We start from the raw sequence: 54470 nt of genomic DNA, 5'->3' as shown, positions 1-54470 counted from the left end.
GCCGACGCATCGACCGACGACAGCGACCGCCGCGCCGTGATCCTCGTCTCGGGCGGCATGGACAGCGCGACCGCCGTCTACGAGGCCATCGACCGCGGCTACGACCCCTACCTCCTGCACACCTCCTACGGCCAGGAGACCGAGGCCAAAGAGCGCGAGTGCGCCGAGGCGCTGGCCGCCGAGATCGACGCTCCGGACTTCCTCCACGTCGAGACGGGCCACCTCGCGGCCATCGGCGCGTCCAGTCTGACCGACGACGGGATCGCGGTCGCCGACGCCGACCCCGACAGCGACGAGATTCCGACCTCCTACGTCCCGTTCCGGAACGCGAACCTGCTCTCGATGGCCGTCTCCTACGCCGAAGCCAACGACTGCGAGGCCGTGTTCATCGGTGCCCACAGCGAGGACTTCTCGGGCTACCCCGACTGCCGACCCGCCTTCTTCGACGCCTTTCAGGCCCTGATCGACGCCGGCACGAAACCCGACACCGAGATCGACCTCGTCGCGCCGTTCGTCGAGTGGTCCAAGACGGACATCGCCGAGCGCGGCCTGGACCTGGGCGTCCCCTACGACCTGACCTGGAGCTGTTACCGCGACGACGCGCCGGCCTGTGGCACCTGCGACGCCTGTGCCTTCCGGCTGGAAGCGTTCCAGAACTGCGGCGTCCGGGACCCCATCGACTACGCCGAGCGACCCGACTACGCCTGATCGCCGCCGTCGAGACGGCTGGCCGCCGGGTCGTCGGCGGGGACCCAGCCGTCGCGGGCGAGCGCCCGCTCGACGAGCCGGTCGCGCTCGTCCCGGGTCCGCACCGGCGGGAACGGTGGGTGCGTGTACACCCGGAACGCCGCCGACCGCTCCATCGACTCCGAGAGCGTCGTCCGGAGCCAGACGTGGTAGTTGGACTCGCCCGTGAGGGTGTCCACGTCCACGCCGAGTTGACTGTTGTAGGTCTCGGCCTGCCGGCGCGAGCCCGGGTTGAACGAGACCACCGTGTCGCAGTTCGAGACCATCCCCTCGACGACCGACGCCGGGAGCTGGCCGGGATACTGGGTGCAGAAGGTCAGCGAGAGACGGTAACTCCGGCTCTCGCTAAGCATCGCGGTGATCGTCTCGTCGGCCAGCGCCACGTTGTCGAACTCGTCACAGAACAGGTAGAACGGGTCCCGATCCCGGCGGTCCCGTTCGGCGCGGGCCCGGATCGCGCTCCAGATCCGGCGCAGGACCGCCATCGAGAGCTTCCGTTTCAGCGCCTTGGGCTCGCCGCCCATCCGCACGAGCAGGATCTCCCCGTCGGCGACCGCGCGGGGCACGCTGATCCCGGATTCCCGGGCGGCGACCAGCCGGCGGGTGATCGGGTTCTCGATCCAGGGCACCAGCGCCTCCCGCACCGCCGTCCGCGTCGCCTCGGGGACCTCGCCGAACCGCTCCGTGTAGTCGGGATCGAGGTCGACGCCGGCGGCCGCCACGCGCTCGGCGAACCGCTCCCGGGCCGCCGGATCGACGAGCAACTCCGCGAAATCGACCAGCGTCAGGTCCGGTTCGTCGGGCCGCGCCCGGTTGTGCGCGTTCACCGCGGTGACGGTCTCGCTGACCAGTCGGTCGAGGCGCGGGCCCCAGGCGTCGTCCACGCCCAGGAGCGCCACCAGGTCCTCGACGAGCGCCGCCAGGGCCGTCTCGTAGGCCGGGTCGGCCGGGTCGAGGTCGAGTTCGAGGAAGTTGAAGCCGCTGACCGCGCCGCGGCTGCTCCCGGGCTCGAGCCAGCGCAGTTCGTCCAGGCGGCGCTCGGGCAGGATCTCGACCAGGCGCTCGCTGTCGTCGCCTTTCGGGTCGACGAAACAGCCGCCGGCGCCGGCCTCGACGAGCTGTTTGAACTCGTTGGTCAACAGCGTCGACTTCCCGTAGCCGGTGACGCCGAAGATCGCGCGGTGGCGAAACAGGTGGTCCTTCTCGATGCTGGCGTCCCGGCCCGCCCGGGTCCCGGTGCCGACGAACAGCGGCGCGTCCGGGTTCTCCCGCGGCACCTGCTCGATCTGCCGGCGGGCGCGGGGCCCGGCGAACACCGATTCGGTCGCCCCGGCGAGGCTCCCGTCCGCGGCGTCGTCCGACCGGTACCCCAGCGACCGGACCGGCTGGCCGTGTTCGCGCTCGACCGCGGTCTCGACGAACTCGTAGGGGAACGGCTCGGCGTCGGCGAGTCGTTCGTCGAGGTCGTCGAGTTGGCCCGCCAGCCGCCGGAGGTCGCGGTCGCTGACCCCCTCGCGTAGCGCGGTCGCGTCGAAGGCGTCTTCGAACTCGGCCAGCGTCGTCGCGAGTTCGCTCGCGCTCGGGTCCGCGTCCGGCGGGACGTGGCGCAGGGCGACGCTATCGACGGTGAGCCGGTCGCCCACGACCAGCACCGACAGCACCGCCCGGGCGACCGGTTCGCGGTCGGCGGCCGCCAGCTGTCGCTCGTCGAGGGCCCGCGCGACGGCGTCGAGGCCCTCCCGTATCTTCTCGACGGTCGCTTCGCGTTCGGACCGATCGGTCGCGTCGCTCATCGCTCGCGCTCCCCGGACCGGTCCTCATCGGTCCCCGGTTCCTCTGTGCTGGCTCCGTCGCTCGCCCGGTTCGGCCCGCTGTCGGCGTCCAGCGGCACGTTCACGTCGGCGTCGGCGGCCGAGACCGGCTGGAACCGGTCGTCCGACTCCTCGGCCGTGCCGGCCGTGGCCACGTCTTCCATCTGGGTCGCCGCCGGCGGGACGCCCGGGCCGGCGTCCATGTTGGCCCAGTCGACCGCGGGCGCGTTGATCGCGTCGGTCGGGAGGTGACAGAGCCCGGCCAGCTCCGGGGCCGTCACGAGGAACTTCGTCGGGTTCAACCGCGTGAGCCGATCCGTCGCCGAGAACTCGTGCTCCCGGCCGGCCACGTCTTCGAGGAGGTCGGGGACGTTCGCCGGTGGGATCGGCGTGGCGACGACGCCCTGCTCGGTGGCCGGGTGGGTGTAGGCCTCGTAGTCGGTCGCGATCCGGCGGACGCGCTGGCTGGCGGTCTCGGGATCGCTCGCGACGGCGACGACGCGCATCGTCACGTAGTAGCCCCGCGCGCCGGCCTGCTCGCCGATCAGGCGGCCGACCGCCTGTTCGCGCGGGGTCGGCTCGACCGTCCGAACGCCCCCGCTGAGGCTCTGTTCCTGGTGGGGTTCCCGGTGTTCGTAGGCGGTCACGCTCACGTCGTGGCCCCAGGGACCGCCCCGCGACCAGGCGTCACGGGCCGGCTCGAACACCGTCTGGACGAGGACGCGGCAGTCGTCGCCGGTCCCGCCGCCCCTGTCGGTGCCGGCGGCGTCTGCCACGATGTCGGCGTACGGATCGGTCAGTTCCTCCCCGTCGACGGCGGCGGTCAGCGGCGACTGGAGGGGATACCAGAACTCCCTCGCCAGGCCGAAGGTCGCGCCGGCGGCGTACTCGCCGGCCTCGATTGCCGGGACCGCGCGGTCGATCTCCGCGACGGTGACGCCGTCGTACGACGAGCGCACCTGGCGGTCGAACCGGTCGGCGGCGTCCGCGGTCGGGGCCGCCCAGTTGAACGTGATCCGGTCGCCGTCGCTGTATATCTCGTGGGCGTGGTGGTCGCTCTCGTTGACGAATCCCAGCCGGACTTCCACGTCGTGGATCGTCTGGAGCAGTGAGACGGCGGCGTCGATCCCGCCGCTGTCTCTCGGCGGGCGCGTCCGTACCACGACCCCGCCGTAGTTCCGGTAGACGGCCGCCGCGTCCTCGATTGCCGATACGTCGCTCTCTGTCAACTCGTAGCTCTCGTAGGGCTGTTGGCCGACGCCGAGCCAGCCGAACAGCCACTCGATGCCGTTGCTGATCCCCATCCTGCGATCCCCCGCCACCCCCCGTGTGGTGACTTGCCAGAGTACAGGTGGCTGTGTCTGTTCAATCTTTCGACGGTGGAGACGTGCCGTCCGACCCACCGGTGGCAACCGCGCAGGCAAGCGGTAACTACAACGCCTGTTTGTCAATCGAGGAGATTTATGAGACCGTCTGTGGATAGTTCGGGTGATGCCGTCGACCCTCCGCCCCGCACTGCGTGCCCTCCCCCTGTCCGTGGTCGATCTCGCCGTCGCCGCCGCGGTCTACGAGTTCGTCAGCCCCGCTATCGGCGTCCTGCTCGGCGTCGTCGGCGCGCTCGTCCTCGGCGTCGTCCTCGTCCGGCTCTACCACGTGGCCTCACAGCGCGTCCCCGCGCGGCACTGACCTAGCCCGTACCGGCCGTCACGTTCCCGCCCGGGCCGGTCTGTGAGACGACGTATCGCCGCCCGGCCATCGGCTCCAGCAGCGCGTCAACCGGCGCTCTGTCGTCGGTGAGGACCGGCACGTCGCCGGTCTCGACCTCGGCCCGGTAGTCGGCCAACTCCGTCGAGAGTCCGATGCCGATGTCCCGGCGCTCGTCGCGCGCTTCGAGCTGGGCCTGGCTGACCCGCTCGTCGGACTTCGTCGCGACCACCTCGATGTTCTGGACGACCGACCCGCCACTCGTCGGGAAGCTGTACACCTGCGGGTACACCCGGTTCATGGTCTTGTACTCCGCCCGGTAGAACTGCGAGGCCGGCCCCGTCGGCGCGGAGATCAGGTTCGCCAGCAGGATGCCGTCCTCGTCCAGCCGCTCCGCGGTCAACTGCATGAACTCCCGCGTGGTGAGCTGGAAGGGCACCTTGTCCTTCTTGTACGCATCGAGGACGATCAGGTCGTAGGTCCGGTCCGTGGTCCGGAGGAACTCCCGGCCCTCGGCGTTGTAGACGTTCAGCCGCGGCCCTTCCTCGACGCCGAAGTACTCCGTCGCGACGCGGATCACCTCCGGGTCGATCTCGACCACGTCGACGGTGACGTTGTAGTCGTTCACGAACCGCTTGGGGCCGGTGAACCCGCCCCCGCCGATAAAGAGGACGCGGTCGATGTCGCCCGACTGGTGGGGGGCCTCGGTACTCTCGTTGCGCCAGTCGGCCAGCAGGAAGGGGACGTGGAAGTAGCGGGTGTACTCGAAGACGTGGCGGTTCGGATACTCCAGGTCCATCGCGCTGTGGGGCTGGCCGTCCAGATACAGTGTCCGCGTGTCGCCCAGGTCCGCGACGACGAGTTCCTGATACGGCGTCTGGGTCTGGTAGACCGTCTCCCCGCGGACGGAGTAGCCCGCCGAGGGCACGGCGACCGAGCCGACGAGCAACACGCCCACGAACAGCGTCGCCAGCACCGTCCGCCGCGGGAACGACGGCGCGAGGATCACGAGCGACGTGCCCACGAGCAGGAGGCCGAAGACGAGCCCGATCAAAGACACCGACAGCGTGGGAATCAACAGGAAGGTCGCGCCGAACGCGCCGACGATGCTCCCGATGGTCCCGACCGCGTAGACGTGGCCCGAGGCCGCGCCCGTACTCTCCTTCCGGGAGAGTTCCGCGCCGTAGGGACTGATGAAGCCCAGCAGGTACGTCGGCGGGCCGAACAGGATCGTCACCGCGGGCAGGGAGGCAAAGCGCGGCGGGAGCGGGAACCCGGAGAGTCCGGCCAGCAACAGGTCGCCCGCCAGGATGAGGACGGCGACGAACGCCCCAGTCGCGAGCAACACCCGGACCAGTCGCTCCTCGGTGGCGCGCTGGCTGGCCCGTTTGCCGCCCTGGTAGTACCCCAGCGACAGCGCCGCGAGGAAGACGCCGATGATCGACCCCCAGGTGTAGATGCTGCTCCCGAACTGGGGGGCGACCATCCGGCCCGCCAGAATCTCCAGGCCCATGCTGACGACGCCGGAGACGAACACCGCCAGTTCCGGACTGGACACTCCGCCCGAGAACCGCCGGGACAGCGCACTCATTCTCCGTTGCTATGGGTGGGAGCGTCTAAAGTGGCGTGGCGGGCCGGGTCGTTCGCCGGGAACGTCTTGGGTCGTCGTTTTGGGCTGTCGTAGTACCGCTCGCAAGCTGATCGATTTTAGCACCGCCAGAAACGAAGTCCCGTTCCGTGAACCGCCTCGGGGTCAAGTGGTTCGAGACGCGGAGCGTCTCGTCATCACGGAAGACTTCGTCTTCCGTACGACCCCGAGGCTTCCTGTGGTTTAATCGGACACTCCCACGATACCATCGGTCTGATAACCTCGAACGGCGTCGTGGGTCACGGTCGGGGCGTCCACGGCCCCCGATGCCCGCCGTCGCACCTTCCGCACTTGGGGAAGGCTGTTGAGAGCAGGCACATTCCAGTCCTGATGCTTCTCGATGCCTTTCACGGCAATATTGACGCTTGCACCACGGTCGCTGTGGTCTTGATGCCCGCACGACCGACACTTGAACCGCTTCTTGTTCCGATTCGCACGCTCGGCGTGCCCGCACAGCGAACACCGTTGACTCGTCTTGTACGGGTCAATCCAGCCAGTCGGAATCCCCTTGAACGACGCCTTGTACGACGTATAGAACTGAAGGGCGCGGAACGGGAGGTGGTGCAAGCGTCGGTTCATCCGTGTACCGTAGTCGATACTGTCGCGCATCTCTTTGAGGTCTTCAAAGACGATGCACGGCGTCTTGAACTGACGGCTCCACTCCACGATGTGTCGTGACACTTTGTGGAGTCGGTCGCGGACGAACCGTTCCTCACGTCCTTCCAACGTGTCGTGCATACTCTGCTTCCCTGCGTTTTGCACGCGCTTCCGCATCGTGAAGTAGCGATGACGCTCGAACTTGATTTCGGGGAAGTCGATAACCAACGAGTCCTCAATGCCATCCTCGGAGAGAGCGGTGAGAGCCACGTTGTCTTCGTTCACGTCCACGCCGACGACCGTTCGTGAGTCCTGCTTGTCTCGAACGGTCTGCTTGGTGTTGGTGACATTGACGTGCAATTCGGGATTGTCGTTGTGGAACAGGGCTTCCGCCGTCCCAATCTTCCACTCGTCGCTTTCGAGTGCGGTTTTGAGAACGTCGAGGTGGGCGTTGTCGCCTTCGAGAACGCCCTTGACGTGCTTGTACGGCTTCGCGCTGATTCGGAACGCAACGTCGCCGTTGTCGGTGAGCGACAGGTTGTACCCCTCCTCGTAGTTCGCACGAAGCGGGTACGTTCCGCCCTTGGTGTGGCTCGGTTGGCCGAAGTCGTCGTATTCGTAGTAGTTCTCCATCGCACCGAGTGCCTTCGCAACGACACGCTGAGTAGTGTTCTTCACGAGGTCAGCGTCGTCGGCTACCCTGTCGGGAATGGCGTCCCAGTCCACGCCTTCTTTGGCGAGTCGGATGGTTTCGTTGTACGCCCACCGTGCTTCACGTGTGGCGTCGTACAGCAGGCCCTCGTTATCACTCTGGATGTCGAGTTGGAAGTCGAGCGTCTTGACGAGAGCCTGTGCGTCGATCATTCGCTCCAGTACGAGTGTAGTAGTGCGATTATCTTGAATGTCAGCCATCCACAGTGAAAGTGGAACACTCACCTGAGCTTACGGCCTTCACCCTCGGGGTCAAGCCCCGAGGCACTCGGCCTGCTCCGCCTGTAGACGTGCGAAATCACCGGCATCCACACTGGTGGCGTTACATCTATGATGTATCGTAACGTAGTGGTTCGTAACGATGAAAACGGTCACAACGCGCATCCCGGAAGACGACGAAGAGCTACTCGCCGAACTCGAAGGGGAAATGAGCGCTGATCGCTCGGAGGTGCTTCGGCGACTGATCCGACAGGGACTCGACGACTGGCGAACCGAGCGGGCTCTCGACCAACTCAGCGATCACGCGATCACAGTTCGGAAAGCGGCCGAACTCGCGGATGTCTCCTACGTCGAGATGCTGACGCTGGCCGCCGAGGAGGGCATCGATGTCGGCTACACGACCGACGACCTCGAACGCGACCTCGACCGCATCTGATGGTCGTCGTCGATTCCTCCGCGCTGATTCCACTCGCGTGGGTCGGCCGCCTCGACCTCGTCTCGACCGCCTTCGACGAAGTCCGAACGACCGAGGAGGTTCGTGACGAAGTGCTCACCGAGGGCAAGCGCGGCACCGCGGCACTCGACGAGTTTCTGGCAGACGTGGCCGTTCACGAGACACCAGCCCGAGCCGAGGAGGTTGCATCGCTGGAAGGGGTTGCGGTGGCCGATGCGTCCGTGATTCTGCTGGCGGAGACCAACGAGGAACTCCTGCTCGCCAACGACAAAGGGCTGATCGAAGTTGCACGGACTCACGGGATCGAGTGCTGGTGGGTGACGACACTGTTACTCGGGTGTACGAAAAACGGGGATTTAACGGCCGAGGAAGCGACCAATCTCCTGTACGACCTCGTGGACGAGGGGATGAACCTCCACCCGCGTGTGTACACACAGGTCGAAAAGAAACTCCGCGAACTCGGCACGTAACTGCACCGTAACTCATCGAAGTCCGGTGTCTCGCTCACTCCCTCGGCGGTCCGCCCTCCGCCAGCACCCGCCGGTACACCAGGTAGCGGTGGACGCCGTAGACGCAGGTCACGAGTCCGGTGGCGGTGATCACCTGCGCGTAGTATCCGCCGCCGCGGAACGCGAGCAGGTACGCGCCCAGCGCGAGCGCGAACAGGCCGATCCGGAACACCGCGACCAGCCCGAGATAGCCGCTCTCGACGGCGGCGACGACCTCGCGGTCGCGGCTGTAGGCGCGATCCGAACCGGTGTCCGGGCGGGCTCTGCGACCGATCTCCTCGGGGACTGGCTCCGAGTAGGCGGGGAAGGGGTCGACGTACTCGGGGAACGGCGGGTCGGGTTCGTCCGGCCAGGTCTCACCGAACATACACTCGTGTAGGGCGGCCGTGGGTATAGGTGTCACCCAGCCGACGCCGGCGTCCGGAGCAGGCCCCGGGCCAGCAGGCCGGCGCTGACGAGGAGACAGGCCGCCAGCCCGGCGAAGGCGACGGTGTAGTCGGCCGCGGCCGCGACCGAGCCCACGTAGACCGGGCCGAGCGCGCCGACGCCGAGAAAGAGGGCGCGGGCGGCCCCGAGGTCGCCGCCGGTGTTGTCGTCGGGCGCGGCGTCCAGCAACACGGCGTCGGCCACGGGAAAGAGCGCCTTGTAGCCCAGCGCGAACAGCGCGATAGCGCCGATCACGACCCACAGCCGCGACGCCACGACGACGCCGGCGAGCGCGGCGACGGCGAGCGCGAGGCCGGCGACCCCGACCGCCCGGCGTGGCACCCGGTCCGAGACCAGTCCGGCGAGCGGTTTCGCCCAGACGCCGACGAGGAAGACGACGGCGAACAGCGCCGCCGCCAGCGACTCGCTCATCCCCTTCCCCTGTGCGAGGTAGGTCGGCAGGAAGTTGACCCACGCGCCGACGACGAAGAAAAACAGGGCGAAGGCGATCAGCGCCTCCCGCTGGGCGGTCGTCGTCGAGAGCCGCCGGACCGTCTCCCGGAGCCCCAGGTCCATCCGCCCGAGGTCGTAGGGGTCGCGGTTCCAGCGGACGTAGATGACCCCGAGGACGAACAGCGCCACGGCCACCGGGAGGAAGGGCGCGCGCCACGAGAGTCCCGGCACCGTGGGCACGTACCCGCCGACCGGCCCGAGATCGGCGGCCGCGCTCCCGGTGACGATCAGGGCCGCCACCGAGGCCAGCACGCCGCCCGCGTCGGTGCCGGCGGCGTACAGGCCGAGCGCCTGGCCGCGGCGCTCGACGAACAGATCCGACAGCAGGGCCCGCGAGGGAACCGCGTAGAGTCCTTTCCCGATCCCGAGCAGGAGCGCGCCGCCGACGAACAGCAGGGGCGAGACGGCACCCGCGAACAGCAGGAAGGCGGCGGTCAGTGCCGCGAGGCCGGGGACGATCAGCGCCGCCCGGGAGAACCGGTCGGAGAGGCGACCGCTAGGGTACTGGACGACTGCGTAGACTGCCTGGAACCCCCCGAGGACGATCCCGGCGGTCACGGTGGTGATGCCCAGGTCGTCGATGATCGCCGGCAGGAGCGGCGAGAGCAGGAAGCGGCCGAGCTGGAGCACCGCCCACGCGAGGGCGAGGCTGCCGAGCATTCGGCCGCCGTAGCCGGCCACGAGGGACTCGGGACGGGTCGTCACGACTGGATCGACACGCCGGGAAAACTTGGGTGACTCGTTCTACAGTCGGTCGGCGATGATGTTCTTCTGGATCTCGCTGGTGCCCTCGTAGATCTTGGTGATCCGGGCGTCGCGGTAGTAGCGCTCGACGGGGTGGTCGGTGACGTAGCCCGCGCCGCCGTGGACCTGGATGGCCTCGTCGGCCACGTCGACGGCGTGTTCGGAGGCAAAGAGCTTCGCCATGCTGGCGAACTTCGCGGCGGTCTGGTCGCGGCCGGCCTCGACCGTCGAGGCGGCGCGGTAGGTCAGCGAGCGGGCGGCCTCGACGTTGGTCGCCATCTCGGCGAGCTTGTGCTGGATGGCCTGGAACTCGTCGATGGTCTGGCCGAACTGCTCGCGCTCGCTGGCGTACTCGATGGCGGCGTCGAGGGCCCCCTCGGCGGCCCCGACGGCCTGGGCGGCGACGCTGGTGCGGCCGGAGGCGAAGAAGTCCATCAGCTGGTAGAAGCCCTTGTCGACCTCGCCGATGACGTTGTCCTCGGGGACGCGCACGTCGTCGAGGACGACCTCCGCCAGGTCCGAGGCGCGGATACCGAGCTTGTTGTCGATCTTCTCGGTCTGGACGCCCTCGGTGTCCATCGGGACGAGGAAGGCGGTGATGCCGCCGTGGCCCTCGCCGGGTGTGGTCTTGGTCATGCAGACGCCCACGTCGGCGACGGTGCCGTTCGTGATCCACATCTTGTTGCCGTTGATGATCCACTCGTCGCCGTCTTTCTCGGCGTGGGTCTCGATGCCCGCCACGTTCGAACCGTGGGCGGGCTCGGAGATCATCGAACAGGACGCCGAATCACCGTTGGCGATTGGCGGCAGGTACTCCTCTTTCATCCACTCGTCGCCGTACTCGACGATCATGTCCGTCCCGAAGCCGGCGGAGCCGACGGCGCTCCCGATGCCCGGGTCGGCCCGCCACAGTTCCTCCGTGACGATGATCGAGGAGAGCAGGTCCATCCCCGCGCCGCCGTACTCCATGGGGATGTTCGGCGCGACGAAGTCGGCCTCCGCGGCCTTCCGGCGAATCTCCTCCGGATACTCCTTGTTCTGGTCGTGTTCCTTGGCGACGGGCTCGATCTCCTCCTCGCCGAAGTCCCGAACGGCCTTCCTGATCGCGCGGTGTTCGTCCGATAGCTGGAACGACATACTCCATCTTAATGGCTGTCCTGTAAAATATATTCCGGGAACAGATTACGGTGTTAAGCACTCACTCGGAAACAAACCTGTATGTAAATAAACTCCTTATCAGGGCGACGGGATTTCCGGGTAGGACTGGCGCTGGCCGGTCGAGTTGCGGGCCAGGACCCGGACTGTGGCCCCGCGGCGGCCGTCGCGCCGTTCGGTGCGCTCGTCGTAGTGGAGCACCGTGAGATCCAGACAGGCCCGCAGGAGTTCGTTGGCGGCGAAGCGGTACCGGTCCGTGCTGGGCCCTCGCTCCACCGCGTCCGTGGTCCGGAGGTGGTGCTGGACGAACAGGTAGCCGCCGGGTTCCAGCGCGGCCGTGATGTCGGCGAGGCGGTCGAGCGCCCGGTAGAAACTGATCGTGATCACCGCGTACCGCGATTCGGGGAACGCGTGGCTCGGCACGTCCGTCTGGACGAGTTCGAGGCGGTCGGCGACGCCGCGCTCGCGGGCGTTCTCGCGGGTGATCTCCAGCCCCGCCCGGGACTGGTCGAGCGCGTCGACGCGGTACCCTTCGCCCGCGAGGAAGACGGCGTTGCGGCCGGTGCCGGTCGCCACGTCCAGCGCGCGGCCCCCGGGGAAGGCGTCGACGGCGCGTTCGAGCAACGGATCGGGGTCGGGGTCCTGCGGGTACTCGCCTGCGCGGAACCGCTCGTCCCAGCTTGGCATAGCGGAAGCGAGGATCGCCGGGGCCTAATAGTCCAGTGCGAACGCCACCAGGTCGGCCATGCCGAACTCCCCGTCGGAGTAGTGATCGGGCAGGTCCGGCTCCCACGCTGGCTGGACGGTCATGAACGAACCGGGGTCGGAGGCGATCAGGCCGATCAGCACTTCGGCGACGATCCGACTGCCGACGGTGCCCAGTCGGGTGCCGCCGGTCTGCTCGCGGGCCTCGCCGAGGACGTAGTACCACAGCGGGGCCTCCGTGTTCGCTGGCTGGCCGTGGCGGGCCAGCGCCTCGTCGAACCCGATGTCGTCGTTGTCGAGGGGGTCGACCCCCATCGCGCGGGCGACCGCCTGGCCGGAGGGCAGGCCGAGTCGTCGTCCCCGGACGAGGTTCCGGGAGGCCAGCGACCGCTCGAACGGCGGTCGGGTCTCGTCGACGAACGGCAGGTCCAGCAGGTCCGGGGGCAGTTTCGGGTCGATCCCGCGTGCGGGCTGGGGATCGCTGTCGATGTCGAAGAGATTGTGCCAGTCGACGACCTTCTCCGGGGGGACGGGCTGGAACCCGCGCCCGAGCGTCTTCTCGCCACTCCCGGGTCTGGCGAACAGGGTCCCCTCGCCGAACTCGTCGTTGATCTCGTACTTCTCGCGGGCCTGGCTGTGGCCGAAGCGGTAGGCCGCGCCCGCGAACTCCACGGGGATGTAGGCCTCGTCGTCGAGGGCCACCTCGTAGTACTGCCGGCCGTCCTCCAGCACGTCCTCGACGATGTGTGGCTGGCAGACGGTGGGGAGGTAGTCGTGGAGGACGACCCACTGGAAGTGCCAGCGGGCGAGCTTCTGGGCCTCGTGGAACCCCGCGTCGTCGTCGAGCCAGTCGACGATCCGGTTGTGGAACTTCAGCATGACGTGCTGGAGTTGCGAGACGATGAGGTTCTCGTCGTTGCGCATGTCGGCGATGATCGCCGTGTCGTCGCGGGTCCGTGGCACGTCGTCGGGCTCGCCGTCGGCGTTCAGCCCCAGCAGGAGTTTCTCGCCGTCGCCGGTGTGGGGCCCCTGGCCGAACGGCGACTGGTAGAGAAAGCGGTCGACCTCCGGGCCCGACCCGTAGACGTTGTCCAGGTCGAGCCGCGGCGTCCGGTAGTTGCGCAGGGCGTCGGGGTCGTTCTGGCGCGCGAGACTCGACAGCGGGTCGAGCGTGATGTCGTGGTCGATGAACTGCCCGAGGAAGACGAAGCCCGCGGGCACGGACTCGGCCTCCTCGACCGGCTGGTCGCCCTCGTCGAGGTATCCGCCCGGGAGGCCGAGTTCCTTCAGGAACTCCACGTCGTGATCGGCGGCCGCGAGGTGGGGGAACATCCGCCCGAACCGGCCCTGCCCGGGATGGGCCGGGTCCCGCGGGACGTTCGACATGCCGCGGTGTTCGACCATGCCGTGGTGGGGCATCGAGGTCGTCCCGCTCCCGCTCCCGACCGAGACCGTCACCGGGTCGACCGTCGTCTCCGACCCCGACGCGAGCGTCACCGCCTGCTCGTGGAGGGTCTCCCCGCCGCGACGGAACCGGAGATAGATCTCCGGGTCGCCCTCGCTCGCGCCGCCCGCGTCGTCGAGGTCGACCGTCACCGCGTACTCGCCGTCGCCGTCCGTCCTGTCGGTCCCGAGGAAGTCGTCGACGCTCGGATCCGCGTCGACGACCTGCACTTCGACCCCGCCGACCGGCCCGTCCGGCGGCGAAACGACCTGCCCCTGAATCGTGTGTTGCGATCCCATACCGGAACGACAGCGCGACCTTTCTTACGTCTATTGAAAGACAAACAATAAAAACGTTCACTGGTTCAACTGGTGGTCTGCTCAAAACCGGTCCGTCTCGCCGCGAGCGCCGGGGACTTGAGCCGGCACCGTGTTCGATCCGTGATGACGGACGATCTCTTTACGCCGCTGACCCTGTCGGAAACAACGCTGCCGAACCGCGTGATGGTCTCGCCGATGTGCCAGTACTCCTGTGACGACCGGGACGGCCTCGCGACGGACTGGCACTTCCAGCACCTGGCCAGCCGCGCCGTCGGCGGTGCAGGTGTCGTGATGACCGAAGCCACCGCCGTCGAGCCGCGTGGCCGCATCTCGCCCGAGGACCTGGGCATCTGGAGCGACGACCACGCCGACGCGCTCGCGGACATCACCGACTTCGTGCGCGAGCAGGGCTCCGTTCCGGCGATCCAGCTGGCCCACGCCGGCCGGAAGGCCGCCACGTCCCGCCCCTGGGAGGGGCACGTCCCCCTCCAGCCCGACGACGGCGGGTGGGAGACGGTCGCGCCGACCGACCAGCCCTACCCCTACGAGGACGACGCGCCGCCGACGCGGGCGATGACCGAGGCCGACCTCGCCGACGTGCGCGAGGCCTTCGCCGACGCCGCCCGCCGCGCGCTCGACGCGGGCTTCGAGATCGCCGAGGTCCACGCCGCCCACGGCTACCTCCTCCACGAGTTCCTCTCGCCGGTCACGAACACCCGCGAGGACGACTATGGGGGCGATTTCGACAGTCGAGCGCGGTTCCCCCTCGAAGTGATCGAGGCCGTCCGCGAGGTCTGGCCCGACGAGAAACCCGTGTTCGTCCGCATCTCCGCGACCGACTGGCTCCCGGACCGGGACGCCTGGACCGTCGCGGACTCGATCCGCTTCGCCGAACGTGCCAGCGAGGCCGGTGTCGACCTCATCGACGTGTCCGCCGGCGGCATCCACCCCGACCAGCAGATCCCCTCCGGCGGCCCGGGCTATCAGATCCGCTACGGCCGCCGGGTGAGGGAGGGCTGCGACGCGGCTCCCGAGGATCTGAAGGTCGGGGCCGTCGGCGGCATCACGACGCCCGAACAGGCCGATTCCCTCGTGCGAAACGGTCGGGCCGACCTCGCTATCGTCGGCCGCGAGCATCTTCGGGACCCGTACTTCACGCTCCACGCTGCGCAGACACTGGGACGGGAGGACGAAGTCGACGTGCCCCCGCAGTACTACCGGGCGTTCTGACCGGTCGAGTTATATATTTAACACGACCCGCCGTAGTGGGGGGCGACCCCACACACGATGCCGCGTTCCCCGACCCGGCTCGGCCGCCCCGAGTGGTTCTCGAACCCGCTCGTGGCGTTCGTGTTCACGCTCGTCGTGACCGGTGGCGTCGGGTACGTCTCGGTGCGGCTCGTCGGTGGCCCGTTGCCCGGGACGGTCTACGATCTGTCGTACCCGATGCTGGGGCCGACCGATGCGGTGGTGGCGGCGACGCGTGCGACAGTCCTCCTGACACTGGTCGTGCCAGTGACGGCTGCGGTGTGGTCGACGGCCTGGGTCACCGACCGCTCGGTCGGATGGCGACCACTGGCGGCGCTCTGGGTCGGGTTGTTCGGGCTGGTGGCTGGAACCGTAGCTGTGTCTCCGTTCGTCCCGGCGCTCGTGCCCGTGGCGCTGTTGGCCCTCGTTGCGGTGCCGTTCGTCCTGTGGTGGGCGTCGGATTTCGACCGGACGGCCATGGGCGCGTCCCTCGGCGGGACCGGTGCGGTCGCAGTGCTGTTGTTCCTCGGGGTGATCCTCGCCGGACTCGCCGTGGGTGAGGGGTTCCTGCTGGTGGCGACGGCGGTCGACGGAGCGAACGTGAGCGGTGCGGCCGCCGACTTCGAGTCGGTCCCCGAGGTCCGCGAGGACCTGTTCACGTCGGCGTGTGCGGCCGGACGGAACCGGTCCCGGGCGTCGCTGGGGACTTGCCGGTTCCGGTTCTGGAACTACGACCACGAGGCGGCGCTGGTCGACTTTCTCGCCCGCAACGGCGCTCGCTGTCCGTACGACCGCAGGGTGGGTTCGTCGTTCGTCGCCAGACACGACGGGTCGTACTACCGGGTGACCTGCCGGCGGACGGTCGACTAGAGCTCGGACCCGCTCGGCGCGTCCGGGAGTTCGACCTTCTCGTACTCGATGCCGAGTTCGTTCAGGGCCGCCTCCACGTCTTCCTCGCGGGCGAAGTCAGCGCCGGCCTCCTCGCGGATGCGCTGGGCGGTCGCCAGTACCTCCCCCTTCCGCTCGTCGGGGACGGAGAACTTGTCCGTCGACAGTTCGAGCAGGAAGCCGTTGTGGTCGCGGGTGTACAGCGAGTGGAAGATGCCCCGGTCGAACTCGTTGTAGTGCCGGTCGGCGTCCTCCAGAGCCTCGCGGATCTCGACGAACCGCTCGGGGTCGATGGAGAGCGCGAGGTGGTGGACGCCGCCGACGCCGGCCCGCGGCGGTTGCTGGTTCGACGGCCGGTCGCCGACGAAGAAGGTGATGATGCGGCCGTCGCCGGTGTCGAAAAACAGGTGCGTCGAGGACGGGTCGTCGAGGTTGGGCTGGCGAAGCACCAGCGGCATGCCCAGGAGATCGCGGTAGAACGCGATGGTGTCCTCCTCGTTGCTGCCGACGAGCGTGATGTGGTCGGTGCCGGTGGTGTGAATGGGGCTGTCCGGGAGTTCGGCCGTGACCTCGGGGGTGTCCTCCGTCATGGCACTCTGTAGGGGCGGGATCCGCTTGGGCCTGTCGGCGGTTCCCGTCCCCCGTTCAGTCCGAGAGGACGCCCTCGATGCGACCGCCCGACTTGGTGTCGTCGGTGACGGTGAAGCCGTCGAGCAGGTCACGGAGGTCGCGGGCGCGCTCGGAGAGTCCGGTCACGTCGTCGCGCACGCCGGTGACGGCGGTCGTCTGCTCGCGGGTCGCGTCGGTGGCCTCGTCGGCCCGGGTCGCGGTCTCCTCGCTGATCGTCCCAACGTCGTCGACCATCGCGACGACCTCCTCGGCGGAGGCCGCCTGATCGTCGGTCGTCGTCGCGATGGACTGGACGCCGTCGTTGGTCTCCGCCACGTGCGCGACGATCTCGCCCAGCGTCTCGGCGGTCTCCTCGACGGCCTCGACGCCCTCGTCGATGCGGTCGTCGGCCCTGCGGATGTCCGTCACCGCCGTCTCGGTCGCGGTCTGGACGTCCGTGATGCGGTCCTCGATCTCCTCGGTCGCCTCGGCGGTCTCCTCCGCGAGGTCTTTCACCTCGTCGGCGACGACGGCGAACCCCTCGCCGGCCTCGCCGGCGCGGGCGGCCTCGATGGAGGCGTTCAGCGCCAGGATGTTCGTCTGCTCTGCGATGTCGTCGATCAGGTCGACGATGGATTCGATCTCGTCCATCTCGGCCCGGAGCCGTTCGATCTCCTCGACGGCCGTCCGGGCGGCCTCGCCGACGGCGGTGATCTTCTCGACGGCGTCGGTCGCCCGCTCGCGCCCCTCCTCGCCGAGCGTGGCGGCGGCCTCGGACTGGTCGGCGATCTCGTCGGTCGAGGACGCCACCTCCTCGATGGTCGCCGAGAGGTTCGTCAACTCGTCGGCGGCCTGCCTGACGCTCTCGCGCTGGCGTTCGGCGTCCGCCGCGATCCGCTCGACCGTCTCGCTCACCGACTGGCTGGTGTCGGTCACGCGGTCGGTCTCCGCGGCGATGGTGCCGCTCTCCTCGTCGACGGTGACGGCGAACTCCCGGATGCGGACGACCGTTTGCTCCAGTTGTCCGACCATCTCGTTGAACGCGGTCGCGATCTCGGCCATCGCCTCGTTGTCCTGGTCCGTGTCCAGCCGGCGGGTCAGGTCGCCGTCGGCGGCCGCCGCCATGACCTCGCCGAACTCGCGGGCCCGGGATTCGAGGTCGGTCGCGAGCGCCTCGGCCGCCTCGTGGGCCTGTTCGGCCTCGGCCTGTGCGTCACGCGCCCTGTCGCTCGCGTCCTCGGCCTCCTCGCGGGCTCGTTCGGACTCCTCGATGGTCTCACCCAGGGACTTCGCGGTCCGTTCGAGCGAGTCGAACACGCGCCCGATCTCGTCGTGGCGGGCCACGTCGAAGCCGATGTCGTAGTTCCCGTCGTCGATCTCGCCGACCTTCCGGTCGAGGACGACCAGCGAGTGGTACATCTCGGCGTAGGCGAGAAAGCCGGTCGAGATGGTCACCGCCGAGACGCCCAGCGCGGCGAGCAACGGGTCCTCGACGGTCAGCCCGAACACGAACGGACTGATCCCGAGCGACAGCACCGCCATCCCGAGCAAGCGGGCCCCGAGGTTCCGCCGCACCAGCGCCGGGAAGTACGGCTCGATCTGGACCGCGATCGACCCGAACCAGGTCATGATCCGCTCCGAAACGCCCGTCGAACGTGTGGCTGTCATGTATGGAAAAACACCGGGATGTACTACCACCCTGTCCGGCTACATCCTCTAAAACGCTCGCACGCGGTTATCATGGCTGATACCGAATCCCACGGGCTCCGGGGATAGCTGGCGAGCCGCGGACCCGAACACTCAACAGGGAGACGCCCGTCGCCATGCGTCATGGCTGGCACCAACCGGCAGTGGATTCTGGAGAGCCGACCGACAGGTGAACCGACGATGGACAATTTCGAACTCCGGGAATCGGCGGTCCCCGAACCGGACCACGGTGAGGTCCTCGTGGAGTCCCGCTACCTCTCGGTCGACCCGTACATGCGCGGTCGGATGCGCGACGCCGAGTCCTACGCCGAACCGTGGGACGTGGGCGACGTGATGCAGGCCGGCGTCGTCGGCGACGTGGTCGAGTCCAACCACCCGGACTTCGAGGAAGGCGACGTGGCCACGGGCAACCTCCGCTGGGCCGAGTACACCGCCGCCGACGGCGACGACCTCCAGCCCGTCGACCCGGACCTCGCGCCCGTCTCGACGGCGCTCGGCGTGCTGGGGATGCCCGGCCGGACGGCCTACTTCGGGACGCTGGAAGTCGCAGAGCCCGAACCCGGCGACACCGTGCTGGTCTCGGGCGCGGCGGGCGCGGTGGGATCGGTCGTCGGCCAGATCAGCAAGCTCGCGGGCGCTCGCGTGGTCGGTATCGCCGGTGCCGAGGAGAAGACCGACTGGCTCACCGAGGAACTGGGCTTCGACGCCGCGATCAACTACAAGGAGGCCGACAACCTCTACGCCGCGGTCGGGGAGGCCTGCCCCGACGGCGTCGACGCCTACTTCGACAACGTGGGCGGCGAGATCACCGACGCCGCCTTCGCCCACCTCAACGTCCGGGCCCGCGTCGCCGTCTGTGGCCAGATCTCGCTGTACAACGCCACCGAGCAACCGATGGGGCCCCGGAAGCTGGCGGGGCTGATCGAGACCCGCGCCCGCGTCGAGGGCCTGCTCGTCCGTGACTGGGCGGCCCGCTTCGGCGAGGCGACCGAACAGCTGGCCGAATGGGTCCAGACCGGTGACGTGCAGTACCGCGAGACCGTCACCGAGGGCTTCGAGAACATGCCCGAGGCGTTCCTCGGACTGTTCGACGGCGTCAACATCGGCAAGCAACTCGTCAAGGTCGAGTGACGGACCTCAGGCGGTGTCGTACCGGACCGAGCCGTCGGTGACCGTCGCCACCGTCCAGGCCCGGGCCAGACGCGCGTTCTCGCGAAGGTGGTGTTCCGGGACGAGCGGCAGCGGCACAGGCCGATAGCCGTGGGCCTTCATCGCGGCGACGCCGGTGAACCTCCCGATCTCGCGCTCGTGGTCGGCGACGTGCATCTGTCTGTCTTCACCGCGGCTGTACCGGTAGGGAAACGCGGCCGGCTCGGGCCCGGGACAGCGCAGCGAGTCGACCGATTCGAGCGCCGCCCGGACCGTGCCGTCGGCCGCGCAGACGAGCCTCGCGTCGCCGGTCTCGTGCGCGCCGGGGCCGGAACCCGTGGGCTCTTCCCGCCAGGTCACGGTCTCGTCGGCCTCGACACACGCGTAGCTGTCGTCGGTCAACACGATCCGGTCGGGGATCGTGTAGAACGTCCGGTGGCCGTCCGTCTCGGCCCGGCAGAGGAACGGCTCGGCCAGGAGGTCGCGGACCGCCGCGGCGGTCTCGGGGGCGGCGACGAACAGCGTCGCCTGTCCGTCCCGGGCCGCGGCCGCGAGGCGGGCGACCACCGTCAGCGCGAGCTCGTCACCGCCGAGCGCCGACCGGCCGCCGACGCCGCGCCGGCCGGCGAGTGGCTCGACGGCCAGCGGCCGATCCGTCACGGCCTCGGGTGCCGACCCGTCGACGGCGACGGCGGCGGGCCCGTCGCCGGACAGGCGCGTCACCTCGAACCCGCGGTCGCGGAGGTCCGCCAGGACCGGTTCGGGGTCGGGTCGTGGTGTGTGTACCATCGCCCACGATTAGGGCTGGACCGACATGAACGCACGGGGCGACCGCGCACAGACGCCGCCTCCCTGGCGGAACCGACCGCTGGCGGGCGAACAGGTATTTAGTGCTCGCGGCCCTAGACCCGTCGATGTCGACCCCTCCGTCGTCGACGCCAGCGGCCTTGCCGCCGGAGCTTCCCGACCCGGAATCGCTGTCCGAGACCTTCCGCGTCTACGACGTCGAGATCGCCGACGGGGACGCCCGGTACTACGGCGAACCGATGGCCGCCCAGGACGCCGTCGTCCAGCAACTCGCCCCGCGCTTTCGCGAACGGGGCTACCGCGTCCGACTGGCCCGTGAAACCGGCGAACACGTCCTGGTGGCGACCGAGCGATCCCCCGGCGTCGAGGGCATCCCCTGGACCAACGTCGGGCTGTTCTGTCTCACCGTCGCGACGACCCTGTTCGCGGGCGCTCGATGGTACGGGTTTTCCCTCGAAGGCAGTCCCGACGCCCTGCTCGGGGCCTGGCCGTTCGCACTCTCGGTCCTTTCGGTGCTGGCGGTCCACGAGTTCGGCCACTACGCCCTCTCGCGCTACCACGGCGTCGAGGTCTCCCTGCCCTATTTCATCCCGATCCCGAACGTCCTCGGGACGCTGGGCGCGGTGATCCGGATGCGTGACCACATCCCGAGTCGCCGGGCGCTGTTCGACATCGGCGTCGCCGGTCCGCTGGCCGGCCTCGCCGCGACCGTCGTGGTCACTGCAATCGGCGTCTCGCTCCCGCCGGTGGACGTGGGGGCCGCCGCCGGGACTTCCTTCGCCCAGCAGTACCAGCTCGGCTACCCGCCGCTGATCCAGGGCATCGCCCTGTTGCTGGGCGAACAGCTCTACTACAGCGATCCGTCGCTGATCGCCAACCCCGTCGTCATCGGCGGCTGGGTCGGCGCGTTCGTCACCTTCCTGAACCTGCTCCCGGTGGGCCAACTCGACGGCGCACACGTCCTCCGGGCGCTGATCGGCGATCACCTCGACACCGCGCAGTTGCTGGTGCCCGTCGGCCTGCTGGGGCTGGCGGCGTACGTCTACGTCGTCGAGGGTGCCGCCATCGTCGCCGGCCTCTGGGGCTTCTGGGCGTTGCTGGCCCTGTTCTTCACCCGGATCGACGGCGCCGAGCCGCTCGACTCGACGCCGGTCGACCCCCGCCGCCGCGCGGTCGCGGTCGCGACGCTGGCGCTGGCCGTCCTGACGTTCACGCCGATTCCCATCGTCTTCACCGGCTTCTGAGCGCTACCGGAGGAACCCCGACCCGAGGGCGACGAGCGGGACCAGAATCGCGAGGTACGCCGCCGCCGAGAGCGCCCAGTCGAGGCGGGTTCGCTCCACCCGAGCGCGCGTCAGCCCCCGCGACTGCGGGAGGACGACCACGACGAAGAAGCCGACCATCGCGAGGTACATGACCGCCGTCGTGAGCAGGTACGTACTCGTCGACGGGCCCAGCAGTGCCTCTCCGAACCACAGGAGGGTGACGAACAGCGGGCCGCTGGCCCCGCCGGCGATGTAGTGGACGACTGCGGCCAGGCGTGGGTGGGCGTCCGCGGGCCGGCGGTCGGTGAGCACGCCCGCGGCGACCAGCGGCGGTGTCATGCCCTCCGGGAGACGCCCCATCACGCCGTCCATCGCGAGCGTGGCGATCACACCCGCCACCACGCCGACGACGAGTCGAAGCGGTACCGAGAGCGACGGTGTGGCGACCAGCGGTTCCATACCAGTCCTTCGGGCTCGCGACCACTTCGGTGTTCCCGTCGGAGGGCAAGGGCAAAGCCGTCGCAGGCCCTGGCCCGGATATGCGTCTGTTCTGGCACCGCCGCGACCTGCGCACCCGTGACAACGTCGGCCTGGCCGCCGCCGCGAGCGACACCGTCGTCCCCGTCTTCGTCGTCGACGAGAGCCTGTTCGACGCCGTCGGCGACCGTCAGCAGGCCTTCTTCCTGCGTGGCGCTCGACGACTGCGCGAGCGCTACCGCGACCTGGGGAGCGATCTGGTCGTCCGGACTGGCGACCCCGAGTCGGTCCTCCCCGCGCTCGCCGACGCGTTCGACGCCGACGGCGTGACCTGGAACGAACACTATCGTCCCGAGCGCCGGGCGCGAGCGCGGCGGGTCCGGGCGGCGCTCGACACCGACACCGCCGAACACACCGACCACGTGCTGGTCGACCCCGGCCGCCTGGACCGAGCCTACCCCACCCACAGCCAGTTCCACGACGACTGGCAGGCTATCGAGAAGCGCCCGCCCGCCCCGGAACCCGACCCGGCCGACCTGGCCGACGTGACCGACGACGGCGGGATTCCGCCGGTCGAGATCGACATCGACCTGCCCGCGGCGGGCTACGACGCCGCCCGCGAGCGGTACGACGCCTTCCTCCAGGACGGCATCGACACGTACAGCGACACCCGCGACGACCTCGCCGCGGCCGTCGACCGGCCGACACAGGCGGTCTCGCGCATGTCGCCGTACCTCGCCGCCGGGATGATCGGAGTCCGGGAGGTGTGGCGCGACGCGACCGAGATCTACGACGCCGCCGACGGCGACCGGCGTCGCAACGTCTCGAAGTACCGCTACGAACTCTCCTGGCGCGAACAGAACTACCACCTGCTGTACTACAACCCGGACCTGGCCACGGAGAACTACGAGTCGATGCCCAACGCCATCGCGTGGCGCGACGACCCCGAGGCCGTCGCGGCCTGGAAAGCCGGCGAGACGGGGTACCCCCTCGTCGACGCCGGAATGCGCCAGCTGAACCGTGAGGGGTACGTCCACAATCGTCCGCGGCAGGTCGTCGCCTCCTTCCTGAGCAAGCACCTGCTGATCGACTGGCGCGAGGGTGCGCGCTACTTCACGAAGCAACTGGTGGACCACGACCCGGCCTCGAACCACGGCAACTGGCAGTGGATCGCCGGCACCGGCACCGACTCCGTCGACGTGCGCATCTTCGACCCGGTGAGCCAGATGGCCAAGTACGACGACGGTGCCGACTTCGTGAAAACGTACGTCCCCGAACTGCGGGACGTGCCGGCCGAGAAAGTGATCGACTGGCCGACCCTCTCGCAGGACGAACGCGACGAACTGGCACCGGACTATCCCGATCCCATCGTCGGCCGCGACGAGGGATACGAACGCGCCCAGCGCGTCTTCGAGCGGGCGCTGGGCAAGCGCTAGCTGTCGGGATCGTCGTAGAGGCGCCCCCGTTCCTCACGACAAAACGGATCGACCGTGCCGAAGGATCTCCTCCGAACCCTCTGGATGGCTACGACGATCCCTCTAGTCGTCGCCAGCCGGGACGGCCCGGTCGCTGGCGATCATGTCCGCGGCCTTCTCCGCGATGGCGATGGTCGGGGCGTTCGTGTTCCCGCTACTGATCGTCGGCATGATCGACGCGTCGACGACCCGGAGACCGTCGACGCCGTGGACGCGCAGGCGGTCGTCGACGACGGCCATGTCGTCGTCGCCCATCTTGCAGGTGCCGACGGGGTGGTAGACGGTGTGGGCCGTCTCGCGGACGTGGTCCTCGATCTCGGCGTCGGTCTGCACGTCCTCGCCGGGCCAGACCTCCTCGCCGCGGAACTCGTCGAGGGGCTCGGCCTGGGCGATCTCCCGCGACCGCTTGATGCCCTCGATCATCACCTCCATGTCGCGATCCTCGCTGAAGTATCGCGGGTCGATCGCCGGGTCGTCGAACGGGTCCGCCGAGTTCAGTGTGATCCGGCCGCGGCTCTCCGGGCGGACCTGTGTCGCACCGATGGAGAAGCCCATGCCCTCCTCCGGGTTGGCGAACCCGTGTTCCATGTAGTAGACCGGGGCGAAGTGGAACTGGAGGTTCGGGGCGTCGAGATCCGGTTCGGTGCGAACGAATCCGCCGCTCTCGGCGATGTTGGTCGTCGCCGCGGGCTCGGGCGGGCCGCTGGTCCGCTCGTAGACGGTGAAGGCGAACAGGTGGTCCTGCAGGTTCCGGCCGACGCCGGGCAGGTCCACCTGTACGTCGATGCCGTGGTCGGCGAGGTGGTCGGCGGGGCCGATCCCCGAACACATGAGCAGTTGTGGGGAGTTGACCGCGCCGGCACTGAGGATCACTTCGGCGTCGGCGCTGGCTTCGTGGCGGTCGCCGTCCTGCTCGTAGACGACGCCGGTCGCCCGGTCGCCCTCGACGGTGACCTCGGTGACCTGTGCGCCCGTCTCGACGGTCAGGTTCGCACGCTCCATCGCGGGCTTGACGTAGGCCGCGGCCGCGCTACAGCGCACGCCGTCTTTCTGCGTGACGTGGTAGTAGCCGACGCCTTCCTGGTCGGCACCGTTGAAGTCGTCGTTGCGGGGGATGCCGACGGACTCGGCGGCCTCGATCAGCGCCGCCGAGGTGGGGTGGGGGTCCAGCTGGCCGGTGACGTTCAGCGGCCCGCCCTCGCCGTGGAACTCGTCGGCGCCGGGCTCGAAGTGCTCGGCGCGCTTGAAGTACTCCAGCATGTCCTCGTACCCCCAGCCCTCGTTGCCCCGCTCGGCCCAGGTGTCGTAGTCGAGTTCGTTGCCCCGGATGTAGATCATCGCGTTGATCGAACTCGACCCGCCCAGCACCTTCCCGCGGGGCCAGTACAGCTCCCGGTCGTCCAGTTCCGACTGTGGCTCGGTGTAGTACTCCCAGTCCACGTCACTCTTGAACAGTTCCCCGAACAGCGCGGGGACGTGAATCTCGTCTTTCTCGTCCGGCTGCCCGGCTTCCAGCAGCAGGACGTCGGCGTCGCCGTCGGCCGAGAGACGGTGCGCCATCGCGCAACCGGCCGACCCGGCACCGACCACGATATAGTCGTGGGTGTGGGTGGTTCCCATGACACGCTACATGGGCGATTAACTATTAAAGATGGATGGTAACAGATCTCAACCCGGCCGCAGTCGGCTGGCGTCGGTGGCGGTGCCGGGCGGGGCAGGACTGACCCCAAGGAGTAATGTGGCAACCCGCCGGTACCTCGGGTATGACTGGGGCGAGACAGCGAGCGATGGTGGTGGGCGCGTCCTCGGGCATCGGCGAGGCGCTGGCGCGGGAACTCGCGGACGCGGGCTACGACGTTGGCCTGACCGCCCGCCGGCGGGAACTGCTGGAGGACCTGGGACGGGTCCTCCCGACGAAGGCGTACGTGGCGCGCATGGACGTGACCGACCTCGACGCGGCCCGGGAGACGTTCCACGAGGTCGTCGACGCGATGGGTGGGGTCGACGTGGTCGTCCTCAACGCCGGCGTCGCGTTCGAGAACCCCGACCTGGAGTGGGAGCCCGAGCGTGACACCATCGACACGAACGTCCGCGGATTCACCGCGCTGGCGACCGCCGCGATGGACCGCTTCGAGACACAGGGCCACGGCCACCTCGTCGGCGTCTCCTCGGTCGCGGCCCGCTTCGGCAACGGCGAGTGGCCCGCGTACAGCGCCTCGAAGGCCTTCGTCTCGAACTACCTCGACGGCCTGCGCTACCGGGCGGGCCGCATCGACGCCGACGTGGACGTGACGACCGTCGAACCCGGCTACGTCGACACGGACCTCGCCGGCGGTGACTTCTGGAAGGCCGACCGGGAGACCGCCGCCGAACAGATCCACCGCGCCATCGAGAAAAAGCGCCGGCACGCGTTCATCACGCGCCGGTGGGTGCTGGTCGCGAAACTCATCGACTACATGCCCGACGTGCTGAAACGGCGACTGTTCCGCTGAGCGGTCGAGCGCCGGGGTCGGTCAATCCAGCGCGTAGCCGATATCCTCGGTCAACTCCACGTCGCTTTTCCTGAACGTGCCCGTCCCGCGGGCCAGTTCGTTGCCCTCGTCGTCGGTGGCGACCGCGCCCGCGATCAACTGGCTGGGGTTGTCGTTCAGCACTTGCCCTTCCGCGGTGATCGTCCCCTCCGAGACCGGTCGTTCGAGATAGAGGTTGAAGTCGGTGGTCAGCACGAACACGTCCTCGACCAGCGAGTTGGCCGCGAAGAAGGCCGCGTCGTCCAGCGCCTTGAAGTACAGCGAGCCGTGGACCGCCCCGAGGGCGTGGTGGTACTCCTCGTCGACCGGGATTTCGAGGGTGGCCTCGCCCTCCCGGATCGACAGCTCGCCGGGGACGTGGTCGTTGACGTTCGAGCCGTGGTACATCGCCTCCAGTTTCCGGTAGTGGTCCGACATGGCCCGTCACAGACGCGGGTCGGGCAAAAACGGCCCGGTCGCACCTCAGCCCGCGGCCTGCGCGCCCCCGTCGCCCATCTCGGCGGGGTTCTGCATCCCCTCCTTGACCCCGAACCGGACGAGGGCGACGTTCACGGGGACGGCCGCGAGGAATCCCAGCGACAGGGAGAGCGACAGCGCGAGCCAGAACAGCACGTCGGTCACGTGGGCGCTGGCGGCCAGCAACAGATCCGACCCGATGGCGACCACCTCCATGATCGTGATCGAGGGCGTCTCGCTGTAGAGGGCGTCGACGAACGCCTCCCGGAACTCGACGCCCTCCTGTAGCAGCGGGCCGACCGTGAGGCCGAACCCGAACAGGTAGGCGAAGCCGAAGGTGACGGCGGCGACCCAGCCGACCGCCAGACCCAGAATCACCTGGGCGAGTACGATGCCGACGATCTCGCCGGCCCCACAGCCCGAGTAACAGTGCGCGGTCGACCGCAGGCCGCGCCGCCACAGCGAGTCCCGACTGATCTGGGTCCGCCCCGCGACCCAGTAGATCCCCAGTCCGAACGGCCCCGAGTACAGCACCACCAGCGTCCAGACGCCCTTCATCGTCGAGGGGAGCGCCTGGTTTCGCTCGCGGAGGTCCCACCACAGGACCGCGACCGCGACGGCGACGACGAGCGCCCACGCCGCCAGCAGTCGCGGGTCCGACAGGATCGGCGTCAGTACTTGCCGCGCCGGTTCGAGCGCGCGTTCGATCCGTCCGAGTACACCCATGGATACACACCGTTCCGAAAGCACGTCGACTGGCGACTACCGCCGTCGTACGGACCGAACCTTGCCGCTGGGGCCCTTATGCAGTTGTGGCTGCGAATCCGAAGTCGACTCGCGGACGAATCTAAAAAATCGAACCACTCTTGCCGGTCAGGGCAACTCGTCGCGCAGCCGGTCCACGTCGTCGCTGTCGTGGCCACAGAAGACGGCGGCGTCGGTCCGGCGCGCGAGGTCTTTCAGGAACTGCAGACTGTCGAACCAGTCGCGTTTGCTCCAGAGCATCGGCCCGCCCATGGGCTGTTCGCCGTCGTAGTTGGCCCGTGTGAACACCTCGTCGCCGGCCAGGATCGCGGTGCCGAACCCGTCGAGGTCGAGTTTCACTCCCAGCAGGCCCGGCGTGTGGCCCGGCAGGTGGAGCAGTTCCAGGTCCGCGAACAGCTCCGTCCGGTCGCGGTTGATCACTGCCCAGTTCAGGTCGTGATCGAAGTCCGCGGCGACGTAGGCGTCGTCGCCGGCGTCGGTGTTCGCGCTGTAGTAGGCGTGTTTCAGTTCGGCCTCGTGGACGTAGATGGGAACGTCGGTCCCGTCGAAGTGGTGGAGACCGCCGGCGTGGTCGATGTGGAGGTGCGTCTGGATCACGGCGTCGATGTCCGAGACGGCGTAACCGACCGCCGCCAGCGCGTCCGGCAGCGGGTGTTCGTCGGCGTCGTAGTGTTCGAAGGCGTCGTAGAGGGCCGAGGGCCAGTGACCCTCTCCCGCCTCGGGGTGGGAGCCGGTGTCCCAGAGGATGGTCGCCTCGGGGTGATCGATCACCAGATTGTACACCGCGCCGTCGCCCATCACCGTGTCCGGGTTCGGCTCGGTGGCGGTGCCGACGGAGAACCCCTCGATGATGTAGTTCACGTCCGAACGGACCGAGCCCCGGTCGACGACCGTGACCGTCGCGTCTACCATGCCCGAGGGTCCGGGGCTGTCGTGTTAAAACTCTCGGGGGCGGCCATCGACCCCGCAACATTTCTATATGCACAGACTCCAAATACACAGATACACAGATGCCGAGCAAGACGGTAAGCCTCAAAGCGGAGACGTACGAACGTCTCCGCCGCGCGAAAGGCGAGGACGAGAGCTTCAGCGACGTTATCGACCGACTCCTGGGCGACGACGAACACCCGCTGTACGGTCTCGTCGGGTTGCTGGACGACGACGAGGTAGAGACCGTCCGTGAGCACTCACGGTCGTTCCGGTCGGACGTGGACGACAGACTGCGTACCGACCCCGAACAGTGATCCTGGACGCCTGCTTTCTGATCGACCTGTTGGCCGGCGACGACGCCGCGGTCGCCAAACTCGACGAGATCGAGGACGACCTGCTGGTCGTGCCCACGCTCGTCTACACCGAGGTCGGCGTCGGGACCGATCCGAACAGCGCGACCGGGCAGCGGTTCGAGGAGATTATGGACGACGTGCCGCTCGTCCCCTACGACGGTGAAGCCGCGCGCCGGGCTGTCGACATCCAGCGGGGGCTCCGCGAGGATGGCGTGCAGATCGGTGCGGTAGACGCGATGATCGCCGGCATCGCCGTCGCCCGCGACGAACCACTCGTGACACGCAACGCGAGCGAGTTCTCCCGGACGCCGGTCCGCGTCAGTCCGTACTGATCAGCCGTCGAACCGCGTCAGCGCGTCGAGTTCCTCCTCGGGCACGTCTTCGAAGGCCTCGCGGGCGACGGTGCGCTTGTGGACCTCGTCGGCCCCGTCGACGATGCGGAACTGCCGGACGCTCTCGTAGAAGTCCGCGACGGGCAGGTCCTTGGCGATGCCGTTGCCGCCGAGGAACTGCAGAGCCGTGTCGATGGCCTCCTGGGTGGCGTTCGCCGTGAACACCTTCGCCATGCTCACCTCGACGCGGGCCTCGTGGCCGTCGGCGATCCGGTCGGCGGCCTGCCGGACGAGCGACCGGGCGGCCGCGAGGTTGGTCTCCTGTTCGGCGATGACCATCCGCGGATGCTGTTTCTCGGCCAACTTGGAGCCGAAGGCGTCGCGCTCGCTCATGTAGGCCTTGGTCACGTCGAGCGCCCGCTCGGCCATCCCGGAGTAGCGCATGCAGTGGGTCAGTCGCGCGGGGCCGAGCCGTTCCTGGACGTGCTGGAAGCCCTTGCCCTCCTCGCCGAGCAGGTGCTCCTCGGGGACGCGCACGTCGTTGTACTTGATCTCGGCGTGGCCCATCCCGTGGACGTCGCTGCCGACGTGGGGGATGTTCCGGACGACCTCGACGCCGTCTGCGTCCTTCGGGACGAGGAACACCGAACAGCCCTCGTAGGGGTGAGCCTCCTGATCGGTGCGAGCGAACACGAGCAACACGTCGGCCTTGATGCCCTTGCTGGTCCACCACTTGTGGCCGTTGATGACCCACTCGTCGCCGTCTTTCTCCGCTGTGGTCTTGAGCATCTTCGGGTCCGAGCCGCCGCCCTGCATCGGCTCGGTCATCGAGAAGCCCGACGCGATGTCGCCGGCGACGAGGGGCTTCAGGTACTCCTCTTTCTGGAGTTCCGAGCCGTGGAGTTCCAGCAGGTGCATGTTCCCCTCGTCGGGGGCGTCGACCCGCATCGCGATCTGACCCAGCGTCGACCGCCCGGCCTCCTCGAAGGTCGGCAGGGTGTCCCGGAAGTCGTAGCCCATCCCGCCGTACTCCTCGTCGATCTGGGGCGCGTAGACGCCGTACTCGCGGGCCGCCTCGCGGAGTTCCTCGATGGTGCTGTCCGACACCGACATCCCGCCCGACAGTTCCCGCTCTTTCGGGAGGACGACTTCCTCCATCAGGTCGTGTGCGCGGGACGCCAGTTCCTCGGCCGCCTCGGAGTCGTTGAACGTGAGCATCTTCCCGAGAGATTCCGGCCCGGCCACTATAAATCCCGTGCCGAAATCTCACAATGTTAGAATATCAGTCGAAAAACTCGCACGTTGTTAGTACTGTGCGTCGGGTCGCGGGCGGAACCGCTTAGGGGGTCCGCTCCGAGGGGTCGGGCGTGACGACCGGGGAACCGACGACGCGCGACGGGTTGCTGGCGCGGGCGGCCGAGTACGCCGCGACGGTGCCCATCGACCTCGACGTGGCCGAACTGGAGTGGGCGATCTCGGAGCGCGCTCGGCGGCGGGCCGGCTGTTGCCGGTACGACCCCGACACCGGCGAGATCACCGTCGTTCTGACCTGGGACGCCTATCGGGAGTTCGGCTGGGCGGAGTTCGTCGGGACGATCAGACACGAACTCGTCCACGCCTGGGAGTTCCAGCAATTCGGCGAGTCCGGCCACGGTGACCGCTTCTACCGGAAGGCCGACGAGATCGACGCACCCCGCCACTGTCGGTCGTTCACCGACGGCCGGATCGAACTGGTCTGCACCGACGAGAACTGTGACTGGCGGCCAGAGCGCCACCGCGCCTCGAAGCCCGTTCGCCAGCCCGACGCGGGCTACCGGTGTGGCGACTGTGGGGGCGAGTACGTCGTCCGGCACCGCGAGTCCGGCCGGACCTGGCGGACGGCAGACGGCTACGAGCGCGCTCGCGAGGCGCTGGGCGACGACTGGTGAGGCGTACGTAGCTCTCCGGAGCGTCCGGGGGTCCGTTTCGCCTGCCGCTGGGGGCGGTCCGAACGCGGAGCAGTCGGTCGGTTCTCGACCCGAAGGAAGCGGGTTCGACCGGGGCGTCGGACGGGGCCGCGTCGATCACGGCCGATAGCGCCTGAGGGGGACGACTTATCCGGCCGATGGCCTTACACACGCCCATGGCAAGTGTTCGGATCGGCTCGGCGTTCGGTATCCCGATTCGCCTGGGCGGATCGTTTCTGCTCGTTCTCCCGGTGCTGGTCTTCCTGATCGGATCGCAGGTCGGCACGACCGCGGAGGTGCTTGGCGAGTCGCTCGGGACGACCATCGACGCGGCGGCCCTCAGCGGGGGGTCGCTCCCCTGGGTGCTGGGGCTGGCCGCCGCGCTCGGACTGTTCGGCGGCGTGTTGATCCACGAGTTCGGCCACGCCCTCGTGGCTCAGCGGTTCGGCGTCCACGTCGACTCGATCACCCTCTGGTTCCTCGGCGGGCTGGCCCAGCTGGAGGAGTTCCCCGAGGACTGGAAACAGGAGTTCACCATCGCCGTCGCCGGCCCCATCGTCAGCGTCGGCGTCGGTGCGGTCTGTTACGCGGCCTTCCTGGCCTTCCCGGTCGGCCAGCCCGCGCCGCGGTTCGTCTTCGGCTACCTGGCCATCCTGAACGTCTTCCTGGCCGCGTTCAACCTCCTGCCCGGGTTCCCCATGGACGGCGGGCGCATCCTCCGGGCGGTCCTCTCGCGAAACCGCTCGCGGCTGGACGCCACCCGCATCGCCGCCGGCGTCGGGAAGGGCTTCGCCGTCCTGCTCGGCCTCGGCGGCATCCTGCTCGGCCAGCTGTTCTGGATCGCCATCGCCTTCTTCATCTACATCGGGGCGACCGGCGAGACCCGCCAGCTGATCCTCGAAGCCGCCTTCGAGGGCCTGTCCGTCGCCGACGTGATGACGCCCGCGGCCGACCTCTCGACGGTCACGCCCGAGACCAGCGTCGCCGACCTCGTGGACCGGATGGTCAGCGAGCGCCACACCGGCTACCCCGTCGTCACCGAGTCCGGCGACCTCCGGGGGATCGTGACCCTCTCGGACGTCCAGCAGGTCAACCAGGTCGAGCGCGATGCGATGCGCGTCGAGGACGTGATGACCAGCGACCTGCGGACGGTCACGCCCGAGACGGAGGCCGAGGACGCCGTCTCGACCATCCTCGGGCAGAACGTCGGCCGCCTCCTGGTCGTCGACGAGAACGGCGACCTCGCGGGGCTGGTCTCCCGGACGGATCTGATGACCGTCTTCCAGATCCTCCAGGAGAGCCGGTCGGCGGCGCTCGGTAAGCCCGCCGGAGAGCCGCCCCTCCAGCGGTAGGCGGTCGCCGGCCGCCCCGCCGCCCGCACGCACCGCGCAACCGAACAGTGATGTGGCTCGCGGTTCCAGAGGGCACAACGGCGAATCTCGATGCCTCAGCGCTACAACCCCTCGCAGGTCACGGAGTACTGGCAACACGTCTGGGAGGAGGAAGGGGTCTACGACTGTCCCGACGACGCCGCGGACCCCACCTACGTCCTCGGGATGTTCCCCTACACCTCCGGGGCGCTCCACATGGGCCACGTCCGCAACTACGCGATCACCGACGCCTACGCCCGCTACCGGCGGATGTGCGGCGACGACGTGCTCCATCCGATGGGCTGGGACGCCTTCGGCCTCCCCGCCGAGAACGCCGCCTTCGAGCGCGACACCGACCCCGAGTCCTGGACCCGCACCTGCATCGAGCGGATGCGCGACGAACTCGAACGGATGGGCTTTGGCTACGACTGGTCCCGGGAGATCACGACCTGTGACCCCGAGTACTACCGCTGGAACCAGTGGCTGTTCACCAAGTTCTACGAGGAGGGCCTCGTCGACTACGAGGGGGCCGCCGTCAACTGGTGTCCCGACTGCGAGACGGTGCTGGCCGACGCGCAGGTGAACGAGCACGAGCGCGAGGCTGACACTGGGACCGAGACCGTCGAGGTCTGCTGGCGCTGTGAGACGCCCGTCGGCCGCCGGGAACTCGACCAGTGGTTCCTCTCGATCACCGACTACGCCGCCGAACTCCACGCCGGCCTCGACGATCTGGAGGGGTGGCCCGAGGGCGTCCGTGACATCCAGCGCAACTGGATCGGCCGGCAGGAGGGCGCACGGGTCACGTTCGAGATCGACGCACCCGCGGACGACGCCCTCGACGGCGACGCGGTGGACGTGTTCACGACCCGGCTGGACACGCTCTTTGGCGCGACCTACATCGCGCTCTCGCCGGGCCACGACCTCGCCGCCGACATCGCCGCCGAGGACGAGGCCGTCGCCGAGTACGTCGAGGACGTGCGGGCGGCCGACCCCGGCGAAGCGGGGATGTCCGGCGTCGACACCGGGCTGACCGCGACCCACCCGCTGACCGGTGAGGCGATCCCCGTCTACGTCGCGGCGTACGTGCTGGACGACGTGGGGACGGGCGCGGTCATGGGCGTCCCCGCACACAACGAACGCGACCACGCGTTTGCCGCCGAGCAGGATCTCCCGGTCGAGCAGGTGATCGAACCCATCGGCGACGCGACGGCCGACCTGCCGGCCGACCCGTACACCGAGGACGGGATGCTCACCGCGAGCGGGGAGTACGACGGGCTGGCCAGCGCGGCCGCCCGCGAGCAGTTGCAGGCCCACGACGCCGTCGAGAGCGACGTGACCTACCGGCTCCGGGACTGGCTCATCTCCCGCCAGCGGTACTGGGGAACGCCCATCCCCATCGTCCACTGCGAGGAGTGTGGCCCCGTGCCGGTCCCCGAGGAGGACCTGCCCGTGGAACTGCCCGAGTACGTCCAGACGACGGGCAACCCCCTCGCCGAGAACGACGAGTTCGTCGAGACGACCTGTCCGGAGTGTGGCGGCCCCGCCGAGCGCGAGACCGACACGATGGACACCTTCGTCGACTCCTCGTGGTACTTCCTGCGGTACCTGAGCCCCGACCTCGACGAGGCTCCCTTCGACACCGACGTGGCCGACGAGTGGCTGCCCGTGGACGTGTACGTCGGCGGCGAGGAACACGCCATCCTCCACCTGCTGTACATTCGCTTTTTCACGCGGGCGCTGGCCGATCTCGACCTGCTCGACGTTCGCGAACCCGTCGAGCAGCTGGTCAACCAGGGCACGGTGTTGAAGGACGGCAAGAAGATGTCCAAGTCGAAGGGCAACGCCATCGCACCCCACGAGTACGGCGCGGAGACGACGCGCCTGTTCGTCCTCTCGGCGGCCCACCCTCGACAGGACTTCGAGTGGACCGTCAAGAACGTCAGGACGGCCTACGAGTTCCAGCAGGAGCTGTACGGGATGGTGGCGGAGTTCAGTGAGGGGGAGATCGACAGCCGGACCGAGAGCGAACCGCACGACGCCTACCTCGAACGCGAGATCGACCGGACCATCGCGGCGGTGACGACCGAGTACGACCGCTTCCGGTTCCACCAGGTCGTCGGCGAACTCCGGCGCTTCGCCCGCCTGCTCCGCCGCTATCGGGACTACGAACCCCCGTACAAGTACGCCTACAGCCGCGCGCTCCGGACGCTCGCGGCGCTGGTCGCCCCCATCGCGCCGTACCTGGGCGAGGAACTGTGGCACCTGCTGGGCGAAGACGGGTTGGCCGCGGGAGCCGACTGGCCGACCGCCCTCCACGACGTGGACGATTTCCGGATCGAGCGGGAACTCGTCCGGAACACGCTCGACGACGTGCGGGAGATTACGGACGTGGTCGACATCGACGACCCCGACGAGATCGAGATCGTCGTCGCACAGGACTGGAAGTACCGGGCCTACGAGATCGCCCGCGAGGCCGACGACGATACCGCCGTCGTCGGCCAGGTCATGGACGACGAGGCGGTCCGCGACCACGGCGAGGCGGCCGCCGACTTCGCCGCGTCGCTGGGCGAGCGCAGCGCCGAACTCGAACCCACGATGGCCCCGGACCGCGAGCGCGAGATCCTGGAGCAGGCGGTCTGGCTCTTCGAAGACGAGTTCGGGGCCGCGGTCACGGTCCGGCAGGCCGCCGACGGCGACGACCTCGCGGCCAAGGCCGAACCCAACCGGCCGGCCATCCACATCCACTGAGCGGCCGGCGGTCCGGCCACGGACCGCGGTTCGCGGCTTCGACACGACCGATACGCATTTCTGACGGCTTTCCGACCTCCTCGACAGGATGGCAGTCTCGGTTCGCGGTACGGTTCGTGGCATGGGGACGCGGGCGAATCCGGCGTTCGCGGTCGGGGCGGTGGCAGTCCCGGTCGCGCTTCTGATCTACGCGGTGACACTCGGTTCGATCCAGCACCACACCTACGTCCACGTGATGGCGGGCGTGCTGTGGACGGGGATCGACCTGTTCATGGCCGTCGTGCTGGGGCCGGTGCTGGGCGGGCTGGCGGTCGAGGAGCGGGCGAACGTCTTCCAGCGGTTCACCCCGAAGATGACCTTCCTGATGCCGTCGCTGGCGCTGGTGACCATCGCCGGGGGGATCACGCTGGCGCTCCGTGGCGGCTGGGTCTTCCCGCACGCACACGCCTGGCTCGCGCTGTTGACCGCGGCGACGCTGTTGCCCGCCCTCGCGCTGATCGGCTGGCAGTTCGACGCCTTCACGGACTGGCGGTGGCTCGTCGCCTTCGGCATCGCGCTCGTGGGCAGTGGCGCGTACCTCGCCGTCGCGCTGCCGAACTTCGGGATGACGCGTCCGGTGTTCGCCGCCGCGCTGGGGATCGTCGCCGTCCTCAGCGTGCTGGGCTTTGGCGTCCTGATGCCCGGCGAGGTCAAGATGTATCTGGAGATGCGCTCGGCCGATCCCGACACGGACGTCATCAGCCGGATCGGGATGCGCAACGCGAAACTGAGCGCGGTGCAGGGCGGCTTCCAGCTCGCGATCATCGCGGTGATGGTCTACCTGCGCTGGGGCGGATTCTAGGGTTTTACACCGCTCGGGCTCCGTGACGGGTCATGGATCGCGAACGAACCCGTCGCGCCGTGCTGGGCGCGCTACTGGCGGGTGGGGTCGCCGGGGCCGCCGGGACGCCGATCCGGCGCTACCTCGACCGGTTCGCGCCGTTCAGCGGCGACCTCTGGGACACCGCCGGCGACGACCTCCCGGAGACCGTCGAGAGCCCGTACGGCGCGGCGACGCTACGCTACGACGACCACGGCGTGCCTCACGTGTCGGCCGACGACGAGCGGGCGCTGTACTTCGCGGTCGGCTACGTCCAGGGGGCCGACCGCCTCTTTCAGATGGACCTCCAGCGACGGCAGATGCGCGGCGAACTCTCGGCGGTCGTCGGCGACGCCACTCTCGACTCCGACCGCTTTCACGTCGCCATGGACTTCGCCGGGGCGGCCGAGGCGACGTGGAACCGCCTGGAGGGGTCCGAGACCGGCGACCTCGTCGAGGCCTACACCGAGGGCGTCAACCGCCACGTCGACGGCGGCCGCCCGCTCCCCGCCGAGTACGACCTGCTCGGGTTCGAGCCCGAGCCCTGGAACCCGGCCGACGCCATGCTCGCCGAGAAACAGATCGGCTGGACGCTCACGGGGAGTTTCCGGACGCTCCGGCGCGAGACCGTCCGGGCCGCCGGCATCGAGGGCCTGTACCCGAGCCGCCTCGACCACGACGCGGCGATCCTGGGCCACGAGGCGGGCGACGGCGCGGCGTCCGCGGCCCGGCGGACGACCGTTCCGTCCGGGACCGACGACCAGCGGGCGACCCACCCCGACCTCGAGGGCTGGCTCTCGGGGTTCGAGTCGCCGCCCGGCGTCGGCTCGAACTCGTGGGTCGTGTCGGGCGAGCACACCGCCTCGGGCGCGCCACTGCTGGCCAACGACCCGCACCTGTCGCTGATGGCCCCGCCCGTGTGGTACGAGATGGGGCTGGACGGTCCGGAGACGACGGTTCGGGGCGTCACGTTCCCGGGCGTCCCCTTCGTCGTCATCGGGGAGAACGCCGGCGGCGCGTGGGGGTTCACCAACGCCGGCGCGGACGTGATCGACTTCTACGAGTACGAGACCCGCGACGGCCAGTACCGATACGGCGACGAGTGGCGCGACTTCGAGACCGAAGACCGGACCATCGAGGTCGCCGACGGGGACGACCGGACCGTGACCGTCCGCAAGACCGTCCACGGCCCCGTCCTCTCCGCCGAGGCCGACGGCGACGACCTCCGCACCGAAGTCGGCGTCGCCTGGACCGGCCTCGGTGCCACCCGCACGACCGAGGCCGTCCGCGACCTGAACCGCAGCGACGGCATGGAGGAGGCGCTGGCGGCCCTGGAACGGTTCGACCTGCCCACGCAGAACTGCGTCTACGCCGACCGCGCGGGCAACACCCACTACCGGGTCGTCGGCAAGGTCCCCATCCGGCGGACCGACGGCGAGCAGGTCCCCGGCGACCGCGTGTTCGACGGCTCCGCGAAGGAGGGCGAGTGGACCGGCTACACGCCCTACGGCGAGACCGACTGGGAGGGCGAGGGGTTCGTCCCGTTCGCGGAGATGCCACACGCCGACCAGCCCGGCTACCTGGGAACAGCCAACCAGCGCGTCGTCGACGACGCCGACTATCCCTACTACTTCGCCGAGGCCTACGGCGACCCCTACCGGGGCCTCCGCCTCTGGGACCGGCTGGACCGCCGGATCACGGGTGACGAGCCGGTCGACCCCGCGTTCATGCGAACCCTCCAGCGGGACACCTACGACGCCCGGGCCGCGCAGTTCGTGCCCGTGATGCAGGAGGCGGCGTCGGCCGTCGACGGCGACGCCGCGAGCCTGCTCGCCGACCTCGACGGCTGGGACTACCGGATGGACCGTGACTCGCGGGCGGCGCTGGTGTTCGCGCGCTTCCTCGATCACTACCGGGACGTGGTGTTCCGCCCGCGACTCGGAGACGCGCTGGGCGACCGCCGCGACGTGACCGAGTACTACGGCGGCGACTGGGTGTTGCTCGGCCTCGACCCCGACTCGGCGTGGTTCCCCGACGGCCGGAACGCGGCCATCGCCGAGGCACTCGCCCGGACGGCGACGGAACTCGACGAACAGGGCTGGGCCACCTACGGCGACTACAACACGACCGCCATCGACCACCCGTTCGACCGGTCGTGGCTGAACTATCCCCGGTACCCCACCGACGGCTCGGCGGCGTCACTGAACAACTTCCGCCACGAGGAGTCGGTCGGCAGTAGCTGGCGGATGATCTGTTCGATGGACGAATCGGCGGCCACCTCCGAGGGTGCCTTCCCCGGCGGCAACGACGGCTCGGTCTTCTCGGATCACTACCACGACCAGTTGCGCGCCTGGGCCGACGGCGAGTACAAGCCGATCCCGCTCGGGACGAACGGCGAGATCGCCGTGCGGTTCGAGGAGGGCGAGCGATGAGCGAGCGACTGGCGGGGATCGGTGACCGACTCGACGCGCTCCGGGCGGCCCCGCGCCACCGCCGGCTCGCGGCCGTGGGTGCCGTCGTCGTCGGGTTGGTGGTCGTCCCGCTCCACTGGCTGGGGTTCGTCCTCGGCGGCGCGCTGGTCGCGCTCACCCAGCCCTCGCTGGGCCGCGGCCTGCTCGCTGGCCTCGGCTTCGGCGTCCTCTCGTGGCTCGTCTTCGCCCTCTGGCTCGCGGGCACGGGCAACCTGCCCCTCTTTCTCGGGATGGGACAGGTCTTCGCGGTCACCACCGCCATCCCGCTCGTGGGGAGCCTCCTCGGGTCACTGGCCCGCGGACTCCGCTAGCTACCACGTGTCACTACTACTATAAGTCGTGTCGCGACCTACTGGTGGTATGGCATTCGACGACGTTACCCTGTTCGAGCTGCACTTCGACGGCGCGACCATCGGCATTCCGGCCCCTGAGGCGGACGTGGACGACGTGGTCGTCACCGACCCGGACCGGATGGTGACCGACCCCGACCGGATGATCGAGGACGAGGAGATGGTCGACGACGCACCGGAGCGCTCCTCGCCGTCCCGCGGCCGACGCGTGATCGGTGTCGCGGCCGTCGTGGCCGCCGCCGTGGCGGCGCGTGCGATGTACCGACGCCGGGTCGGCCGTGACGAGGGTGCCGCGGTGGCGGTCGAGTCCGTCGACCACGACGAACCCGAGGCCGAACCGGTCGAGCAGTAAGGACCAGCGGGGGTGGCCACCCGCCGTCCGGTTCGTTTCACCAGCCAGTACGATGCGACTACTTTTATCCGCGGCTCCGCTATCCCGGACAGGTCGCCGTAACGATGTCGGACGTCCGCTTCCGTCGGGCAGAGCCGGAGGACGCAGAAGAGATTCTCTCGATCAAGCGGGCGGCAATCGAGGACCTCGAACACTGGCAGTACAGCCCCGAACAGGTCGACGCCTGGAAACCGAAGGACAGCTACCTCGACACGTTCGAGGAAGCCATCGGCGACGACCGCTTCGTCGTCCACGTCGGGGAGCGTGACGACCGGATCGTCGGCTACGGGGCGCTGAACGTTCCCGACGAGCGTATCGACGCCGTCTACGTCCACCCCGACCACCACGGCCACGGCGTCGCCACCGCCTTGGTCAAGCAACTCGAACTCTCCGCGCAGTTCCAGGGCATCGAGACCATCGACATCGTCGCGGCGCGCAACGCCGTCCCGTTCTACGAGTCGGTCGGCTACTGGCAACTCGACGACGAAGTGACCACCATCGAGGACGTCTCCGTCGAGTTCGTCCGCATGCGCAAACACGTCGCCGACGACGCGGACCCGTTCGAAGGCGACCGCGACCCCGGCGACACGCCCGAGCCGACCGAGATCGACGACGCGAGCGACGACCCGGCGGACGGCCCGTCAGCCCCGCGGCTCGCCGACTCCGAAGCCCCGGACTGGTTCCAGCTCGACGAGTGGCTCGACGACGACACCGGCGACGTGGACGAACTGTTCGACTCCACCGACGAATCCGACGGTTGACCCGCTCTTTCGACTGGAACCAATATCCACCGTCGTCCCACTCACTGCGACTGTTCGTGCAGTCGAAACGAAGGGGTGTTATATCGTCGGTGACAGGTACGAGGCTGGACGGTATTACCGCTCGGCGGCCGGCGCGAACACGTCGTCGTGGAGGCGGTCCGCGACGGTGTCGGTGAGCGTCCGGAGGTTGACGGCGTCCTCGCGGTTGTACGAGATCAGCCGTTCGAGTGCGCCGTCGCGGCCGCGCTGGTGTTCCTTCCAGAGGCGAACGGCGTCCTCGCCGGAGATGTCGGGGCGGTCGCGCTCGACGCCGATCTCCTGCTCGATCACCTTGAGTCCGCCCGTGAGACCGAGTTGCTTGCAGGGGTACATCAGGTCGAGGTGGGGGTGGTCCAGCGAGAGGTCGAAGGAGGTTTCGAGGAAAGGCACGTCGAAGCGTTTCCCGTTGAACGTCACGAGCATGGCGGCGTCGGAAAACTGGGCGCGCAGGGCGTCGGCGGTGAGGTCGTCGCCCCGGACGAGGGTGGTGGTCTCGCCGTCCTGGTGGAAACTGACGGTCGTCACCTTGTCGCGATGCTGTGAGAGGCCGGTCGTCTCGATGTCGAAAAAGCACGCATCGGAACGAAAGTTCTCGTACATCCGCCAGCGCTCGCCGCTGGGGAACTGCTCGCCGAAGTAGCGTGCGTCGCCGTCCGCCAGTCGGTCCCGTGCCGTGTCGATGAACGACTGGATCCGGTCGGCCGTGGTCTCCCCGACGACGGAGCCGTCGAACTCGTCCCAGTGGGTGACGCCGGCCTCCCAGAGCCGGCGCTCGGTCGTCTCGCCCACGCCCCGGACCGGGATGAAGCTGTTCTCGATTCGCACACCGACAGGGGTGGGCCGGGCGGACAAAACGCTGTCGCCTGCCGCCGCCGGAGACGATTTATGGTGGTCGCGCACGCAGTCGGGGGTATGACCACGTTCCTCGTCGCCACCGCGTCGGTCCACACGACCGCGGCCGCCTGTGACTACCTCGGCGAACGCGTTACCACCGAGGACACCGTCGTCGTCGTCAGCGTCACCGAACCCGACGGCGACCCACGCGATTCGGGTGACGCCACCAACGTCGCCCGCACGCGACTCGTCGACCCGACCGTCGAGACTATCACCGAGGCGGGCCGCCCGAGCGAGGTGATCCAGTCACTGGTCGCCGAACGCGACGTCGACGAGGTCCTGATCGGTGCGCGACGGGGCGACCCCGACGCCGCGCCCGGACTGGGCGGAACCGCCGCCGACCTGCTGGTGAGCCTGGACGTGCCAGTCGTCGTCGTGCCACTGCCGGACCTGTCCTGAGCCCGAGACCCCCGTTCTTTTCACCGAGGACGGCACAGGGGGGCGTATGTCCGGCTCCGAGCTCGCGGCACGGGTCAGGGAGGCGCTCACCGTCGACGCCGAGGCGTTCCAGGAGCGTGCCGAAGCCGAAGCCGAGGAACTGATCGAGGAGGTGTACGACGGCACCTTCGACAACTCCCAGGCCATCATCGGGCTGGAGCAGGAGCTGTACGCCGTCGACGACCGGACCGACGCCCTGATGCGGGTCCCCCGCCAGCTCCTGGACCGCATCGGCTTCGAGAAGGAACTCGGCCTCCACAACGCCGAGATCCAGACCACGCCCGTCCCGCTCTCCCGGTACGGGCTGGAAGAACAGGAGGCCGAACTCCAGGCCCACGTCGACGCCGCCCAGAAAGCCGTCGGCCGCGAGAACATCCAGCTCGTCGCCGACGGGATGTGGACCGTCCCACCGAACGGCGAGACGGCCACCGACTACCTCTGTGACAGCATCGAGGCCGAGGGAATCAGGATTGCCACCAACATGTCCGACGCGGTGCGGTACCACACGATGGCCAACACCGACTATCCCTCCGGGCTCCGGATCGACGCCCCCCACGTCACCCTCGAAGCCGACACGGTGATGCCCGAGAGCCTCATCACCTCGATCCAGCCCCACTACCAGGTCCCCCACGCCCCCGACCTGCCCGAACACTTCACCTACGCCCTGCGCGTGGCCGGCCCGCTGGCCGCCCTCGGTGCCAACTCACCGTTCTTCCCGCCGGAGATGTACGACGACGTGCCCGCCGGGCAGATTCTCGCCGACGCCTGGATGGAACACCGCATCACCGTCTTCGAGGACGTGTTGAACCCCCAGACCGGCGACGGCGACCCCAAGGTGTGTTTCCCGCCCGACTTCGACAGCGTCGAGGAGGCCATCCACGACATCGCTCAGGACCGCACCATCGTCCCGATGGACGTGCCCGACGGCCAGCGCTTCGACGACCGCTTCCGGCACCTCCGGCACAAACACGGCTCCTACTGGCGGTGGGTCCGCCCGGTCTTCGACGGCGGGTCCCGGTCGGCGGCCAACGCCCGCATCGAGTTCCGCCCCCTCTCGGCCCAGCCGACCATCCGGGACGCCGTCGCCTTCCAGGCCCTGTTCGCCGGCCTCATGGAGAGCCTGCCCCGCCGGGAACACCCCGTCCGGAACCTCGACTGGCAGACCGCCAAGGCCAACTTCTACGCCGCCGTCTGTGACGGCCTCCAGGCCGAGTTCACCTGGCTCACCGCCGACGCCTCCGAGACGGGTGCCGTCGACGAGATCTACGGCGAGATCTTCGAGTACGCCCGCGACGGCCTCGAACTCCGTGGCCTCTCCACCGAGGAAGCCCGCCGGTACATCCGCCCGCTGCGGGAACGCGTCGACCGCCGGACCACGCCCGCCCGCTGGAAACACGGCCTCGTCGAACGCCAGGTCGAACGCGGCGTGCCACTGACCGAGGCCATCTGGGGCATGCAGGCCCGCTACGTCGAAAAACAGACCGAGACGCTCGTCGAAGGCACCTTCGCCGACTGGCTAGACGACTAAATTTTCACCTCCTAAATTTTTACTTCGGGGGGTGACGGCGGTGCCGTCACCCCCACTCGCAAAAATTTAGTATAAAAACTCCCTCGGCGCTCGGCTTCGCCTCGCGCCGAGTGAACCGGCGCGCGGAGCGCGCCGGACGCTGGCAGTACCCGCACCGCAACAGCGCCGTACCGCGGCCCGCCGCTCTCCTCACGCCGCCCCGCGCCGCGACAGCACCACTAGACCGACCGCCCCGGCGAGGAACAACAGCACGTCCCCGGCGTCCGGGATCGGGACGAACGGGTCGCCGAACAACCCGACCGTCATCGCCGCCAGCGCGACCGTCCCCAGGATCGGACGCTCCCGGACCGTCCCCGCCAACACCCGCAGAGACCAGTAGAACCCTTCCAACTGCCCCGTGACCCACGCGCCAATCGACCGGTTCTCGTCCGGGTTCGCGGCCGGTTCGAGCCCGGACAGGTCGTCCCGACCCACGGTGACGACGGTGCCGGTGTGTCGCCGCGTTCCGTCGGCGTCGGCCACCTGCAGGAGCGTGACGCCGTCCCCTGTGGTCCCGACGACGCGATAGACGCCCGGTTCGATGGCGTCGTCGGTGGGTCGGACGTGGTCGTAGACATCGAGATCGGCGGTTCGGTCGGTCATCGCTCGCCGACCGCCGACTCGACGTGGTCCACTGCGGCGGCCGCCGAATCGACCGCCGCGACCCCCTCGATGTCGTGGGTGTCGAGGCCCGCAACTGGCCGGTCGAAGTCCAGCGCGTGGCCGATCTCCGAGAGCGTCCCCGTCGACCCGTCGATGGCGATGGCCGCGTCGCCGTTCAGGACGACGAGGACGTTCCGGGCGTTGCCCATGGCCGTCGCGACGGCGGTGTCGACGTACTCGTTGGCCGCCTCGCGGTCCGGGCCGGGGACGATGCCGATGGTGTCGCCACCCGCCTCGGCCGCCCCCTCGCAGACGGCCTCCATCACACCGCCGAGACCGCCACAGACGACGGTGTGGTCTCGGTCGGCGAGTTCGCGGCCGACCTCTCTGGCCGTGGCGGCCGTCTCGCGGTCGATCACGCCGCCGCCGATGACGCTGACGCGCACCTCACCACTCCATGCCGCCGTTGACGGCCAGCACCTGCCCGGTCATGTAACTGGACTCGGGGCTGGAGAGGAAGCGGACGATGCCCGCGATGTCCTCGACCTCGGCGAACCGGCTCAGGGGAATCCGGTCGATGATCTTCTGCTGGACGCGCTCCGGTACGTCTTCGAGCATGTCCGTCTTCACGAATCCGGGCGCGACGCAGTTGGCCGTCGAGCCGGTGGAGGCGAGTTCCAGCGCAAGCGTCCGGGTGAAGCCAAAGAGGCCGGACTTGGTGGTCGCGTAGTTGGCCTGCCCGTAGTTGCCCTGCTGGCCCACGACCGAGGAGATGTTGATCAGCCGGCCCTGATCGGAGGCCTTGATGTCGTCGAACAGGCAGTGCGTGCAGTTGAACACGCCGCCGAGGTTCACGTCCATCACCGTCTCCCAGTCCTCCTTGGTCATGTTCTCGAACTTCTTGTCGATGGTGATGCCCGCGTTGTTGACCAGTACGTCCACCTGTCCGAAGGCGTCGTGAATCCGGTCGCACATCGCTTCCACGTCGTCGTAGTCGGCCACGTCGCCCTGGACGGCGATGGCCGTCCCGCCCTCGCTCTCGATGGCGTCGACGGCTTCGCTGGCCGCCGCTTCCGAGGAGCGGTAGTTGACGACGACGTCGGCACCGTGACGACCCAGTTCCTCCGCGATACCGCGGCCGATGCCGCGTGAACTCCCAGTGACCAGGCAGGTCTGTCCGTCGAGCATACGCCACGTTCGGCCCCCGGGACCAAAAAGGATGTTCGCACGCAGCGCGTTGATTGCCGTCGTGGGAATCAGGCGACCTGGTCGATCCAGTCCTGTGCGCGGGACTCCGAGACCTCCGCGGCGTCGGCGACCGTGGCGGCGTCGGTCGCGGCCAGGTCGGCGGTCGTCTCGATGCCCGCGTCCTGGAGGCGTTCGGCGTAGGTCGGGCCGATGCCGTTGACCGTCTCCACGCCGTCGGCACCCTCCTCGTCGGTGAGGGTGGCCTGTTCGCCGTCCTCGCTCTCGGTCGCCTCGACCTCGATCTCGTCGTCGTCGGCCGGCGGTTCGTCGGCCTCGGGTTCCTCCTCGGCCTCGACGGCCGCGTCGGTACCGTCGCCGATCTCGATCTCGGTGGCCTCCTCCTCGAGTTCCACGTCGTCGGTCTGCTCGTGGAACCACTCGGCGGCGCGGGGCCAGACGTCCTCGTGGGACGAGCCCGAGACCGACAGGCCGATGTGGCCGGTCGGGTACTCGATGGTCTCGATGTCGTCGGAGCCGACCACGTCGTTGAACGGCTTGCTCGCCGCCGCCGGAATGAGGTGGTCGTACTCGCCCATGAGCTGGAGGATGGGCATGTCGATGTTCTCCACGTCGACGTGTTTCCCGTCCAGATACAGCTCGTTCTTGTAGAGCTTGTTGTCCTGGTAGATGTCGCCCAGGAACTGCTCGTATGCCGCGCCGGCGAGGTCGATGCCCTCACCGAGCCACCGCTCCATCCGGGCGAAGTTCTCGACGAAGTCCTCGTTCTCGAGGTTGTCGTAGAGCCGGACGTACTTGGAGACGTAGTTGTCGACGGGGTCCATCAGCGCGAAGCCGACGTCGAGCATGCCCGCGGGGACGTTGCCGAACACGTCGGTCACGTCCTCGGGGTCGTAGTACTCGTCGCTGCCCCATTCTTCGAGGACGCCGCCGGTCTCGTCGAAGTAGAGGCCGGCGGCCATCAGCGCCAGCGCGTTGACCTTCTCGGGGTGGAGCGCGGCGTACATGGCCGTCATGGTACCGCCCATGCAGTAGCCAAGGATGTTGATCTGCTCGTTGCCCGTGCGCTCGGCGACTTCCTCGACGCAGTTGTGGATGTACCGGTTGACGTAGTCGTCGAGCGTGAGGAACTGGTCCATCCGCGAGGGCTCGTTCCAGTCGATGAGGTACACGTCGTGACCGGCTTCGAGCAGGCGGCGCACGACCGACCGCTCGGGCTGGAGGTCGAGGATGTACGGCTTGTTGATCAGCGCGTACACGACGAGGATCGGCACGTCGCATTGCTCCTCCTCGGGGACCTCGATGCCGGCGTCCTCGGGCTTGTAGTGGAGCAGTTCCAGCTTGTTCTCGGTGTAGACGACCTCGCTGGGGGTCTCGCCGACCTCGATCTTCGCCAGCGGGCCGGCCCGTTCGGGGGCGACGCTGGCTTTCTCGACGGCATCGGACATCGCCTCGAACCCTTTGCGCTGGGCGTCCAGTGCGTTCGCGAACGGGTTGATCATAGTTCCTCGAGGATCTCGTCGAGCTTCTGCTCGACGGCGTGCTGGCGGCGTTCCAGTTCGACGAGGCGCTCGCCGACCTCCATCACGTCGTCACGGGTCGGGAGACCCAGCTGCTGGATCGTGTCCTGGGTGACCTCGTCGGCCTCCTCCTGCATGTCCATCATCGCCTCGACCAGCTGGCCGTTGGCGGCGGCGAAGGCGGAGGTGCCCATGACTTCCTTGAAGGCCTCGTTGGCCGACTGCAGCCAGATGTCACGGACTTCCGAGGGTTCGACGTCCTCGCCCTGTGCCGCGTCGGTCGTCCGCTCGAACATCTTCTCGGAGGCGTCCATCCAGACCTCGTAGGCCCGGTTGTACCCCTCGAAGCCTTCGGCGACTTCGTCTTCCTCGGGCATCGAGCCCTCGACGGCCTCGGCCCAGGACTCCATGAAGGCCGCCTGGGCCTTCATGTTCTGCTCGACGGAGTCGGCGACCGCGTCGTTCATCTCCTCTACCATCTCGTTCCAGTCTTCCATCGGGTCGTTGGTTGTATCGCTCATGGTGGTACCGTTTGTAGCCGACAACAAAAATCGGGTTGGTCGTTCGGGCCGGTCAGGCCTCGAGGGATTCCTGGGCCTGCTCCTGGACTTCCTGGACCTGGTCCTGCACCTGCTCGACCTGGTCCTGCATCTGTTCGAGCTGGTCCTCGACCTGCTCGGCGGCCTCGATGGACTGGCCTTCGAGGTCCTCGTGGGCCTCCAGGACCATCTCGATCTGCTCGTCCATCGCGTCGAGGTAGTCCGCGGTCAGCTCGTCGTAGGCGTCGAGCCCTTCACGGGTCTCCTCCTCGATGTTCTCGAACAGTTCGGCGTGGTTCTCGAGCAGGAACTCGAACTGCTCGTCGACGGCCTCGCGGACCTCCTCGACCGTGCCGGCCGCGCCGGGCACGGTGCTCTCGATCGCGTCGAGGTAGCTGTGGAAGGCGGTCTTCGAGAGCTCGACGGTGCGGCGCTGGGCCGACTCCTGGCTGCCCAGGCTGTCGACGAAGGCCTCGCTGACGGTCTGCTGGAACTCGACGCCCTGTTCGACCGCGTTCTGACCCTGCTTGATTGCCTGGCGCTGCATCTCGAATGTCGTGGTGATGGGGGTAGTGTATTCTGCCATAGTGGGTTCACTCCTGGGAACGCTTGCGCTTGACCGGAACGACGACAGTCTGGACGATGTCACCCTCCTCGATGTCGAGCGCCTCGCGCTCGGCGTCGGGAATGCTGATGCGTCCGCCGCTCTGGACGCGGGTCTTGAACGTCGCCATCTGACTCATCGCGCCCAACTGGGGGACGCCAACGCCCGACGTGCTGGCACCGAGCAGCTGCTGGATAAATTCCTGTTGCTGCTCCATCGCCTGCTCGCTGGCCTGCTGGAACCCCTTCATCATCGCGGGGGGCCACATTGACCCGTCCTGACTGTCGTGTTGCTCGGTCATCCCTTCACCCCTCTCTACTCCACTCGACACCATAAGGGTTATGGTTCTCACCACTCATTACCATCTATTGGTAGCAAATGGTAGCAACTGAGCCCGCGGGGGTCGACCGGCGGCCCTCACCGACCACGACGAGCGCGCGCGATTCGTACAGAACGGCCTCTAGAGGCCGTTCTGGAGCGAACGAATCATGTGAACCACCACGCTTTAATACAGCCACTTCCAACAACTGGTGCCAATGAGCTCCAACCCGCACCGGAGCGCGTTGCTGGATACGTGGACGGAGACCTCGTCGCACGTTTTCAACAGCGTTCTGGAGGCGAACAGAGCGGCGTTCGCGGCTTTCGGTGTCAACTCCGACGACGACACCGACGAGGACCCGACGCTGCCGCCGCGAGAGCGGATCGAACCCGACGAAGACCTCCCCGAGTGGACCATCGAACGGACCGAAGACGACCGAACCGAACTCGGCGTCGGGGACCGCATCGAGTTCACCAAGACCATCTCCGAGGACGACGTGACGAACTTCGCGGCCGCCAGCGGCGACACCAACCCGCTGCACCTGGACGACGAGTACGCCTCCGAGACCCGATTCCGGGGTCGGATCGCCCACGGAACGCTCGTCGGCGGCCTCATCAGCGCCGCCCTCGCCCGCGTGCCCGGACTGGTCGTCTACCTCTCGCAGGATCTGGAATTCCACAACCCGGTCCGCATCGGTGACCGGCTCACCGCCGAGATCGAGATCGTCGAGGACCTGGGCAACGACCAGTTCCGGCTGACCACGCAGGTCAAGCAGGGCGACGAAGTCGTCATCGACGGCGAAGCCGTCATCCTGGTCGACGAACAGCCCGAGTAATCTCCAGCACGCGCGCTCCGCTTTCTGCCTGCACCGCGGCAGGAACACATTCTCGCCATCGGTCCGGTTGGTTTAATGACATTTGGTCCTGACGGCCGAAAAACTTCCAGTCGCTGGCCGTTCGCCCGACTCGTTTACCAGTGTTCGCGAAACGGTCGACGAGCTAGCTCGCCAGGAACTCGGCCAGCACGCGGTTGAACGTGGCCGGGCGTTCCCGTGGCGGCCAGTGGCCACAGTCTTCGAGGACGTGCAGCCGGCTGTCCGGGAGCCGTTCGTGGGCGCGTTCGGACCACGTCGTCGGCAGGAGCGTGTCGTCGTCGCCGTGGACCAGTAGCGTCGGGATGCCCAGCTCGGAGAGATCGTCGACGTAGCAGGTCCGGAACCCGCAGGCGCGGAACTCGCTGCGCTGCCAGCTCCGGAGCGTGCGGCCGCAGTCGTCGTCCTGCAAGACCTCGTGGACCTCCGTGACGAACTCCTCGGAGGCCTGGGTCATGTACCCGCGGAGCGTGTCCCGGACGGTCCCCTCGTTGACACCCATCGTGTTCCAGACGAACTGATCGACGACGGGCATCCGGAGCGCCATCGACGCCATCGGTCGCCAGCCGGCGTCGGCGCCCAGTCCGTAGCTGTCGACCAGCGCCAGCCGCTCGACCGCCGCCTCCAGGGCGTAGCCCAGCGCGATGGCACCGCCCATCGAGATCCCGGCGACGCTTGGCCGGTCGAGATCGAGTTCCTCGACCAGCCCCGCGAGTACGTCGACGTAGTAGTCGGTCGTGTACCGGATGTTCGGCTTGTCGCTGGCCCCGTGGCCCGGCAGGTCCGGGGCGATCACGCGGTGGTCCTCGGCCAGGTGTGGGATCGCGTGTTTCCAGGAGATGTGTTTCGCGTCGAGACCGACGCCGTGTAACAACACCAGCGGTCGGCCGTCGCCCGTGTCCCTGTACCGGACGGTCGTCGTCGTTTCCCGGCCCGACCCGTCTTCGGCCGTCACCTCGACCGCGCGTTGCCCGCCGGCTCCGGCGTCACTGCTCGAACTCGCCATTCACCCGTACATCGGAACGAGAGACCTTGTGTCTTCGGAATCTCACGACGTGTCGATCCGCCGATTCCGCGGCGACGAGCCAGTGAGGTTCGTCTCCGCCAGGCCGACGACGAGCAGGCTCCCGCCGGCGAACGCGAGGGCCGCCACGCGCCCGGCCGGCGACAGCCCCAGCGTCCCGAGTCCGAGTGCGGTCACACCCAGGAACCCGGCCAGTATGGAGACCGTGACGGCGGTCGCCCGGAGCCAGCCGTCGCCGCGCCCGACTGCCGCTCTGACCGTGACGTGGCCGGCCAGGACCGCCGCGCCGAGCAGGCCGACCAGCGACCCGGCGGCGTACCCGGCCGCCAGCGTCGCGCCGCCGACGCTCCGACGGCCAAGCGCCGCCCGACCGCTCCGCCCCGCCGCGCCGACGAGGACCCACGCGAGAATCGTCCCGAACGACGCCATCACCCCCGCGACGCCCGGGTTCTCGCCGGCCGCCGTCAGCATCGCCACCGCCCCGAGACTCGACAGCAGGGGTCCGACCGCCACCGCCAGCCAGTCGGCCGCCAGCCCCTCGTGGTCGTCCAGCCGCTGGGTCACGGCGATCCACGCGACGAGCAACCCTGCGCTGACGGCCATGCCCGCGATGATCGCGACGCCCAGCACGCCGTCGTCGGTCCCCGGTGCGGCCGCCGCGGCCCGACCCACGGCCGCGTCGCTCCCGAGCGCGCCGACACCCGATCCGAGCGCCACGACCCGCCACGCCTCGCTCATGCGTGCGGTGTGTGTCCGGACGGCCCGCGTTCGCGTCCGATACCCCCCGTTCCAGCTCCGCCCAAACCCATGTTACAGTATAGCATACCAACAGGTAGTTACGCCGTGGTGCCGGCACTTGTTACCGGATCTTCGCGAACGGCCCGACTCGTCGTTCACTTCGCTCCCCCGGCGGACCGAACGAGTCCGGTCGTTTCAACCTTCCGGACAGACAGATCACTTCTCGACGGCCAGGAGGGCCACCCGCTCGCCGACCAGCGCCGACAGGCCGGCGTCGGTGGCCGCGAGTTCCCGGTCGGACACGTCGAAGAAGTCCCGAACGCGCTCCTCGTCGTACGCGCCGAGGGTCTCGGCGGGTTCCAGCAGGTCCGCCACCGCCGCGGTCGCCTCGGGTTCGGTGGCGCTCTCGGTCACGCCGTGGACGACGACCGCGACCGGGCACTCCCCCTCGGCGACCCCCATTTCGAGTGCCCGCGAGATCTGCCGCCGGCCCGCCGCGTACAGCAGGATCTCGACGGCGTGGTCGTCGGCGATGGCCTCCCCCTGTGCCCGGGCCCGGTCGGCGCACGCGACCGCGCGTTCGAGATGCTCGCGGTCGACGACGTACCGGGCGTCGAACGCCTGGACCGCACAGCCGTGTTCGTCGCCGATCTCGCCCAGTTCCGCGACGAACGCGTCGACATCCTCGACCGTCGCCGTGCCCTCGATCACCTCCATCAGAAATCACCCAGGCTGGACTGATCTTCGGGGTCGTCGGCCGTCCCACTCCCACCGTCGCCGCCGCCCGTGGTGGTCGTCTCGATGCCGTCGATGTCTGCCGGTTCGACCTCCGCCATCGATGGATCTTCGCGGCCGGCGTTCTCCAGGACGTTCTCGGCGGTCTTCTCCCGGCCCCGGAGCGCCCCGAGGACGACCGCCTTCTCGGCCTCCCGCAGGTCCGCCCGAGTCCGGATGCCGGCGTCGTAGAGCCGCCGGGCGCGTTTCCGCCCGACGCCGCGCACGCTCGCCAGATCGACGAGTTCGCTCTTGACGCCGTGTTCGACCCGGGTGCGGGCCTCCCTGATCGCGGGCACGCAGTCCATGCCGAGTTCGCCCGCCAGCGACTCCGCGGCCCCCAGCAACCACTGGGTGGTCTCGACCTTCCCGCGGATGTCCCCCGGGCCGACGCCGTAGCGGTCGGTGATCGCGTTCTCGTCGATCTCGCTGGCCCAGTCTTCGAGCAGGCGGGCGGTCTTCAGCGCCGACAGCCAGTCCTCGAAGCGGTCGTCCTCGTACTCGCTGGGCATCGGGCCCAGAAACTCCGTCTCGCGCTCGTAGGCCAGTTGCGTGTACTCGTCCTCGTCGCCGCTCCGGAGGTACAGTTCGTACATGTCCGGCGTGCGCGCGACGAGGTGATAGAGACCGAGCGCCGACGGCGGTTCCCGGGGGCCGTCGTCGTCGCCGTCGTCGGCCGCGAGTTCGCTCGCCCGGGTGAAGCCGGCGGGTTCCTCGGCGTCGGCCCCGTCGCCCGCCGCCTCGGCCCGCCCGCTCCCGGCGCTCGTCCCGCCCGACCGCTCCCAGTCGCGCAGGCCGTCGATGATCTCGGCGGCGCTCATCGGATCGAGGTAGAGCCGCGAGACCGTGTGCCCCAGGCCGGTAGCCTGCAACTGGTCGCCGTCTCTGGTAAGAAAGTCGTTCACCTCAAGATAGTCGAGCATCCGGTCGGTGACCCGCTCCAGTTCGTTCCGGTCGGCGTTCTGTGTGGCGTGGAGCGTCCGTTCGAGAAACTCCAGCAGTCCCTCGCGGGAACTGGCGAACCCGGAGGCCACAGTCGCGAGCAGGTGGGTCCGGAGCGCGGGTTCGGCGGCGAGTTTCGACCGCACCGGCTCGGGATCGGCCCAGACGTACCGCTCGAACAGTTCGTCGAGTTCGTCGTGGCTGTTGGCCAGCAGGACGGCCTCGCCGTAGGGGTCGAGCCCGGGTCGGCCGGCCCGCCCCATCATCTGGTGGACCTCCAGCACCGAGAGCGGGGCCATCCCGCCGGTCGAGCCGTCGTAGCGCCGCCAGTCCCGGACGACGACTCGCCGGGAGGGCGTGTTGACCCCCGCCGCCAGCGTCGGCGTCGCACAGACGACCTTCAGCAGGCGGTCGCGAAAGGCGTCCTCGATCAGCGAGCGGTGGTCGCTGGCGAGGCCGGCGTGGTGGAACGCCGCGCCGCCCTCGACGGCGTCGGCCAGGTCGTCGCTGGTCTCGGTGTCGCTCACGTCCCGGATTTCGGCGGCGATCTCGGCGAGTGCGTCGCGCTCGTCGGAATCGAGGAAGTCACGCGTCGTCGAGGACAGCCGCCGGGCCGCGGCCTCGGCGTTCCGACGGGAGTTGACGAACACCAGCGTCGACCCGTCGTCGGCCAGCGTGTCCCGGACGATGGCGGCCGTCTCGCTCTCGCCGTTGCGGACTTCCAGCCGCTGTTGACTGCCGTCTTCGAGGTGGAGCGCCTGCCCGTAGTGGACCCCCTTCTGGAGTTCGATGGGTCGCCAGTTCGAGTCGACCAGTTCGGCGTCGAGCCAGTCGGCCAGCTCGTCGGCGTTGCCGATGGTGGCCGACAGCGCGACGGTCTGGAGGCCGGCGTTCAACTGCCGGAGCTTGGCGAGCGTGACCTCCAGCGTGGGGCCGCGCTGGCCGTCGTCGACGAGGTGGACCTCGTCGGCGACGACGCAGGACAGGTCTTCGATCCAGTCGGCGTCGTTGCGCACCAGCGAGTCGACCTTCTCGCTGGTCGCCACGATGACGTCCTTGTCGGCGAGCCAGCCGCCGTCCGAATCGTAGTTGCCCGTCGAGACGCCCACCTCGACCCCGTACCGCTCGAACTGCTCGAACTCCTCGGCCTTCTCGCTGGCCAGCGCCCGGAGTGGCACGATGTAGAGAGCCTTGCCGCCGTCGGACCGTGGGCCCGACGAGGCCCCACTCGCGTCACTCGCGGGACCGCTCTCCTCGCCGGCCACCGCCGACAGCATCGCCAGCTCGGCGACCAGCGTCTTCCCGCTGGCGGTCGGCACGCTGGCGACGAGGTTCGCGCCCTCGGTGACGCCCGCCTCGACGGCCTCGGCCTGGGGCGGGTACAGCGCCTCGATGCCCTCGTCCTGCAGGTGTCCGGACAGCCAGTCGGGAACCCCCGGAATCGCCGAAACGTCCATTACCCGTCCGTTGCGCGTCACCGGGTTTAAATTGTCGTCCTCGGTCGACGGGAACTGGGCGTTCGCCCGTATCGAGCGCTTACCTGCCCCGTGGTTTCATGCCCGTGGACGCGTAGGTTTCCCTATGGATTCCCTGAAGGTCGACGTGCGGAAGCTCCACCTGTTCAACGGGCTGGCCAAAGAAGGGGCCGAAACCGTCGCCGACCACCTCCAGCAGATGAGCGGCCTCGAGACGACTGCCTCGGTCTCGAAGCTGAACTTCCTCGACTTCGGCGACGTGGGCACCCACCTGCGCACCGAGTCCGAGACCGATTCCCACGTCGGCATCTACACCGAACTCGAAGACGCGCCCTACGGCTACCTGCTCTTTCTGGTCTCCCGGGCCGAGTCGAAGCGGCTGGCAAACGCCATGCTCGGAGAGGGGGCCGAGGCCGAAGCTGACGGCAGCGGCTTCTCGGACATGCAGAAATCCGCCATTCAGGAGGTCGGCAACATCATGACCTCCGCGTTCATCGACGGCTGGGCGAACGTGCTGGGGACGACCATCGCCCACTCGCCGCCCCACTTCGCCTACGGCGACAGCGAGACCATGCTCGACGAGATCGCAGACTGGCCCGACACCGACATCGTGTTCGTCATCGACTCGGAGATCACCGCCGCCGACGTGGACTTCTCGCTGACCTGCTACACCTTCCCCGAACTGGAACCGCTCGTCGACCTGATCCACGACATCGACGTCGACTCCATCGCCGACGCCGAGACCGCGCCCTCCGACTTCTCCGAACTCGTCTAGGCTGTCGTCGCCGGCCGTTCTCGCGCCGTCTCGGCCTCCAGCCGCGCGACTCGCGCGTGGAGCGGCGGGTGCGCCGCGAAGGGACCGGCGTGGGGTCCGGGCGTCGTCAGCAGCACCCGCTGGACGGCCAGTTCCTCCAGTGCCGACGCCAGCGCCGGCCCCAGTCCCTGCCGAGCGGCGTAGGCGTCGGCCGCGTATTCGGTGCGCCGGACGACGGCGAACGCGCCGACCGCGCCCGCGGCGGCCAGTCCCACTCCGGCGAACAGCGCCGTCGTCCCGCCGAGTTCCAGCGCGACCAGCAGTGGGGCGACCGCCGCGAGGACGGCTCCGAACCGGCGCGGGACGTGCCCGCCCTCGTGGTGTCCGACCTCGTGGGCGACGACCGCCGCCAGTTCCCGCTCGTCGAGGCCCGAAAACAGCGACTCGGCGACGAAGACGTACCGCTGGCCCGGCAGGACGCCCGCCGCCAGGGCCACCCCGAACCGCGTCCGGTCGTCGACCACCCGGAGCCGACAGTCCGCGGGCACACCGGCGATCTCGCGCTCGC

55 protein-coding genes (2 of these 55 running past the window's edge) are annotated in these 54470 nt (G+C 68.7%); 24 read left to right on the top strand and 31 right to left on the bottom strand.

The genetic code is table 11. The features are described 5' to 3' along the window. On the top strand, positions 1-708 hold the 3' portion of the coding sequence (queC, locus tag ACOZ4N_RS14265) for a 7-cyano-7-deazaguanine synthase QueC (protein WP_424017034.1). Its footprint begins 33 nt before the window's first position; 708 of the gene's 741 nt are visible here — the last part of the coding sequence; its start codon lies beyond the left edge, outside the window; it ends in the stop codon at positions 706-708. On the opposite strand, the gene ACOZ4N_RS14260 is transcribed toward queC, so the two are convergent. After that, on the bottom strand, positions 699-2540 hold the full coding sequence (locus ACOZ4N_RS14260) for a TraM recognition domain-containing protein (protein WP_424017033.1): 1842 nt from the start codon (positions 2538-2540) through the stop codon (positions 699-701). The two genes, queC and ACOZ4N_RS14260, sit on opposite strands and share 10 nt — an antisense overlap. Next, complete coding sequence (locus ACOZ4N_RS14255; RefSeq protein ID WP_424017032.1) at positions 2537-3862, bottom strand: hypothetical protein; 1326 nt, start codon at positions 3860-3862, stop codon at positions 2537-2539. The genes ACOZ4N_RS14260 and ACOZ4N_RS14255 overlap by 4 nt, the downstream gene beginning before the upstream one ends. Positions 3863-4049: 187 nt before the next feature. Here ACOZ4N_RS14255 and ACOZ4N_RS14250 point away from each other — a divergent pair, with 187 nt between their 5' ends. Continuing rightward, positions 4050-4244 (top strand): hypothetical protein, encoded by a 195-nt coding sequence (locus tag ACOZ4N_RS14250; protein WP_424017031.1) that lies wholly within the window; start codon positions 4050-4052, stop codon positions 4242-4244. A gap of 1 nt (position 4245) precedes the next feature. Here the strand turns inward: ACOZ4N_RS14250 and ACOZ4N_RS14245 are convergent, their stop codons facing one another. Together ACOZ4N_RS14245 and ACOZ4N_RS14240 are read right to left on the bottom strand one after the other, a co-directional pair. Next, positions 4246-5853 (bottom strand): spermidine synthase, encoded by a 1608-nt coding sequence (locus ACOZ4N_RS14245; protein ID WP_424017030.1) that lies wholly within the window; start codon positions 5851-5853, stop codon positions 4246-4248. A gap of 240 nt (positions 5854-6093) precedes the next feature. Continuing rightward, entirely contained in the window at positions 6094-7371 is a 1278-nt protein-coding gene (locus tag ACOZ4N_RS14240) for an RNA-guided endonuclease InsQ/TnpB family protein (RefSeq protein WP_424017029.1), read from the bottom strand. A 208-nt stretch (positions 7372-7579) separates the two neighbouring features. Here ACOZ4N_RS14240 and ACOZ4N_RS14235 point away from each other — a divergent pair, with 208 nt between their 5' ends. Further along, positions 7580-7873 carry a UPF0175 family protein gene (locus ACOZ4N_RS14235; RefSeq protein ID WP_424017028.1) on the top strand — a complete coding sequence of 98 codons (294 nt, stop codon included), beginning with the start codon at positions 7580-7582 and terminating at the stop codon, positions 7871-7873. Continuing rightward, entirely contained in the window at positions 7873-8361 is a 489-nt protein-coding gene (locus ACOZ4N_RS14230) for a hypothetical protein (protein WP_424017027.1), read from the top strand. The genes ACOZ4N_RS14235 and ACOZ4N_RS14230 overlap by 1 nt, the downstream gene beginning before the upstream one ends. Before the next feature lie 34 nt (positions 8362-8395). On the opposite strand, the gene ACOZ4N_RS14225 is transcribed toward ACOZ4N_RS14230, so the two are convergent. The 5 genes from ACOZ4N_RS14225 to ACOZ4N_RS14205 form a co-directional block, all read right to left on the bottom strand. Next, positions 8396-8767: a DUF7322 domain-containing protein gene (locus tag ACOZ4N_RS14225; RefSeq protein ID WP_424017026.1), complete on the bottom strand. Its 372-nt coding sequence runs from the start codon at positions 8765-8767 to the stop codon at positions 8396-8398. A gap of 32 nt (positions 8768-8799) precedes the next feature. Further along, the gene (locus ACOZ4N_RS14220) at positions 8800-9999 is read right to left on the bottom strand and encodes an MFS transporter (RefSeq protein WP_424019959.1); all 1200 of its coding nucleotides are present in this window, start codon (positions 9997-9999) and stop codon (positions 8800-8802) included. Positions 10000-10083: 84 nt separating this feature from the next. Next, positions 10084-11220, bottom strand: coding sequence for an acyl-CoA dehydrogenase family protein (locus tag ACOZ4N_RS14215; RefSeq protein WP_424017025.1), 1137 nt, complete (start codon positions 11218-11220; stop codon positions 10084-10086). 99 nt (positions 11221-11319) lie between these two features. After that, positions 11320-11925 carry a class I SAM-dependent methyltransferase gene (locus tag ACOZ4N_RS14210; RefSeq protein WP_424017024.1) on the bottom strand — a complete coding sequence of 202 codons (606 nt, stop codon included), beginning with the start codon at positions 11923-11925 and terminating at the stop codon, positions 11320-11322. 24 nt (positions 11926-11949) lie between these two features. Continuing rightward, positions 11950-13686 carry a peroxidase family protein gene (locus ACOZ4N_RS14205; protein ID WP_424017023.1) on the bottom strand — a complete coding sequence of 579 codons (1737 nt, stop codon included), beginning with the start codon at positions 13684-13686 and terminating at the stop codon, positions 11950-11952. 144 nt (positions 13687-13830) lie between these two features. Between ACOZ4N_RS14205 and ACOZ4N_RS14200 the strand changes: the two genes are divergently transcribed. Both ACOZ4N_RS14200 and ACOZ4N_RS14195 read left to right on the top strand, forming a co-directional pair. Beyond that, complete coding sequence (locus ACOZ4N_RS14200; protein WP_424017022.1) at positions 13831-14937, top strand: NADH:flavin oxidoreductase/NADH oxidase; 1107 nt, start codon at positions 13831-13833, stop codon at positions 14935-14937. Positions 14938-14994: 57 nt separating this feature from the next. Beyond that, entirely contained in the window at positions 14995-15825 is an 831-nt protein-coding gene (locus tag ACOZ4N_RS14195) for a hypothetical protein (RefSeq protein WP_424017021.1), read from the top strand. Here ACOZ4N_RS14195 and ACOZ4N_RS14190 read toward each other — a convergent pair. Beyond that, positions 15822-16433, bottom strand: a complete 612-nt coding sequence (locus ACOZ4N_RS14190) for a VOC family protein (RefSeq protein ID WP_424017020.1) — start codon at positions 16431-16433, stop codon at positions 15822-15824. The genes ACOZ4N_RS14195 and ACOZ4N_RS14190 overlap by 4 nt on opposite strands. Before the next feature lie 55 nt (positions 16434-16488). After that, complete coding sequence (locus ACOZ4N_RS14185; RefSeq protein ID WP_424017019.1) at positions 16489-18120, bottom strand: methyl-accepting chemotaxis protein; 1632 nt, start codon at positions 18118-18120, stop codon at positions 16489-16491. Between the two features lie 162 nt (positions 18121-18282). Here ACOZ4N_RS14185 and ACOZ4N_RS14180 point away from each other — a divergent pair, with 162 nt between their 5' ends. Further along, a complete protein-coding gene (locus ACOZ4N_RS14180; protein WP_424017018.1) occupies positions 18283-19290 on the top strand; it encodes an NADP-dependent oxidoreductase in 1008 nt (335 codons plus the stop codon). Positions 19291-19296: 6 nt separating this feature from the next. On the opposite strand, the gene ACOZ4N_RS14175 is transcribed toward ACOZ4N_RS14180, so the two are convergent. Continuing rightward, positions 19297-20097, bottom strand: a complete 801-nt coding sequence (locus tag ACOZ4N_RS14175; RefSeq protein ID WP_424017017.1) for a hypothetical protein — start codon at positions 20095-20097, stop codon at positions 19297-19299. 125 nt (positions 20098-20222) lie between these two features. Here ACOZ4N_RS14175 and ACOZ4N_RS14170 point away from each other — a divergent pair, with 125 nt between their 5' ends. Further along, a complete protein-coding gene (locus tag ACOZ4N_RS14170; protein ID WP_424017016.1) occupies positions 20223-21359 on the top strand; it encodes a site-2 protease family protein in 1137 nt (378 codons plus the stop codon). 3 nt (positions 21360-21362) lie between these two features. Here the strand turns inward: ACOZ4N_RS14170 and ACOZ4N_RS14165 are convergent, their stop codons facing one another. After that, positions 21363-21839, bottom strand: coding sequence for a hypothetical protein (locus ACOZ4N_RS14165; protein WP_424017015.1), 477 nt, complete (start codon positions 21837-21839; stop codon positions 21363-21365). Between the two features lie 80 nt (positions 21840-21919). Here ACOZ4N_RS14165 and ACOZ4N_RS14160 point away from each other — a divergent pair, with 80 nt between their 5' ends. After that, positions 21920-23293: a cryptochrome/photolyase family protein gene (locus ACOZ4N_RS14160; protein ID WP_424017014.1), complete on the top strand. Its 1374-nt coding sequence runs from the start codon at positions 21920-21922 to the stop codon at positions 23291-23293. A gap of 102 nt (positions 23294-23395) precedes the next feature. Here ACOZ4N_RS14160 and ACOZ4N_RS14155 read toward each other — a convergent pair whose 3' ends face one another. Next, positions 23396-24952 carry a GMC family oxidoreductase gene (locus ACOZ4N_RS14155; protein WP_424017013.1) on the bottom strand — a complete coding sequence of 519 codons (1557 nt, stop codon included), beginning with the start codon at positions 24950-24952 and terminating at the stop codon, positions 23396-23398. A gap of 143 nt (positions 24953-25095) precedes the next feature. Between ACOZ4N_RS14155 and ACOZ4N_RS14150 the strand changes: the two genes are divergently transcribed. Next, positions 25096-25824 (top strand): SDR family NAD(P)-dependent oxidoreductase, encoded by a 729-nt coding sequence (locus ACOZ4N_RS14150; protein ID WP_424017012.1) that lies wholly within the window; start codon positions 25096-25098, stop codon positions 25822-25824. A gap of 21 nt (positions 25825-25845) precedes the next feature. On the opposite strand, the gene ACOZ4N_RS14145 is transcribed toward ACOZ4N_RS14150, so the two are convergent. The 3 genes from ACOZ4N_RS14145 to ACOZ4N_RS14135 form a co-directional block, all read right to left on the bottom strand. Next, positions 25846-26280 (bottom strand): PaaI family thioesterase, encoded by a 435-nt coding sequence (locus ACOZ4N_RS14145; RefSeq protein ID WP_424017011.1) that lies wholly within the window; start codon positions 26278-26280, stop codon positions 25846-25848. 45 nt (positions 26281-26325) lie between these two features. Further along, complete coding sequence (locus ACOZ4N_RS14140; RefSeq protein ID WP_424017010.1) at positions 26326-27045, bottom strand: DUF4396 domain-containing protein; 720 nt, start codon at positions 27043-27045, stop codon at positions 26326-26328. Between the two features lie 147 nt (positions 27046-27192). Continuing rightward, positions 27193-27996 (bottom strand): N-acyl homoserine lactonase family protein, encoded by an 804-nt coding sequence (locus tag ACOZ4N_RS14135; RefSeq protein ID WP_424017009.1) that lies wholly within the window; start codon positions 27994-27996, stop codon positions 27193-27195. Positions 27997-28094: 98 nt separating this feature from the next. Here ACOZ4N_RS14135 and ACOZ4N_RS14130 point away from each other — a divergent pair, with 98 nt between their 5' ends. Both ACOZ4N_RS14130 and ACOZ4N_RS14125 read left to right on the top strand, forming a co-directional pair. After that, entirely contained in the window at positions 28095-28328 is a 234-nt protein-coding gene (locus ACOZ4N_RS14130; RefSeq protein ID WP_424017008.1) for an antitoxin VapB family protein, read from the top strand. Then, a complete protein-coding gene (locus tag ACOZ4N_RS14125) occupies positions 28325-28699 on the top strand; it encodes a type II toxin-antitoxin system VapC family toxin (protein ID WP_424017007.1) in 375 nt (124 codons plus the stop codon). Before ACOZ4N_RS14130 ends, ACOZ4N_RS14125 begins: the two co-directional genes overlap by 4 nt. Here ACOZ4N_RS14125 and ACOZ4N_RS14120 read toward each other — a convergent pair whose 3' ends face one another. Then, on the bottom strand, positions 28700-29917 hold the full coding sequence (locus ACOZ4N_RS14120; protein WP_424017006.1) for an acyl-CoA dehydrogenase family protein: 1218 nt from the start codon (positions 29915-29917) through the stop codon (positions 28700-28702). 149 nt (positions 29918-30066) lie between these two features. Between ACOZ4N_RS14120 and ACOZ4N_RS14115 the strand changes: the two genes are divergently transcribed. The 8 genes from ACOZ4N_RS14115 (at position 30067) to ACOZ4N_RS14080 (ending at position 39595) form a co-directional block, all read left to right on the top strand. Then, on the top strand, positions 30067-30627 hold the full coding sequence (locus ACOZ4N_RS14115) for a SprT-like domain-containing protein (protein WP_424017005.1): 561 nt from the start codon (positions 30067-30069) through the stop codon (positions 30625-30627). A 194-nt stretch (positions 30628-30821) separates the two neighbouring features. Next, positions 30822-31997 carry a CBS domain-containing protein gene (locus tag ACOZ4N_RS14110; RefSeq protein ID WP_424017004.1) on the top strand — a complete coding sequence of 392 codons (1176 nt, stop codon included), beginning with the start codon at positions 30822-30824 and terminating at the stop codon, positions 31995-31997. Between the two features lie 90 nt (positions 31998-32087). Continuing rightward, positions 32088-34763 (top strand): leucine--tRNA ligase, encoded by a 2676-nt coding sequence (gene leuS, locus ACOZ4N_RS14105; protein ID WP_424017003.1) that lies wholly within the window; start codon positions 32088-32090, stop codon positions 34761-34763. A 121-nt stretch (positions 34764-34884) separates the two neighbouring features. Continuing rightward, entirely contained in the window at positions 34885-35604 is a 720-nt protein-coding gene (locus ACOZ4N_RS14100; protein WP_424019958.1) for a hypothetical protein, read from the top strand. 32 nt (positions 35605-35636) lie between these two features. Beyond that, on the top strand, positions 35637-38054 hold the full coding sequence (locus ACOZ4N_RS14095) for a penicillin acylase family protein (protein ID WP_424017002.1): 2418 nt from the start codon (positions 35637-35639) through the stop codon (positions 38052-38054). Further along, a complete protein-coding gene (locus tag ACOZ4N_RS14090; protein WP_424017001.1) occupies positions 38051-38404 on the top strand; it encodes a hypothetical protein in 354 nt (117 codons plus the stop codon). Before ACOZ4N_RS14095 ends, ACOZ4N_RS14090 begins: the two co-directional genes overlap by 4 nt. A gap of 49 nt (positions 38405-38453) precedes the next feature. Beyond that, positions 38454-38795 (top strand): hypothetical protein, encoded by a 342-nt coding sequence (locus ACOZ4N_RS14085; protein ID WP_424017000.1) that lies wholly within the window; start codon positions 38454-38456, stop codon positions 38793-38795. A 104-nt stretch (positions 38796-38899) separates the two neighbouring features. Then, positions 38900-39595, top strand: coding sequence for a GNAT family N-acetyltransferase (locus ACOZ4N_RS14080; RefSeq protein WP_424016999.1), 696 nt, complete (start codon positions 38900-38902; stop codon positions 39593-39595). 114 nt (positions 39596-39709) lie between these two features. Here ACOZ4N_RS14080 and ACOZ4N_RS14075 read toward each other — a convergent pair whose 3' ends face one another. Then, positions 39710-40459 (bottom strand): ribonuclease H-like domain-containing protein, encoded by a 750-nt coding sequence (locus tag ACOZ4N_RS14075; RefSeq protein WP_424016998.1) that lies wholly within the window; start codon positions 40457-40459, stop codon positions 39710-39712. Positions 40460-40546: 87 nt separating this feature from the next. On the opposite strand from ACOZ4N_RS14075, the gene ACOZ4N_RS14070 reads away from it, so the two are divergent. Both ACOZ4N_RS14070 and ACOZ4N_RS14065 read left to right on the top strand, forming a co-directional pair. Then, positions 40547-40927, top strand: a complete 381-nt coding sequence (locus ACOZ4N_RS14070; protein WP_424016997.1) for a universal stress protein — start codon at positions 40547-40549, stop codon at positions 40925-40927. Positions 40928-40973: 46 nt separating this feature from the next. Continuing rightward, on the top strand, positions 40974-42494 hold the full coding sequence (locus ACOZ4N_RS14065) for a hypothetical protein (RefSeq protein ID WP_424016996.1): 1521 nt from the start codon (positions 40974-40976) through the stop codon (positions 42492-42494). A gap of 189 nt (positions 42495-42683) precedes the next feature. Here ACOZ4N_RS14065 and ACOZ4N_RS14060 read toward each other — a convergent pair whose 3' ends face one another. From ACOZ4N_RS14060 to ACOZ4N_RS14030, 7 genes are all read right to left on the bottom strand, one after another. Next, positions 42684-43136, bottom strand: coding sequence for a hypothetical protein (locus ACOZ4N_RS14060; protein WP_424016995.1), 453 nt, complete (start codon positions 43134-43136; stop codon positions 42684-42686). After that, complete coding sequence (locus tag ACOZ4N_RS14055; protein WP_424016994.1) at positions 43133-43582, bottom strand: TIGR00725 family protein; 450 nt, start codon at positions 43580-43582, stop codon at positions 43133-43135. The genes ACOZ4N_RS14060 and ACOZ4N_RS14055 overlap by 4 nt, the downstream gene beginning before the upstream one ends. 1 nt (position 43583) lies before the next feature. After that, positions 43584-44324, bottom strand: coding sequence for a beta-ketoacyl-ACP reductase (locus tag ACOZ4N_RS14050; RefSeq protein ID WP_424016993.1), 741 nt, complete (start codon positions 44322-44324; stop codon positions 43584-43586). Positions 44325-44392: 68 nt separating this feature from the next. Continuing rightward, positions 44393-45844, bottom strand: coding sequence for a PHA/PHB synthase family protein (locus ACOZ4N_RS14045; protein WP_424016992.1), 1452 nt, complete (start codon positions 45842-45844; stop codon positions 44393-44395). Continuing rightward, the gene (locus ACOZ4N_RS14040; RefSeq protein WP_424016991.1) at positions 45841-46383 is read right to left on the bottom strand and encodes a poly(R)-hydroxyalkanoic acid synthase subunit PhaE; all 543 of its coding nucleotides are present in this window, start codon (positions 46381-46383) and stop codon (positions 45841-45843) included. Before ACOZ4N_RS14040 ends, ACOZ4N_RS14045 begins: the two co-directional genes overlap by 4 nt. A 52-nt stretch (positions 46384-46435) precedes the next feature. Then, positions 46436-46987: a hypothetical protein gene (locus ACOZ4N_RS14035; protein ID WP_424016990.1), complete on the bottom strand. Its 552-nt coding sequence runs from the start codon at positions 46985-46987 to the stop codon at positions 46436-46438. 7 nt (positions 46988-46994) lie between these two features. After that, entirely contained in the window at positions 46995-47306 is a 312-nt protein-coding gene (locus ACOZ4N_RS14030) for an AbrB/MazE/SpoVT family DNA-binding domain-containing protein (protein ID WP_092690408.1), read from the bottom strand. 235 nt (positions 47307-47541) lie between these two features. On the opposite strand from ACOZ4N_RS14030, the gene ACOZ4N_RS14025 reads away from it, so the two are divergent. Then, positions 47542-48159 (top strand): MaoC family dehydratase, encoded by a 618-nt coding sequence (locus tag ACOZ4N_RS14025; protein WP_424016989.1) that lies wholly within the window; start codon positions 47542-47544, stop codon positions 48157-48159. Between the two features lie 163 nt (positions 48160-48322). Here ACOZ4N_RS14025 and ACOZ4N_RS14020 read toward each other — a convergent pair whose 3' ends face one another. From ACOZ4N_RS14020 to ACOZ4N_RS14005, 4 genes are all read right to left on the bottom strand, one after another. Then, positions 48323-49201, bottom strand: a complete 879-nt coding sequence (locus ACOZ4N_RS14020; RefSeq protein WP_424016988.1) for an alpha/beta fold hydrolase — start codon at positions 49199-49201, stop codon at positions 48323-48325. Positions 49202-49243: 42 nt separating this feature from the next. Further along, positions 49244-49957 (bottom strand): hypothetical protein, encoded by a 714-nt coding sequence (locus ACOZ4N_RS14015; protein WP_424016987.1) that lies wholly within the window; start codon positions 49955-49957, stop codon positions 49244-49246. Positions 49958-50173: 216 nt separating this feature from the next. Next, on the bottom strand, positions 50174-50674 hold the full coding sequence (gene cgi121 / locus ACOZ4N_RS14010; RefSeq protein WP_424016986.1) for a KEOPS complex subunit Cgi121: 501 nt from the start codon (positions 50672-50674) through the stop codon (positions 50174-50176). Further along, positions 50674-53130, bottom strand: coding sequence for an ATP-dependent DNA helicase (locus tag ACOZ4N_RS14005; RefSeq protein WP_424016985.1), 2457 nt, complete (start codon positions 53128-53130; stop codon positions 50674-50676). Before ACOZ4N_RS14005 ends, cgi121 begins: the two co-directional genes overlap by 1 nt. A 124-nt stretch (positions 53131-53254) precedes the next feature. Here ACOZ4N_RS14005 and ACOZ4N_RS14000 point away from each other — a divergent pair, with 124 nt between their 5' ends. Beyond that, a complete protein-coding gene (locus tag ACOZ4N_RS14000) occupies positions 53255-53923 on the top strand; it encodes a chemotaxis protein CheC (RefSeq protein WP_424016984.1) in 669 nt (222 codons plus the stop codon). Here ACOZ4N_RS14000 and ACOZ4N_RS13995 read toward each other — a convergent pair. Then, positions 53920-54470, bottom strand: the end of a protein-coding gene (locus ACOZ4N_RS13995) for a M48 family metallopeptidase (RefSeq protein WP_424016983.1). Its footprint extends 568 nt past the window's final position; 551 of the gene's 1119 nt are visible here — the last part of the coding sequence; its start codon lies beyond the right edge, outside the window; it ends in the stop codon at positions 53920-53922. The genes ACOZ4N_RS14000 and ACOZ4N_RS13995 overlap by 4 nt on opposite strands.

Origin of the sequence: Halorientalis pallida, assembly GCF_049605515.1 — an archaeon.
GTDB lineage: Archaea > Halobacteriota > Halobacteria > Halobacteriales > Haloarculaceae > Halorientalis > Halorientalis pallida_A.
Note: the sequence above shows the minus strand (reverse complement) of the source record. Positions and strands in the feature narration are given on the sequence as shown.

Excerpts from the sequence above, each read along its gene's own strand:
- ACOZ4N_RS14260 (WP_424017033.1), bottom strand. The coding sequence starts at position 2,540 with ATGAGCGACGCGACCGATCGGTCCGAACGCGAAGCGACCGTCGAGAAG.
- ACOZ4N_RS14255 (WP_424017032.1), bottom strand. The coding sequence starts at position 3,862 with ATGGGGATCAGCAACGGCATCGAGTGGCTGTTCGGCTGGCTCGGCGTC.
- ACOZ4N_RS14250 (WP_424017031.1), top strand. The coding sequence starts at position 4,050 with ATGCCGTCGACCCTCCGCCCCGCACTGCGTGCCCTCCCCCTGTCCGTG.
- ACOZ4N_RS14245 (WP_424017030.1), bottom strand. The coding sequence starts at position 5,853 with ATGAGTGCGCTGTCCCGGCGGTTCTCGGGCGGAGTGTCCAGTCCGGAA.
- ACOZ4N_RS14240 (WP_424017029.1), bottom strand. The coding sequence starts at position 7,371 with ATGATCGACGCACAGGCTCTCGTCAAGACGCTCGACTTCCAACTCGAC.
- ACOZ4N_RS14235 (WP_424017028.1), top strand. The coding sequence starts at position 7,580 with ATGAAAACGGTCACAACGCGCATCCCGGAAGACGACGAAGAGCTACTC.
- ACOZ4N_RS14230 (WP_424017027.1), top strand. The coding sequence starts at position 7,873 with ATGGTCGTCGTCGATTCCTCCGCGCTGATTCCACTCGCGTGGGTCGGC.
- ACOZ4N_RS14225 (WP_424017026.1), bottom strand. The coding sequence starts at position 8,767 with ATGTTCGGTGAGACCTGGCCGGACGAACCCGACCCGCCGTTCCCCGAG.
- ACOZ4N_RS14220 (WP_424019959.1), bottom strand. The coding sequence starts at position 9,999 with ATGCTCGGCAGCCTCGCCCTCGCGTGGGCGGTGCTCCAGCTCGGCCGC.
- ACOZ4N_RS14215 (WP_424017025.1), bottom strand. The coding sequence starts at position 11,220 with ATGTCGTTCCAGCTATCGGACGAACACCGCGCGATCAGGAAGGCCGTT.
- ACOZ4N_RS14210 (WP_424017024.1), bottom strand. The coding sequence starts at position 11,925 with ATGCCAAGCTGGGACGAGCGGTTCCGCGCAGGCGAGTACCCGCAGGAC.
- ACOZ4N_RS14205 (WP_424017023.1), bottom strand. The coding sequence starts at position 13,686 with ATGGGATCGCAACACACGATTCAGGGGCAGGTCGTTTCGCCGCCGGAC.
- ACOZ4N_RS14200 (WP_424017022.1), top strand. The coding sequence starts at position 13,831 with ATGACGGACGATCTCTTTACGCCGCTGACCCTGTCGGAAACAACGCTG.
- ACOZ4N_RS14195 (WP_424017021.1), top strand. The coding sequence starts at position 14,995 with ATGCCGCGTTCCCCGACCCGGCTCGGCCGCCCCGAGTGGTTCTCGAAC.
- ACOZ4N_RS14190 (WP_424017020.1), bottom strand. The coding sequence starts at position 16,433 with ATGACGGAGGACACCCCCGAGGTCACGGCCGAACTCCCGGACAGCCCC.
- ACOZ4N_RS14185 (WP_424017019.1), bottom strand. The coding sequence starts at position 18,120 with ATGACAGCCACACGTTCGACGGGCGTTTCGGAGCGGATCATGACCTGG.
- ACOZ4N_RS14180 (WP_424017018.1), top strand. The coding sequence starts at position 18,283 with ATGGCTGGCACCAACCGGCAGTGGATTCTGGAGAGCCGACCGACAGGT.
- ACOZ4N_RS14175 (WP_424017017.1), bottom strand. The coding sequence starts at position 20,097 with ATGGTACACACACCACGACCCGACCCCGAACCGGTCCTGGCGGACCTC.
- ACOZ4N_RS14170 (WP_424017016.1), top strand. The coding sequence starts at position 20,223 with ATGTCGACCCCTCCGTCGTCGACGCCAGCGGCCTTGCCGCCGGAGCTT.
- ACOZ4N_RS14165 (WP_424017015.1), bottom strand. The coding sequence starts at position 21,839 with ATGGAACCGCTGGTCGCCACACCGTCGCTCTCGGTACCGCTTCGACTC.
- ACOZ4N_RS14160 (WP_424017014.1), top strand. The coding sequence starts at position 21,920 with ATGCGTCTGTTCTGGCACCGCCGCGACCTGCGCACCCGTGACAACGTC.
- ACOZ4N_RS14155 (WP_424017013.1), bottom strand. The coding sequence starts at position 24,952 with ATGGGAACCACCCACACCCACGACTATATCGTGGTCGGTGCCGGGTCG.
- ACOZ4N_RS14150 (WP_424017012.1), top strand. The coding sequence starts at position 25,096 with ATGACTGGGGCGAGACAGCGAGCGATGGTGGTGGGCGCGTCCTCGGGC.
- ACOZ4N_RS14145 (WP_424017011.1), bottom strand. The coding sequence starts at position 26,280 with ATGTCGGACCACTACCGGAAACTGGAGGCGATGTACCACGGCTCGAAC.
- ACOZ4N_RS14140 (WP_424017010.1), bottom strand. The coding sequence starts at position 27,045 with ATGGGTGTACTCGGACGGATCGAACGCGCGCTCGAACCGGCGCGGCAA.
- ACOZ4N_RS14135 (WP_424017009.1), bottom strand. The coding sequence starts at position 27,996 with ATGGTAGACGCGACGGTCACGGTCGTCGACCGGGGCTCGGTCCGTTCG.
- ACOZ4N_RS14130 (WP_424017008.1), top strand. The coding sequence starts at position 28,095 with ATGCCGAGCAAGACGGTAAGCCTCAAAGCGGAGACGTACGAACGTCTC.
- ACOZ4N_RS14120 (WP_424017006.1), bottom strand. The coding sequence starts at position 29,917 with ATGCTCACGTTCAACGACTCCGAGGCGGCCGAGGAACTGGCGTCCCGC.
- ACOZ4N_RS14110 (WP_424017004.1), top strand. The coding sequence starts at position 30,822 with ATGGCAAGTGTTCGGATCGGCTCGGCGTTCGGTATCCCGATTCGCCTG.
- leuS (WP_424017003.1), top strand. The coding sequence starts at position 32,088 with ATGCCTCAGCGCTACAACCCCTCGCAGGTCACGGAGTACTGGCAACAC.
- ACOZ4N_RS14100 (WP_424019958.1), top strand. The coding sequence starts at position 34,885 with ATGGGGACGCGGGCGAATCCGGCGTTCGCGGTCGGGGCGGTGGCAGTC.
- ACOZ4N_RS14095 (WP_424017002.1), top strand. The coding sequence starts at position 35,637 with ATGGATCGCGAACGAACCCGTCGCGCCGTGCTGGGCGCGCTACTGGCG.
- ACOZ4N_RS14090 (WP_424017001.1), top strand. The coding sequence starts at position 38,051 with ATGAGCGAGCGACTGGCGGGGATCGGTGACCGACTCGACGCGCTCCGG.
- ACOZ4N_RS14085 (WP_424017000.1), top strand. The coding sequence starts at position 38,454 with ATGGCATTCGACGACGTTACCCTGTTCGAGCTGCACTTCGACGGCGCG.
- ACOZ4N_RS14080 (WP_424016999.1), top strand. The coding sequence starts at position 38,900 with ATGTCGGACGTCCGCTTCCGTCGGGCAGAGCCGGAGGACGCAGAAGAG.
- ACOZ4N_RS14070 (WP_424016997.1), top strand. The coding sequence starts at position 40,547 with ATGACCACGTTCCTCGTCGCCACCGCGTCGGTCCACACGACCGCGGCC.
- ACOZ4N_RS14065 (WP_424016996.1), top strand. The coding sequence starts at position 40,974 with ATGTCCGGCTCCGAGCTCGCGGCACGGGTCAGGGAGGCGCTCACCGTC.
- ACOZ4N_RS14060 (WP_424016995.1), bottom strand. The coding sequence starts at position 43,136 with ATGACCGACCGAACCGCCGATCTCGATGTCTACGACCACGTCCGACCC.
- ACOZ4N_RS14050 (WP_424016993.1), bottom strand. The coding sequence starts at position 44,324 with ATGCTCGACGGACAGACCTGCCTGGTCACTGGGAGTTCACGCGGCATC.
- ACOZ4N_RS14045 (WP_424016992.1), bottom strand. The coding sequence starts at position 45,844 with ATGATCAACCCGTTCGCGAACGCACTGGACGCCCAGCGCAAAGGGTTC.
- ACOZ4N_RS14040 (WP_424016991.1), bottom strand. The coding sequence starts at position 46,383 with ATGAGCGATACAACCAACGACCCGATGGAAGACTGGAACGAGATGGTA.
- ACOZ4N_RS14035 (WP_424016990.1), bottom strand. The coding sequence starts at position 46,987 with ATGGCAGAATACACTACCCCCATCACCACGACATTCGAGATGCAGCGC.
- ACOZ4N_RS14030 (WP_092690408.1), bottom strand. The coding sequence starts at position 47,306 with ATGACCGAGCAACACGACAGTCAGGACGGGTCAATGTGGCCCCCCGCG.
- ACOZ4N_RS14025 (WP_424016989.1), top strand. The coding sequence starts at position 47,542 with ATGAGCTCCAACCCGCACCGGAGCGCGTTGCTGGATACGTGGACGGAG.
- ACOZ4N_RS14020 (WP_424016988.1), bottom strand. The coding sequence starts at position 49,201 with ATGGCGAGTTCGAGCAGTGACGCCGGAGCCGGCGGGCAACGCGCGGTC.
- ACOZ4N_RS14015 (WP_424016987.1), bottom strand. The coding sequence starts at position 49,957 with ATGAGCGAGGCGTGGCGGGTCGTGGCGCTCGGATCGGGTGTCGGCGCG.
- cgi121 (WP_424016986.1), bottom strand. The coding sequence starts at position 50,674 with ATGGAGGTGATCGAGGGCACGGCGACGGTCGAGGATGTCGACGCGTTC.
- ACOZ4N_RS14005 (WP_424016985.1), bottom strand. The coding sequence starts at position 53,130 with ATGGACGTTTCGGCGATTCCGGGGGTTCCCGACTGGCTGTCCGGACAC.
- ACOZ4N_RS14000 (WP_424016984.1), top strand. The coding sequence starts at position 53,255 with ATGGATTCCCTGAAGGTCGACGTGCGGAAGCTCCACCTGTTCAACGGG.